This window comes from Paenibacillus cineris, from assembly GCF_018333335.1.
Classification (GTDB): Bacteria; Bacillota; Bacilli; order Paenibacillales; family Paenibacillaceae; genus Paenibacillus_AQ; species Paenibacillus_AQ favisporus.
In genome coordinates, this window is sequence record NZ_BORU01000008.1 from 1 (window position 1) to 54473 (window position 54473).

A 54473-nucleotide genomic window follows, 5' to 3' on the forward strand; every position below is an offset into this window, starting at 1 on the left:
AGGATCAAACTCTCCAAGAAAGTTTGTAGCTCATTTTGAATCTGACGAGATTGATTTAATCTCAATCGCTCCGGTCATAAGACCATCGCGTTTATACTCACTCGTTGTTCAGTTTTCAAAGATCAAAATCTCTTTCATTTCTCATCACCGCATCTCAGCGGCGACTTTTATAATATATCATACTCACTCGGTGTTTTGCAAGAGTTTTTTTAAAAAGTTTTTTACCACTTTCTATCAACCTTGCAAAAGCACTGTGCTTCGTTTCAAAACTCAAAACTGAAGCGAAAATTAATTTATCATAAGATAGGCAATGCCGTCAAGCATTATTGTTTAAATTGTGATAGCTTGCTGTTACGCGCATACTTTGAAAGCTCCTTTTGCGGAGCGAATCGGGCATACATCCGAAAAACAGTCTTGTAGCGGTTCGCAATGGCATTACGGATATCCTGATCCAATCGCTGATCGCTTAAGTCGAACAGCATCTCGTCCAGCTCCTTCCGCAGCACATAATCTAATTCCTTACATTCCTTCTCGTTAAATAGCATACCCAACATATTAGAACTGGCCCCCCTGTAGATTTATACCTGAACGTCCATAATCGGAACGGAAATGGTTTTATCGTCTTACTGTTATGCACAACTTTTGGGAAATTTATGAATCGCAATTTACAAAATACTAATTCTGCATCAAGGCATAGGTAACGGTGCTTTCAATAATTGCGGCAGCAAACAGCAGAATGACGACCCAAAAGGCTGCTGTAACCGATTTGCGCAGCACTCCCTCACCTTCCCTGCCCCACGCTCTCCTTCTCGGATTGATTCCGCGGATGACCCAGCTTCCCATTCTGATGCCGTAGGCACACGCGATGATAATCGCCGGTATTTCAATAATTCCATGCGGCAGGAGCCCCCTGATAACTAGATCGGCTAGACTCTCTCCTTGGGCGCTTAAACTATGTACCAAATAACCTATAACCATTCCGTTAACCAGCAGAAACATCACGGGCAGTATTCCCGCCAGAAGACCCAGGTAAATGATCAGTACGCCTTTAATACTGTTATTGAGGAAAATAAACCCGAAGAAGCTCCACTGCGGATGCTCTGAGTTCTGCAGATTACCGCTGACCTCCCTCAACCCGCTTAGCTGCTGGTTCACCAGTTCGGCCAAAGCCCCTGTACTGATCCACCCGGCCGCCACTCCGGCAGCAAAAAGCAATACCGCAAACAACAAGGTTTTTTTGATCGACATCAAGTCTCTTATAAATGTACTCAAACGAAGCAAACGATTACCTCCTCATAGTAATAAGTCCCAAGTACGAGCATACATTGAAGTAAACAAGCTTTACATGAGCATTTTTCCTAAAATTCGTTATCGGGGGATCATTACAGCCTATTTATAAAAAACCTCTGCTATAACGGACGACAGCGCAAAATGCTGATGTACGGAAAGGGGAGCTTACGAGCATATGAATTCATTTTTCTATGTGCTGAATGGCAGGAAAATAAAACGCACGTTTCTCGTGCTGGCCGCAGCGGTATTTGCCATCGGTATCATCTATGTCGAGAGCGACAACATCACGGTATTCTCTGAAGGGGCTCCAGCAGCCATTTACAGCGTCCCTACCGAGAAGAAAGTGATCGCCCTGACGTTTGATATCAGCTGGGGGGAAAAGCGGGCAGAGCCCATTCTGAAGGTTCTGAAGGACAAGAATGTGCAGAAGGCTACTTTCTTTTTATCCTCCCCTTGGGGAAAAAGCCATCCGGATATCGTAAATGACATCAAAAACAGCGGGTTTGAAATCGGAAGCCACGGCCACAAGCACGTGAATTACAGCACGCTGAGCGACGAAGAAATTCGCAAGCAGCTGATCACCGCCAATTCTATATTAACCGATTTGACCGGCAAGGAACCCAATCTCCTCCGCCTCCCCAACGGCGATTTTGACAAGCGGGTATTGAAGATCGCAGACAGCCTTAATTACAAGGTCATCCAATGGGATACCGATTCCCAGGACTGGAAAAACATCGGTGCGCAAAATATCGTTAACCGCGTTGTGTCGAAGGCACACCCCGGGGACATCGTGCTTCTCCATGCGAGCGACTCGGTCAAGCAGACCCATGAAGCGCTCCCGGTCATCATTGATGAGCTCCGCAAGCAGGGATACGAATTCGTAACCGTGTCCGATCTGCTCAGCCAAGCGGATACCAAGGGAAAAGAGATTCACGACCAGGCGGCGATGCAGCAAGCCATTGATGACGCAGCCGGCATGTAATGATAAGCAGAGAAAAAAGAGCTAAGGATCTTAGCTCTTTTTTGCGTTCAACACTTTATGAAGGATTAAAATTTGGTAAGCATTGCAGACGATCAGCGGAACCAGAATAAAGACGGTAGCGTTGTTTACGCCAATCTTGAGTCCTCCCACCAGCTCCACGATCGTGATCGCGGTCATGAAGAAGATTGTCGGTATCCAAGCCGTCGGATTGGTCGCTTTCGCCTTAAAATAAGCTACAACAATGGCTACGACCAGGATCGATATGCCGACAACCAAGTCGGATATCTGGCTGTTCTCCTTCCCGACAAATGAGCGGAAAAACATGACTTCAAGCAGTGCCAGAACCGCGAGGACAAGCTGTATGTACTGCCATACTTTTTTGGGGAACACCCCGATGGCTGTGTAATTCAAAATCATATAAGCGAAGAAGCCAAGCTGGGAATAGACGCTGACCATCAGGCCGTACCCGAATAAAATGACCAGATAAAACAAGTAATCCGCTGGCCCCTTAAATTTAATTATACCGCTTCCAAACTGCAGCAGCACCCCGGCCACAATCGCCGCTATGGAGCCGGCAAGCAGCGTTTTCCAAAATAATGTCATCCATCTTTTTAAGTTCAAATATTCTGCACCCCCAAGACTTTATTTTACCAACGTTCACAATAAAAAACCATCCATGCCTCGACATATTTCGAATTTTCGGATGCCATACTACAAACAGGATCTGAAGCAAAGGAGGACAACACAGATGAAGTGGCCGGTTATCGGTTTATGTGCGCTTTTTTTCGGTATTTCCGCGGCTCTGACAGGCTGTGGATCGGAACAGAGCTATGCCCCGCCCCAGAGCGATTATAAAGAGATGAAAACGATGGTTGTCGATATCCTGAAGAGCGATGAAGGCAAGAAAGCCGTTGAGGATGCCCTGAAGGGCGGCGGCAGCGGTTCGGGCACCAGCGGCTCCGGTTCTGGTTCGGGGCTCGGTATGCAGATGATGTCCCTTCAAGCCGGAGAGCAAATCCGGACGGCCGTCAAAGACACCATTACCGCTCCGGAGTACAAGAAAGAGTTCGAAAAAATCATGACGGATCCCCAGTTTGCCGGGGACTTCGCCAAAGCCATCAGCTCGCAGAACAAGCAGCTGCATATGCAGTTGATCAAAGATCCTACTTATCAGCAAGCCGTCGCCGATATTATGAAGTCACCCGAAGTCATGAAAATGTTCCTGGATATTACCAAGTCCCCTGAATATCGCAAGCAGTCAATGACCGTCATGCAGGAAGCCATGCAGAACCCGTTGTTCAGAATAGAAGTCATGAACATGCTGAAGGATGTCGTGACTCAAGAACTCCAGCCTAAAGTCGAGAAATCGCAAAAGAAAGGCGGGAGTAAAGGTCAAGAAGGCGGGGACCAAGGCAGCAGTGAAGGCGGCAGCAAGGAAAACGGCGAGGGCGGCGGTGGAGGAAGTTAACGGCATTAAAAAAGCCCCGATCGGGGCTTTTTTGGTGTGATGAAGCAAATGTGTAGTTTATTGCTCGCACTTGGCAACAATCGATGCGGCCAATTGACTGTAGATCTGACCCGTCGGCGTGTCTGCCTTATATACAGACGGCGAGAAGTCAGGTTCGGAGACATGGTTGTCCGGCGCTCCAAGCGGCAGCTGCGCCAGCAATTCCGTATGAAGCGTTTCCGCCAATTGTCCGCCACCGCCCCGTCCGAATACGTAATCCCGCTTGCCGCAGTCTGAGCACTCGTAATAAGCCATATTTTCGACGACGCCCAAAATGTCATGATTGGTCTGAAGCGCCATCGCTCCGGCACGAGCGGCTACGAAAGCAGCAGTGGCGTGCGGTGTCGTGACGATGATCTCCTTGCTCTGCGGCAGCATCTGATGAACGTCAAGGGCCACATCGCCCGTTCCCGGCGGCAAGTCAAGCAGCATATAATCGAGCTGTCCCCAACCGACGTCGCTGAAAAACTGGTGCAGCATTTTGCCGAGCATCGGACCGCGCCAAATGACCGGGTTGTTCTCACGGATAAAAAAGCCCATCGACATCACCTTCACGCCAAAGCGCTCCACAGGGATAATGGTGTTGTCCTCTACCACCGGCCCCTCTTCAATCCCCATCATATCCGGCACGCTGAAGCCGTAAATGTCAGCGTCAATAAGCCCTACGCGCTTGCCCATACGTGCCAAAGCTGCAGCCAGGTTGACGGTCACCGTCGATTTGCCGACGCCGCCCTTACCGCTTGCTACCGCGATAAAATGGACGTTCGGATCCTGCAGCAGCTGGTTGTGCTCCAGCCCGGCGGCATGTCCCTTGACGAGCTTATCCTCGTCCTCCTGGCGCATGCGCGCCGACTCGCCTAAAATTTTCTCGCGTTCCAGCTCGTTAGCTTCCCGCATCCGGATGTGAATCTCCGCACCCTCTGCGTCCCCAAGCCGTTCCCGGATGTCACTCTCAAGCGCCTTGGCGTAATCCTCACGCTTGTCTAAGGTGATGACCGACAGTGAAATCCGGCTTTCCTTCACAACGATATCTCTTATCATTTGCAGCTCAATCAGGCTCTTCCCTGTGACAGGCTCGACGATTGGCTGTAATAGCTGTTGCACTTGCTCACGTGATAACATGCTGGCAGCACCTCTGCTTTATAGTATTCATCTTAAGTTCCATCTAAAGCCTCAGGTGCTATTATACCATTCTCAAGGATTTTCTGACGACACTTTCGCCTTCTCGCCGGACAAATACCGGAGAACCCCCTTGTAGACCGATGCGGCGACCTTGCGCTGGTAGCTCTCATCCCTGAGCAGCTCCGACTCCTGCGGATGTGACAGGAAGCCGACCTCCACCAGAGCAGAAGGCATCTTCAGCGCTTGAAGCAGATATACCGTATTCACCGTTTTGGCCACCCTGTCCGTATTTTCGAGGTTCCGCTTAATCTCATCCTGAATTAATGCAGCCAGTCCTGCGTTGTCCGGATGATTCGGATAATAAAACGTCTGGGCGCCACGGTATCGGTTCGACGGAAAGCTGTTCATGTGAATGCTCAAAAACAGATCCGCATGCTTGTCCTCAATGAACTTGGCCCGCTGCTTCAAATCCTCTGTCTTCCGCTTGGAGTACCCTCTCGTATCACCGGCCAGGTCGTAGTCGCCTTCTCGCGTCATCACGACGATCGCACCCGCCTGCTGCAAATAGTCGCGCAGATATAAGGCGATCGCCAGGTTAATATCTTTTTCGATCACGCCCTGCTTGCTGACGGCACCTCCGTCCGGCCCGCCGTGACCGGCATCCAATGCGATTACTTTCCCCGACAGGGGCAGACCCAAGGAACCCGTCGTCTTTGCCGCGGGTATTTGGTATGTAGCCACCGCAATAAAAACAATCAGCAGGCAGAGGCCGATCAGCGCTTTTTTGACCGTGCTTACCCGGATCCACAGCACCTGTTTCTTTCGTCCCTGCTTGGACATAAAAAATCCACCTCCGTTCCCCATATCGACTCTACACATCTATATGGGGCGAGGTGGACAAATAGTACTTTATGAAGATACTTGTGCGGACATCCCTTCGATCAAAATCTTAGCGACCTCAGGACGGGTAAATTCCGGTGGCGGGCAGACGCCGTCCCGCAGAAGACCGCGTACCTTCGTACCGGACAAGGTCAAATGATCTTCCTTCGGATGCGGGCAGGTTTTGCTGGATGCCATATTGCCGCACTTTTTGCAGAAGAAGCTGTGTTCGAAAAACAGCGGGGTAATGCCGAGTTCTTCCGCCGTGAAATTCGAGAAAATTTCCTGGGCTTCATAGGTGCCGTAGTAGTCGCCTACGCCGGCATGGTCGCGGCCGACGATAAAATGGGTGCAGCCGTAATTTTTGCGGACCATCGCATGGAAAATGGCTTCTCTCGGGCCGGCATAACGCATAGCGGCCGGGAACACGCCAAGGAACGTACGATCGGCCGGGTAGTAGTTTTCGAGCAGGACCAGATAACTCTTCATCCGGACGTTGGCCGGAACGTCATCCGACTTGGTTTCACCAACGAGCGGGTTCAGGAACAGCGCGTCGACGATCTCAAGCGCACTCTTCTGGATATACTCGTGTGCCCGATGAACCGGGTTGCGGGTTTGGAAGCCAACAACCTTCTTCCATCCCTTCTCTGCAAAAATACGGCGCGTCTCCGCCGGATCAAAATAAAACTCGCCAAACTTAGCCGGTTTCGGACGGTTCAGCACCTGAATGCTTCCGCCCACATAGTTTGACGGGCGCTCAAACAGCTTCTTGACGCCAGGATGCTCGGAATCGCTTGCCTTGAATACCTTGGTCGCTTCAGCGGTCTGATCGACGCTGTAAATGCTCTCGATATCAAGGACGGCATACACCACCCCGTCTTCGGCTCCTACGAGGGCTGCCTTGTCGCCTACAGCGAGTTCCGCAGCCTTTTCATCGTCCACAGCCAGCGTAATCGGAATGCTCCATACCGTGCCGTCCGCCAGCCTCATGCGGTCGACGACCGACTGGTAATCCTGCTCATTCATAAAACCCGTCAACGGAGAAAAAGCGCCTACGCCAATCAGATCGATATCCGAAATCGTCCAAGTATTCACAGGAATCTGTTTAAATCCAGCCGCAGCCTGCAGCAGCTCTTCTCTGGCCTGGCCTTCAGCAATACGGTTAATCAAGGTACCTCCGTGAGGCTGAATCGCTGTCATCTTTTCGCTCCCCTTCTTCTGGTCCGTTATTTATTACTTATGAAGTCCGCATTCAATTTTGTCACTGTTTGCCCAGCGTCCTGCACGAGGATCCTCTCCAGGGGCAACTGCACGCGTGCAGTGCATGCATCCGATACTCGGGAAGTTCATGTCGTGAAGCGGGTTGTAGAATACCTGGTTTTCACGAATGTAGTGCCATACGTCGTCGGAAGTCCAATCAGCCAGCGGATTGAATTTAACAAGTCCGAATTTGTTGTCGTATTCCACCTTCTTGGCGTTAGCCCGGGTAGGCGCCTGATCGCGGCGGATGCCGGTAATCCAAGCGTCGTACTGGGACAAGATCCGGGTCAAAGGCTCTACCTTACGGATGTTGCAGCATGCGTTAGGGTCGGATTTCCACAGCTCTTCGCCATGGGCAGCCGCCTGCTCTTCGGGTGTCAGCTTCGGCGATACTCTTACGAACTCAATGCCATATTTGGCGGCTAGGCGGTCCCGGGTTTCGTACGTCTCTTTAAAGTGGAAATCGGTATCGAGGTAAAAGATGTCGGTCGATGGGCTTACCTTTTGCAAAATATCAACGAGCACGACGTCTTCAGCACCAAAGCTGCAGGCAAACGTAATGTTCGGGAATGTCTCCACCGCAAGTCGGATCAATTCTTCAGCCGTAGCATGTTCCATTTCTTCGGCTTGTTTCTGGATCCATTGTTCTTTTTCGAGCAAATTCATACCAGATGCCTCCATTCTGAATAAAAGTATCGTTTGTAATTCACTATAATCCCTACTGAAATAATATGATTAATCACAAGTATAAAGTAAAACCGCTGGTTGTCAATTCCTTTTCGCCGTATTTTTTTCATTTTGGAATAAAGATTTTGAATAAGGGGCTCGTATGGTAATTTCTTCGCATTCCCCTATGCATAAACGTACTTTTGGGGATGACATACTAATCCGGTAAAGGGATTTGGGGCTGACAAGCTGTATACGCCGCTGTGTACAGAGGGCATCGGGCCACAGCAACATTGGGCTATATACACTAGATTATTGGGAAGGGGTGTTCTTGGTGATCGTATCTTCGCATCAACTGAAAAATGTGAGCGGACCGCTGTTTTGCGAAACCTGCAGCCAGCTATCCGATCAGTTCAATGTATGGTGGACGGATGGGAAAAATGATGATGGCCTGGACTACTGCAGCATTCATGTGGAATGCGCCACCTGTCACAACGAGGTACTTCACAAGTCGGCCGTGGGGGATATTCATAATTTGGACGACGCGATTAACGTGCTGAGCCAATAAAACGGCTGAGAGTACTTTAGGCGGAGCAGGATGTTCCTTACGTTAAAGACAACAAAAAATCGCCCTAGACCAGTAATGGCCAGGGCGATTTGTACATAAAAGTAAATATTAACGTTTCGAGAACTGTGGCGCGCGACGAGCGGCTTTGAGACCGTATTTTTTACGTTCTTTCATCCGTGGGTCACGAGTCAGGAAGCCTGCTTTTTTCAGAGCTGGACGGTATTCCGGATCTGCTTTCAGCAGAGCGCGGGAGATCCCGTGGCGAATGGCTCCGGCTTGGCCAGAAATGCCGCCGCCGTTGGCAATAACGAGCACGTCGTATTGTCCCAGCGTTTCAGTCAAAGTCAGTGGTTGTTTTACGATCAGTTTGAGGGTTTCCAAACCGAAGTATTCGTTGATATCACGTTTATTGATGACAATGCGTCCTTCACCCGGTACAAGGCGAACACGAGCTACCGAATGTTTACGACGACCTGTCCCATAGTATTGTACTTGTGCCATGAAACTGTCCTCCTTTTAATTAGCCGCGAAGTTCGTAAACTTCTGGGTTTTGTGCTGCATGCGGATGTTCAGTACCTGCGTATACTTTCAGTCTCAGCTTCATTTTCTCGCCCATGCGAGTTTTAGGAAGCATACCGTGAACAGCGGATTCCAATACACGTTCTGGCTTGCTGTTCAGCAGATCCTGAGCGTTTGTCACTTTCAAACCACCTGGATGCAGGGAGTGACGGTAGTATTTCTTGTTTTGAAGCTTCTTGCCTGTCAGGTGAACCTTCTCAGCGTTGATGATGACAACGAAGTCACCTGTGTCAACATGAGTGGTGAATTGAGGCTTATGTTTACCGCGGATCAGGGCCGCAGCTTCGCTCGCCAGACGTCCGAGCGTTTTGCCTTCGGCATCAATGATGTGCCATTTGCGCTCTACTTCATTTGGCTTGGCCATATAGGTCGTACGCATGAATAGTTCCTCCTTGGTTTCGTCCGAAAATCATTTATCTTCGTTCAATTGTCATTGTTAAAAAGTTAATTTTCATGTTAGGAATGTGAATCTCTTAACTGGGGCTGTGGGAAAGCCATTAAGAAAACACAACTTTTATTTTACAGTAAACCCAGGCAAATCGCAAGCTGATTTTAAATTATTTTCATCAGCCGCTTCATACTCGACATTCCATAAAATCAGTCCCTTGGCGACGGCTGTAGGCCCCGCTTTGGACCGGTCTTTGGCTTCGAGGATCGCCGGCATATCTCCGGGCTTCTTGCGGCCTCTCCCGATCTCCAGCAGCGTCCCCACGATAATACGGACCATGTGCTGAAGAAAGCCGCTCCCTGTGACGTAGATATGGATCAGCCCCTGATCCCGAGTCCCTGGACGGCACATGGAATCATCTACCACGAGCTCGGCCTCATACAGCGTCCGGATATGGGAAGGCTTCGTAGAATGGCGCGAAGCAAAGGAAGTAAAGTCATGAGTCCCGATCAGATGCTTCAATCCTTCCGCCATGGCCGCAGTGTCCAGCTTGACGGGATGATGGAATTGGGTTCGTCTCTGGAACAGATCCGGAAACTGGTTGGCATTGATGGTATACCGGTACGTCTTCCTTTTGGCTGACCTTCTGGAGTGGAACTCCAGCGGAACTTCTGCCGCCTCCCAGACGATAATGTCTTGGGGCAGCCTCGAGTTGAGGGCGATGCACCAGCGCTCGACGGGAATATCGGAAGAGGTGATGAAATTAAACACCTGGCCGCGAGCATGCACACCGGCGTCTGTTCGCCCGGAAGCATGGATCTTGACCTCTTCCCCTGTCAGCAGCTTGATCGCCTTCTCCAGGGCATCCTGGACCGTGCTGCCGTCCGGCTGGGTCTGGAAGCCGCAGTAATCTGTACCGTCATAACTGACCTTCATGCATAGGTTGCGCATTTCTTAAACCTCCTGAATCCGATACCGCATGGTTTCCCGATGAACGGGGAATCCTATCCATTCGTACGTTTTTACACAAAAACGGCCCCACCGCGATATCACGGCGGAGCCGTTCCTGTATTCTGGCTCGGATGAACCGGCTGCTTCTTTTCAGAAAAAGAAGCTCCCTTCAGGAGCCCCTTAGACACGTCCCTAGAAGTGAAAAAAAGGGTTTGATCAGAATCATGGATTCCTTCCACCCTTTCCTCATCCTCATCAGTTTACGCGCGGTCAACCAGTTCCAAATAAACCATAGGCGCGGAATCACCGCGACGAGGTCCGAGCTTCAGGATACGTGTGTATCCGCCTGGACGCTCAGCGTAACGTGTAGCCAGCTCGCTGAACAGTTTTTGGATTGCGTCTTGCTCCCCATCTACCGTTTCACGACGAACGAATGCTGCCACTTGGCGACGGGCATGAAGGTCACCCTTCTTTGCTTTCGTGATCAGCTTTTCAGCGATCGTGCGAACTTCTTTCGCTTTCGCTTCTGTCGTTTGGATACGCTCGTATAAGAACAGGTCGGTTACCAGGTCACGGAACAAAGCTTTACGTGCGCTGGAATCGCGGCCCAACTTTTGGTATGCCATGTTTTCCCCTCCTTCGCTAACAATCCTAAGATGCTATTCTTCTGTACGGAGTCCCAAACCGAGCTCTTCGAGCTTCTCTTGAACTTCCTCCAAAGATTTGCGGCCCAGGTTGCGGACTTTCATCATATCTTCTTCGGTTTTCGTGGTCAGCTCTTGCACCGTATTAATACCGGCACGTTTGAGACAGTTGTAAGAACGTACGGAGAGATCCAGCTCTTCGATTGTCATCTCAAGCACTTTTTCTTTTTTGTCTTCTTCTTTTTCGACCATGATTTCCGCATCTTTCGCTTCGTCCGTGAGACCCACGAACAGCATCAAATGCTCGGTCAAAATTTTGGCGCCGAGGCTAACCGCCTCTTCTGGTCTGATGCTGCCATCAGTCCATACTTCAAGCGTCAATTTGTCGTAGTTGGTCACTTGACCAACCCGCGTATTCTCCACGCCGTAATTCACGCGGCTAATCGGGGTATAGATAGAATCGACCGGGATGACGCCAATGGGTTGATCATCACGTTTATTCTTATCTGCTTGGACATAGCCACGACCGCGGTTAGCAAAAATACGCATATGGAGTCTCGATCCAGGACCCAGTGTAGCAATATGCAGGTCCGGATTAAGAATTTCCACATCGCTGTCCGCCCGGATGTCTCCTGCCGTCACGACCCCTTCACCCTCAGCATCGATTTCGAACACTTTCTCTTCGTCCGAATGAATTTTCAGGGAAAGAGCCTTCAGGTTCAGAATAATTTCCGTTACGTCTTCCATGACGCCCGGAACCGTTGAGAATTCATGAAGCACACCGTCAATCTGAACAGATGTAACGGCCGCGCCAGGCAGCGAGGAGAGCAGAATCCGGCGAAGTGAATTCCCCAGAGTCGTTCCATATCCTCGTTCCAGCGGCTCTACCACAAATTTTCCATAGGCTCCGTCTTCACTGACGTCTACGGTCTCAATTTTCGGCTTTTCGATTTCAATCACGCAAGTACCCCTCCTTCAAACGTCGCTCCTATATGAAACTGTCACCTTGTTCAAGTGTATCCATGTAGTATGCCTAAACAACCATTATTAGCAGATTGTGCCGGTTTTATACCACATTCCCAGGTTGACTATCAATTAGACACGACGACGTTTTGGCGGGCGGCAACCGTTGTGAGGAATTGGAGTTACGTCTTTGATCAGGTTGACTTCCAGACCAGCAGCTTGCAAAGAACGAATCGCTGCTTCACGGCCTGCACCTGGACCTTTAACCATAACCTCAACTGCCTTCATACCATGTTCCATTGCAGCTTTGGCAGCTGTTTCAGCAGCCATTTGCGCAGCAAACGGAGTGGATTTACGGGAACCTTTGAATCCGAGGCCGCCGGAGCTTGCCCAAGAAATTGCGTTACCGTGAGGATCCGTGATCGTTACGATCGTATTGTTGAACGTGGAACGGATATGAGCCACGCCAGATTCAATATTTTTACGGTCACGACGTTTAGTACGTACGACTTTTTTCGGTTTAGCCATTGTCTTTTATCCCCCCTTATTATTTCTTCTTGTTCGCTACAGTACGACGAGGGCCTTTCCGTGTACGAGCATTGGTTTTAGTACGTTGTCCACGAACCGGCAGACCGCGGCGATGACGCACACCACGATAGCATCCGATTTCAACGAGACGCTTAATATTTAAGGAAATTTCACGACGCAGGTCACCTTCAACCTTAACCCCTTTGTCGATCGTTTCACGCAATTTGCTGACTTCATCTTCCGTCAAATCACGAACACGAGTGTCCGGATTGATGCCTGTTTCGCTCAGAATTTTCTGGGAAGTCGTTTTACCGATTCCGAAAATATAAGTCAAGGCGATCTCAACGCGTTTGTCACGTGGCAAATCCACACCAGCTATACGAGCCATTTTACGCTACACCCCCTTCTTTTAACCTTGTTTTTGTTTGTGCTTCGGATTTTCACAGATAACCATTACAGTACCTTTGCGACGAATGACTTTGCATTTTTCGCACATAGGCTTTACAGAAGGTCTTACCTTCATGTTCATTACCTCCCTAAAGTTTTGCCAAGCAAAACTCTCTTCGTAGGATGACTCGGAGTCAACCGGACCAAGTCCGGATAAAATGTTCACTACGTTAATTGCTGCAAACGGGATGTTTAACATCCTGAACGTTTCCCCTAAAGGAAACGGAATTGCTATTTACGATAAGTTATACGACCTTTGGTTAGATCATAAGGCGATAACTGAACGACCACTTTGTCGCCTGTCAGAATACGGATAAAGTGCATCCGCAGCTTACCGGAAACATGGGCAAGAATCTGATGACCGTTCTCCAGTTCGACCTTGAACGTTGCATTCGGCAATGGTTCAAGAACCGTGCCTTCCACTTCAATAACATCTTCTTTGGCCACAGTCAGTCTCCTTTCTCTTCAGCTTGGGATTCGGTGGACTTCATAAACTTCATCACTGCATAACGCAGCTTTCCGTTTGTGACCCGACCGCTTTCTTTTAAACTGTCAACAACCTCACTGCTGATAAACTTTTGGGGTTCCAGATGCAATAGATTCTTCTTCTTGCACTGGTCAAACTTTCGTTTGTCCCCGTCAGCTATATACACAAATCTGCTGTCAGCTATGGATACGACCACGGCGAGCTGTCCGGCATCCTTGCCTTTCAGGATCTTCACAATTTGACCGATTTGCGGGCTGCTTTGATTGCTCAAGAACGATCACCTACACATCCAGTTTTGTGAAAATCTCCATGCCGTCCGGTGTCACAGCCACCGTATGCTCGAAATGGGCACACAAGGAGCCGTCAACCGTAACGACCGTCCAGTTGTCTTCCAGCGTCTTAACATACCTTGATCCGGCATTGACCATCGGTTCGATCGCCAACACCATGCCGGGTTTAAGCCGAGGCCCTCGGTCCGGCGTGCCAAAGTTCGGAATTTGTGGTTCTTCATGCAGTTCTGCCCCAACACCGTGCCCGACATACTCCCGGACAACCGAGAAGCCGGCATCTTCAATCACGCGTTGAATGGCATGCGAGATCGTAAACAGGCGCACATCAGGTTTGACAAGCTCTAAGCCTGCATATAAAGACCTTTCGGTAACGTCCAGCAGACGCTGGGCTTCCTCCGAAATGCTCCCTACAGGATAGGTCCAAGCGGAGTCTCCATGGTAACCACGGTACTGCGCACCGATGTCTAGCGTAATAATGTCGCCTTCGTTTAATTTGCGTTTGCCGGGAAATCCGTGCACCAATTGATCATTGACTGAAGCGCAAATGCTGGCAGGAAAACCATTGTAGCCTTTAAAAGACGGCAGCGCATGTTGACTGCGAATGTAGTGGTCTGCAATCCGATCAAGTTCTCCGGTAGTGATCCCCGGTTCGATGTGTTTGGCCATAAGGCGATGCGTTTCCGCAACGATCCGTCCGGCCTCCCTCATAAAGCCAAGTTCCGTTTCGGACTTACAAATGATCATTACAATTAACCTCGCAGTACCGATACGATTTCATCGGATACCGTACCGATTTCCTGATCCCCATCGATCTGACGCAAAAGACCTTTGTTCTCATAAAACGTAAGGAGCGGTGCTGTTTTGTTGATATATTCGTCCAGGCGGGTACCTACGCTCTCTTCGTTATCATCCGAGCGCTGATACAGTTCGCCTCCGCATTTATCACATACACCTTCCTGTTTTGGCGGGTTGAAAATCACATGATAAGTTGCACCGCAGTTCTTGCAGATCCGGCGTCCCGTAAGGCGCGCCATCAGCTTGTCGCGGTCTACTTTCAGGTTGATGACATGATCAAGCTTCGTGTTCAGTCTGCTAAGAATTTCATCCAGCGCTTCCGCTTGCGAAAGGGTTCTTGGAAAGCCGTCCAATAAAAAACCTTTTTCGCAATCGGACTGCTGCAGACGTTCTTCAACAATGCCGATCGTTACATCATCCGGTACCAGGAGTCCTTGATCCATGTATTCTTTGGCTTTCTTCCCGATGGGAGTTCCCTGTTTAATCGCCAAACGAAATGCATCGCCTGTCGAAATATGGGGAATGCCGAATTCATTGACAATGACTTCCGCCTGTGTTCCCTTACCTGCCCCAGGAGGGCCCATGAATAGTATGTTCACGTTTCTCTCTCCCTCCAAACACTACCGTTACAAGAAACAACGCAATAAGCACCGGGAAGTTCAATGGACTTCACCGGGACCTATTACTATTTATTGATAAAGCCTTTGTAATGGCGCTTAATCAATTGACTTTCGATGGTCTTCATTGTATCCAATGCCACACCGATAACGATGAGCAGTGAAGTTCCCCCGATTTTCACCGAGTTCGGCAGACCGGCAAGCGTACCGAAACCGATCGGAAGCAGAGAAATAACGGCCAGGAAGATGGCGCCGGTCATCGTTAACCGGGACATTACGCGGGTCAGGTACTTCTCAGTCGCTTTGCCAGGACGAATGCCAGGAATGTAGCCACCGTTTTTCTTCATGTTATCAGCCATTTGGTTTGGATTCATCTGCACGAATGTGTAGAAGAAAGTGAAACCAATGATCATCAGAACATACAGCACCATACCAAGAGGGTAATCATATCGCAAGTTTGTTTGGATCCATTGGGCCCAAGCATAAGTGTTAAAGAATCCTGCGATAATCGTAGGGAACTGCAGCAAGGAGACAGCGAAGATGACCGGAATAACACCCGCAGCATTGATCTTGAGCGGAATGTGTGTATTCTGTCCGCCGTACATTTTGTTGCCTACCACACGTTTTGCGTACTGCACAGGAATTTTACGAATCGCTTGCTGGATGTAGATAACACCCGCAATAATCGCCACGATCACAATAAGTATGATGATCGTCTTGAGTGTATTCATAAATACCTGACCATCTTGGATAAAGTTGGAGCTCGCTGTACTCCGGATATACATCGGGATGTTAGCGACAATCCCTGCAAAAATCAGAATGGAAATACCATTTCCGATTCCTTTTTCAGTAATTTGTTCACCAAGCCACATCAGGAATGCCGTACCTGCGGTCAATACGATCGCAACGAGCAGGTAATCCACGAAGGTGGCGTTAGGAATCATTTGCGTACCGTACAACCGGTTAAAACCGATGGCCATCGCAAACGACTGAATCAGGCCCAATACTATCGTACCATAGCGTGTCAATTGCGCCGATTTCTTCTTCCCGTGCTCGCCTTGTTTAGCCCATTCGGCAAGTTTCGGGACGACATCCATCGACAACAACTGCACGATGATGGACGAGGTAATATACGGCACGATCCCGAGGGCAAAGATGGAGAACTGATGTAGTGCTCCTCCCGAGAACGTGTTTAAGAGACCAAACAACTCGCTACCCTGCTGATTCGTTTGCTCCAGGACCGTTTTATCAACGCCTGGAACAGGAACGAATGAACCGATACGGTAAATGATCAGTACAAACAAGGTGAACAAGATTCTCTTGCGTAGGTCCTCAACCCGCCATATATTCTTCAGGGTCTTAAACATTAGATCACCTCGGTTTTACCGCCGGCAGCCTCGATTTTCTCTACCGCAGATTGAGAGAACTTGTTTGCTTTTACAGTCAATTTTACGGTTACTTCGCCATTACCAAGAATTTTGATGCCGCTCTTCGTGTTTTTCACGACGCCGCTTTCCACCAAAAACTCAGGAGTTACTTCAGTACCCTCTGCAAAGCTGTTCAGTTCCTCGATGTTCACGATCGCATACTCTTTCCGCGTAGGATTTACAAATCCACGTTTCGGCAGACGACGATACAATGGGTTTTGCCCACCTTCGAAGCCAGGACGCACACCGCCGCCAGAACGAGCGTTTTGACCTTTGTGACCACGGCCAGATGTTTTACCAGTACCGCTACTTGTACCACGGCCAACACGTTTGCGTTCTTTGCGGGATCCAGCAGCTGAGGAAAGTTCGTGTAACTTCATCGTTCGTTGCACCTCCTTAATATTTCTAGGTTAATCTTGTTGCAAGATTAACCTTCAATTTCAGTAACAGATACCAAGTGGCTCACTTTGTTGATCATTCCGCGAATTGCAGGATTGTCGTTATGAACCACCGTCGAATTTAATTTACGCAAGCCGAGAGTTTTTACAGTCGTGCGCTGAGTTTCAGGACGGCCGATCAAACTGCGGACGAGGGTAATTTGAAGTTTAGCCATGACATTCCCTCCTTAACCGAGCAGCTCTTCGACAGATTTGCCACGCAATTTGGCTACATCTTCAGCACGCTTCAGACGGGACAAGCCCTCCAAAGTCGCGTTGACCATGTTCATGGAGTTCGAAGAACCCAAAGATTTTGTCAAGATGTCACCTACACCTGCCAGCTCCAGTACGGCACGCACAGGACCGCCGGCGATAACTCCAGTACCTTCAGACGCTGGTTTCAAAAGAACGCGTCCAGCACCAAAGTGGCCAGTGACCAGGTGAGGAATTGATGTTCCAACGAGAGGAACGTGAATCAGATTTTTCTTAGCATCTTCGATGCCTTTGCGGATGGCGTCAGGAACTTCGCCTGCTTTACCGATACCAGCACCAACCCAGCCTTTGCCGTCACCGACAACTACCAGCGCGCTGAAGCTGAAACGGCGTCCGCCTTTTACTACTTTAGCAACGCGGTTAATATTAACCACTCTTTCAGTCAGTTCCAAAGTGTTAGGATCTACACGCAAGTCGTTTACCTCCTTTTTAGAAATTCTTAGAATTCCAAGCCTGCTTCGCGAGCTGCGTCAGCCAGAGCTTGAATCCGTCCATGGTACAGGTATCCTCCGCGGTCGAATACGATCGAAGTATGACCTTTTTCTTTTGCACGCTTAGCAACGAGTTCGCCGACTTGACGAGCAGCCTCAACGCTGCCGCCGTTTTTCACGGAACCGCTAAGCTCTTTATCAACTGTAGACGCAGAAACGATGGTTACGCCAGCTACGTCGTCGATCAGTTGAGCGTAGATATGTTTAGAAGAACGGAATACGTTCAAACGTGGGCGTTCAGCAGTACCTTGGATCTTCTTGCGGACACGCAGATGACGTTTGAGACGAGCTTTGTTCTTATCCTCTTTTGTAATCATGTCTTCCCTTTCACTCCTTTCAGTTTTGCCATGACAGCTTCACTTTAAGACGCACGGGGTAAAGAAGGCTTAAGAAATAACTGCTTATTTCTTCTTACCTGCTTTACCTTCCTTACGGATAATGCGCTCACCTTCATACTTAATCCCTTTACCTTTGTAAGGCTCAGGCTCGCGAACGGAACGGATTTTAGCGGCGTATGCACCTACGCGCTCTTTATCGATACCGCGAACGATGATTTTCGTATTTGCAGGCACTTCGAACTCGATACCTGGTTCTGGAGTGATTTCTACCGGATGAGAGTAACCAACGTTCAGGACGATCTTATCTCCAGACTTGCTTGCACGATATCCGACCCCAACCAACTCCAGAGATTTCGAAAAGCCTTCAGTTACTCCGCTCACCATATTGTTGACAACGCTGCGGGTCGTGCCGTGAAGCGAACGATGCGCTTTGTTGTCGGATGGGCGCTCAACGACGATTTCGTTGTTTTCTACCGTTACCTTCATGTCTTTATGAAGTTCACGAGTCAAAGATCCTTTCGGTCCTTTAACCGTAATAACGGAATTGTTCAGTGTGATATCCACACCGCTTGGTACTGCGATTGGTTTGCGACCAATACGGGACATGTGTTGCACCTCCTTGTTCTGTGACGTGTATTACCAAACGTAGCAGACAACTTCTCCGCCAGCTTTGGATTGACGAGCTTCTTTGTCGGTCATAACTCCCTTGGATGTGGAGATAATCGCAATACCCAAACCGCCGAGGACACGAGGAATTTCGTTGCTCTTCGTGTACACGCGCAGACCTGGTTTACTGATTCTCTTCAAACCGGAGATGACGCGTTCGTTGTTGGCACCGTATTTCAGGAAAACACGGATAATCCCTTGTTTGTTGTCATCGATATATTCTGCATCACGGATGAAACCTTCACGCTTCAAAATGTCAGCGATTTGTTTTTTCATCGTCGAAGCAGGCATTTCAACCGTTTCGTGACGCACAGTGTTGGCGTTACGAATACGAGTCAGCATATCTGCAATTGGATCAGACATAGTCATTTTGTGTGAACCTCCTTCCCGATTGTAAACTTCTTACCAGCTTGCTTTTTTCACGCCAGGGATCTGGCCTTTATAAGCTAATTCACGGAAACAAATTCTGCAAATTTTGAACTTTTGCAGTACCGAATGTGGACGACCGCAACGTTCGCAGCGTGTATAAGCACGCACTTTAAACTTAGGCGTACGTTGTTGTTTTACTTTCATCGAAGTTTTTGCCACTTAGCCTGACACCTCCTAAAAATTTTCGGAGAAATGGATTTGCGAATTACTTCGCAAAAGGCATTCCCAATTGAGCGAGCAGCTCGCGGGACTCTTCGTCAGTTTTAGCCGTCGTTACGATAACGATATCCATACCACGGACTTTATCAACTTTATCATACTCGATCTCAGGGAAGATCAGCTGTTCCTTGAGGCCAAGCGTGTAGTTGCCGCGTCCATCAAATGCTTTGGTAGACACGCCGTGGAAGTCACGGACACGTGGAAGGGTAACGTTGAACAATTTGTCCAGGAAGTAGTACATACGCTCTCCGCGCAGTGTTACCTTCACACCGATCGGCATATTCTCACGCAGTTTGAATCCGGCGATGGATTTTTTAGCACGAGTAATTACCGGCTTTTGACCAGCAATCAGCTGCATATCATTAACTGCGGCATCCAGTACTTTCGAGTTGGATACGGCATCACCCACACCCATGTTGATGACAACCTTCTCGATTTTAGGTACCTGCATTACCGTAGAATAACTAAACTTCTGCATCAAAGCAGGAGTAACTTCATTCAAAAAACGTTCTTTCATTCTTGCTGCCATGAATTATGAACCTCCTTTCTTAACGATTCGATTAGTCGATAACCTCTCCGGACTTCTTCGCAACACGGACCTTTTTACCGTTATCCAGCGTTTTGTAACCGATACGGGTTACTTTGCCGCTCTTCGGATCGATATGCATCACGTTGGATACATGGATCGGTGCTTCCTGCTCGATGATTCCGCCTTGAGGGTTGGATTGGTTCGGCTTTTGGTGTTTCTTCACCATGTTCACGCCTTCGACAAGCACACGGTTTTCACGAGGATACGCTGCGATGACACGGCCTTTTTTGCCTTTGTCTTTACCGCTGATGACCATAACCGTATCTTCTTTCTTCACGTGCAGTTTGTTGCTGTGCGATTCCAGAACCTTTTTCACTTTCGGCATTTTGTTACACCTCCTATGACTGCATGTCAGCGATTTATCGGGATCCCGTAACAGCTCACTGTCCGGGAATCAGCTATTAGATTACTTCCGGTGCCAAGGAAACGATTTTCATGAAATCTTTGTCGCGAAGTTCGCGAGCCACTGGTCCGAAAATACGAGTTCCGCGCGGGCTTTTGTCTTCTTTAACAACAACCGCTGCGTTTTCGTCAAAAGAGATGTAAGATCCGTCTTTGCGGCGTACAGAACGCTTCGTACGAACCACAACAGCTTTAACAACATCACCTTTTTTGACAACGCCGCCTGGTGTTGCTTGTTTGACGGAGCAAACAATCAAATCACCGATGGCTGCTGTACGACGTCCCGTACCACCCAGCACGCGGATACACATCAGTTCCTTCGCACCAGAGTTGTCAGCTACTTGAAGACGTGTAAATGGTTGAATCATTGAAATTTCCTCCTTTCGGAAAAACTAACTCTATCTTTAGATGATAACCGCTTTTTCAACGACTTCTACCAGTCTCCAACGTTTGTCTTTAGAGAGTGGACGAGTTTCCATGATTTTAACGGTATCTCCGATTTGTGCTGTGTTGTTCTCATCATGCGCTTTAAATTTCTTCGTGTATTTAATGCGCTTGTGGTAGAGATCATGCTTTTTGTAAGTTTCAACGGCTACAACAATGGTTTTATCCATTTTGTCACTGACAACTTTACCGATTTGCACTTTACGAGCATTGCGTTCTTCGCTCATAGTTAGCCTCCTTCCTGATTACAGACGAGCACGGCTGTGATCTATTAACTAATCCCAAGTTCTCTTTCACGGATGACGGTTTTAGCACGAGCTATTTCCTTGCGTACATCACGGATCCGAGTTGGGTTATCAAGCTGTCCGGTAGCCAATTGAAAACGGAGGTTAAAGAGTTCCTCTTTAAAGCCCGCAATCTTTTGCTCGATTTCTGCAGTGGTCAAGTTACGCAGATCATTAGCTTTCATTTGCTTCACCACCCAATTCTTCACGTTTCACAAACTTCGTTTTGATCGGCAGCTTGTGAGCGGCGAGACGCATCGCTTCGCGAGCGATTTCCTCAGACACGCCTCCAAGTTCAAACATAATCTTGCCTGGTTTGACAACTGCGACCCATTTCTCAACGTTACCTTTACCGCTACCCATACGAACCTCAAGAGGTTTTTGAGTGATCGGCTTGTCAGGGAAAATCTTAATCCATACTTTACCGCCACGCTTGATGTAACGCGTCATCGCAATACGCGCTGCTTCGATCTGACGGTTCGTGATCCAAGTTGGCTCCAGAGCTTGCAAACCGAATTCACCGAAGTTCAGTTCAGTTCCGCCTTTTGCCATACCCTTCATGTGACCGCGTTGTTGCTTGCGGTGTTTTACACGTTTTGGTACCAACATGATTAGTTGCCTCCTTCCTGAGCAGCTTGTTTCTTAGCCGTAGGAAGAACCTCTCCACGATAGATCCATACTTTTACGCCGAGACGGCCATAAGTTGTATGTGCCTCAGCCGTACCGTAGTCGATGTCAGCACGAAGCGTATGAAGTGGAACAGTTCCTTCACTGTAGCCTTCCGAACGAGCGATCTCGGCGCCGCCAAGACGTCCGCCCACTTGAGTTTTGATTCCTTTAGCGCCAGCACGCATCGTTCTTTGGATCGCTTGTTTCAATGCACGACGGAAAGAAACGCGGCGCTCCAATTGCTGAGCAATGCTTTCTGCAACCAGGACTGCGTCCAGGTCAGCTTGCTTAATTTCAGAGATGTTGATGTGAACTTTTTTACCGCCTGCAATTTTCGTAACTTGGCTGCGAAGTACTTCAACTTCGGAACCACCTTTACCGATAACCATGCCTGGTTTCGCAGTGTGGATAGTGACGTTCACACGATTTGCCGCTCTCTCGATTTCGATGCGAGAAACAGCAGAATCCTTCAATTTATTTTTCAGGTATTCACGGATTTTGACATCTTCCAGCAAAAGATTACCGAAATCTTTGCCAGCATACCATTTCGATTCCCAATCACGGATGATCCCGATACGGAGTCCGACTGGATTTACCTTTTGGCCCACACGTTATCCCTCCTTATTTTTCAGATACCACCAAAGTAATGTGGCTGGTGCGTTTATTGATCCGGCTCGCACGACCCATGGCGCGTGGACGGAATCTCTTCATTGTTGGGCCTTGGTTAACGAAAACCTGGCTCACAACCAAATTGTTAATATCCATCGAGTAGTTATGCTCAGCATTGGCGATCGCTGAGTTCAGCAGCTTCTCCACAACCAGGGAAGCCGATTTCGGAGTGTGGCGGAGAATGGCGATGGCCTCACCAACTTGCTTACCGCGGATCAAGTCAACAACGAGCTTGACTTTACGAGGAGCAATCCGAATAGATCTGGCATGTGCTTTTGCTTCCATTTGTTTTACCTCCTCTCAAACAAAGAGCTTCGAAATTATCTTCTTGTTTTCTTGTCATCGTCCGTATGACCCTTGTAGGTACGTGTTGGAGCGAATTCACCCAACTTGTGTCCTACCATGTCTTCCGTTACGTATACCGGAACGTGCTTGCGTCCGTCGTATACACCGAACGTGTGACCGATAAATTGTGGGAAAATCGTAGAGCGACGGGACCAAGTTTTGATAACCGCCTTCTTGTTCGATTCGTTCATCACTTCTACTTTTTTCAGCAGGTACCCGTCAATGAAAGGCCCTTTTTTCAAACTGCGACTCATCTATAAAATCCTCCCTTCATCCAATCTTCTCGTTACTTTCGGCACTTCACAAAGTTATGCACAGCGTGCATTATTTTGTGCGGCGGCGAACGATATATTTGTCAGAAGCTTTGCCTTTTTTACGCGTTTTGTAACCAAGGGTTGGTTTGCCCCATGGAGACATTGGCGATTTACGTCCGATTGGAGCGCGGCCTTCACCACCACCGTGAGGGTGATCGTTAGGGTTCATAACTACCCCGCGAACTTCAGGACGTTGTCCGAGCCAGCGGCTGCGGCCTGCTTTACCGATTTTGATCAGCTCGTGGTCTTCGTTACCAACGGAACCGATTGTAGCACGGCAAACTTTAAGCAGTCTGCGAACTTCGCCCGAAGACAAACGTACGGATACGTATTTATCTTCTTTACCAAGAAGCTGAGCTTCGGTACCGGCTGCGCGAACCAATTGTCCGCCTTTGCCAGGCTGCAGTTCGATGTTGTGGATAACAGTACCTACCGGAATGTTCTCCATTGGAAGTGCGTTACCGATTTTGATGTCGGCGTTTGGACCGGATTCAATTTTGTCTCCCACTTTCAGACCTTTAGGAGCGATGATATAACGCTTCTCTCCGTCTGCATAGTGGATCAGAGCAATATTGGAAGTACGGTTCGGGTCATACTCGATCGTAGCAACGGTACCTGGTATGCCGTCTTTCGTACGTTTGAAGTCGATGATGCGGTATTTACGTTTGTGTCCGCCGCCGTGGTGACGAACCGTAATTTTACCTTGGTTGTTGCGGCCAGCTGTTTTGCTGAGCGGTGCAAGCAACGATTTCTCCGGCTGATTTGTCGTGATCTCTTCAAAAGTAGACACGGACATGTTACGTCTAGCCGGGGATGTCGGCTTATACTTTTTAATAGGCACGTGATTTCCTCCTTACTCTACAGATTCAAAAAACTCGAGCGCTTTGCTGTCTTTGCTCAGCGTTACGATGGCTTTTTTCCACTCGGTTGTATAACCGTTGTAGCGGCCATAACGTTTCGGCTTAGCAGGGACGCGCATTGTATTTACATTCGTTACTTTCACTTTAAAGATCGATTCAACAGCTTGTTTGATTTCGGTCTTGTTCGCACGGATATCCACTTCAAAGGCATACTTCAAGTCGCCCATGTATTCAGCCGTACGTTCAGTGATCACCGGACGTTTGATAATATCACGAGGATCTTTCATTACGCGAGCACCTCCTCTACCTTCTGAACTGCTTCTTTCGTAATGATCAGTTTGTCGTACAGAAGTACGTCAAGAACATTAATGCCGTCTGCTGCAACAAATTTCACGCCAGGAATATTCCGTGCGGAAAGAGCCACATTATCATCATAGCCAGGAGCTACGATCAGAGCCTTACGTTCTACTTTCAGATTGTTCAGGATCGCTGCGAATTCCTTTGTTTTAGGCGTGTTCAGAGCGAGTTGATCCAGAACGATCAGATTGTTAGCGATCACTTTGGAAGACAATGCAGATTTAATAGCCAAACGACGAACTTTCTTAGGAAGCTTGAACGAGTAGCTGCGTGGTGTTGGACCGAATACAGTACCGCCGCCCTTCCATTGTGGTGAACGGATCGAACCTTGACGAGCACGGCCGGTTCCTTTTTGTTTCCAAGGCTTACGTCCGCCGCCGCGTACTTCAGAACGGCCCTTCACTTTGTGTGTACCACGACGCAAAGATGCTCTTTGCAGCAATACCGCTTGGTTCATCACGTGTACGTTTGGCTCTACGCCAAATACCGCATCGTTCAGTTCCAATTCTCCTACTTCGCTACCGCTGACATTAAACAGGGTTACTTTTGGCATTATGTGTTCCTCCTTTCCTTAGGTGATTATTTCTTCACCGTTTCGTTAATTTTAACGAAGCTGTTTTTAGGTCCAGGAATAGCACCTTTAACGAGCAATACGTTGCGTTCAACGTCAACTCTAACAACTTCAAGTTTCTGTACAGTTACCGTAGCATTACCCATGTGACCTGGCAGACGCTTTCCTTTAGGAACACGGTTAGCCTGGATCGAGCCCATGGAACCCGGTCTGCGATGATAACGCGAGCCGTGAGCCATTGGTCCGCGGCTTTGTCCCCAACGTTTGATAACGCCTTGGAAGCCTTTACCTTTGGAAGTACCGGTTACGTCAACAAATTCGCCTTCTGCGAAGACATCCGCCTTCAGTTCTTGGCCAACCTCGAATGCTCCGAGGTCAACACCGCGAATTTCGCGAACGTAGCGCTTAGGTGCAGTGTTAGCTTTTTTAGCATGTCCTGCTTCTGGCTTGTTTGCACGCTTCTCCTTCTTATCGGCGAAACCGATTTGAATAGCTTCGTAGCCATCGTTCTCAAGATCTTTCTTTTGCAGAACAACACAAGGACCTGCTTCGATAACCGTCACAGGAATTACATTACCTTCTGGAGTAAATACTTGAGTCATTCCGAGTTTTTTTCCTAAGATACCTTTCATGTTGACACCTCTTTTCCCGTCTTAATTCATTTCGAATTACAATTTGATTTCGATATCTACACCGGACGGCAGGTCCAAGCGCATAAGAGCATCCACAGTTTGTGGAGTTGGGTTAACAATGTCGATCAAACGCTTGTGTGTGCGCATTTCGAATTGCTCCCGAGAATCCTTATACTTGTGTACCGCACGGAGAATAGTAATGATTTGTTTCTCAGTTGGAAGCGGAATCGGTCCAGATACACCAGCACCCGAACGTTTTGCAGTTTCAACGATTTTCTCAGCGGATTGATCAAGAATTCTGTGATCGTAAGCTTTCAAACGAATACGAATTTTTTGCTTTGCCATTTTAGTCCCTCCTTCTATCGCCCAATTTGGTATCGGACATACTCCGTGAAAATTTTCTAACCCACCGCTCCATGGCAAAGGGGCCGGGTGTGTCAGTAACCTCTCACATCATCGCAACGTCTCAGAACAACATTCACTATTATATATAAAGAATGGGCATAATGCAAGCTTTTAATGAAAAGCGTTGTTGTTCTTTTCTTCCTATATATAAAGAAAGGAATCCTCCCGCCAGGAGAGGATTCCTCTGCATCTCTTGCGTTTACAACACAGCGTTACTCGTTCCAGCACATCGTTGCTATATAGAAGGCAATTTGCCTTTTAATTATTTGCTGATTGTTGCGATGGCACCAGCAGCTACTGTACGTCCACCTTCACGGATCGTGAACTTCGTTCCTTCTTCAATCGCGATTGGAGCGATCAGTTGAACGGATACAGTGATGTTGTCGCCAGGCATAACCATTTCAGTTCCTTCTGGAAGGTTAACCACACCAGTTACGTCCGTTGTACGGAAGTAGAACTGTGGACGGTATCCAGTGAAGAAAGGCTTATGACGGCCACCTTCTTCTTTAGTCAAAACGTATACTTGAGCAGTGAACTCAGTATGCGGTTTAACGGAAGCTGGTTTGCAAAGTACTTGACCGCGCTCGATTTGGTTACGGTCTACACCGCGAAGCAGGGCACCGATGTTGTCACCAGCTTGAGCGGAATCCAGCAATTTACGGAACATTTCAACGCCCGTAACGACGGATTTCTTAGTTTCTTCAGCGATACCAACGATTTCAACTTCGTCGCCCACTTTAACCGTTCCGCGTTCTACACGGCCTGTAGCAACCGTACCACGACCAGTGATGGAGAATACGTCCTCGACTGGCATAAGGAAAGGTTTGTCAGTGTCGCGCTCTGGAAGAGGGATGTACTCATCGATGATGTTGAACATTTCGATGATTTTTTGTGCCCACTCGCCGTCTGGGTTTTGCAGAGCTTCACGAGCAGAACCTTGGATGATTGGAGTGTCGTCGCCTGGGAACTCATATTCGTTCAGCAGGTCACGAACTTCCATTTCAACCAGTTCAAGAAGTTCAGCGTCTTCAACCATGTCGCATTTGTTCAGGAATACGACGATGTAAGGTACGCCTACCTGACGGGAGAGCAGGATGTGTTCGCGAGTTTGCGGCATTGGGCCGTCAGCTGCGGATACAACCAGGATCGCTCCGTCCATTTGAGCAGCACCAGTGATCATGTTTTTAACATAGTCGGCGTGCCCTGGGCAGTCAACGTGTGCATAGTGACGGTTAGGTGTTTCGTATTCCACGTGTGCAGTGGAGATTGTGATACCGCGTTCGCGCTCTTCTGGAGCTTTGTCGATTTGATCGAATGCTACTGCAGCACCACCGTAAGTTTTGGACAATACAGTCGTGATAGCAGCAGTCAGAGTTGTTTTACCATGGTCGACGTGACCGATAGTACCGATGTTAACGTGCGGTTTAGTACGTTCAAACTTAGCCTTTGCCATTTGAACAATTCCTCCTTAAATGGATTGAATATAGGTTTTATGTTTGAACTGACCGGTGTTTATGCAAGCAGTTCTGGATGTAATCGTACCGGTCAGGGTTTAAAACTCAAAAGCAGATATTACTCGTCAGATCCTTTGGACTTCGAAACAATTTCTTCAGCAATGTTCTTAGGAACTTCTTCGTAGTGGGAGAGTTCCATGGAAAACACGCCGCGTCCTTGGGTACCGGAACGTAGTGTCGTCGAGTATCCGAACATTTCGGAAAGAGGCACTTTCGCACGGATGATCTGAGCGCCGGAACGGTTATCCATACCTTCGATACGTCCGCGACGGGAGTTCAGCATACCCATTACGTCGCCCATGTATTCTTCAGGCACCGTAACTTCGACTTTCATGATTGGCTCGAGCAGGACAGGTTTACACTTGTCTTTAGCCGCTTTAAGCGCCATGGAACCGGCAATCTTAAACGCCATCTCATTGGAGTCGACATCATGGTAAGAACCGTCTACGATTGTAGCTTTGATGTCTACAAGCGGGAAGCCGGCAAGAACACCATTCTTCATGGCTTCTTCAATACCATTCAGTGCAGGCTGGATGTATTCTCTTGGTACAGAGCCACCGACGATCTTGCTGTCAAACTGGCTGCCAGTACCTGCTTCGAGAGGTTCGAACTCAACCCAGACGTGACCGTATTGACCACGACCACCGGACTGACGAACGAATTTACCCTCAACGCGTGCAGCTTGACGGAAGGTTTCACGGTATGCAACCTGTGGTTTACCCACGTTGGTTTCTACCTTGAATTCACGACGCATGCGGTCAATGATGATGTCGAGGTGAAGCTCACCCATACCAGCCAAGATTGTTTGGCCAGTCTCTTCATCTGTATGAGCACGCAGCGTAGGATCTTCTTCTGTCAATTTGCCCAAAGCAACGCCCATTTTGTCTTGGTCGGCTTTGGTTTTAGGCTCAACTGCGATTTCGATAACCGGATCCGGGAAGTTCATGGATTCCAGGATAACCGGAGCTTTCTCGTCGCAGAGTGTGTCGCCCGTACCGGTATCTTTCAAGCCTACGGCAGCCGCGATGTCACCGGAGTAAACTTCGCTGATTTCTTGACGGCTGTTCGCGTGCATCTGAAGGATACGTCCGATACGTTCGCGTTTGCCTTTGGTAGCGTTCAATACGTAAGAACCGGATTGAAGGATACCAGAGTATACGCGGAAGAACGTCAATTTACCAACATAAGGGTCGGTCATGATTTTGAATGCCAGAGCCGCGAACGGTTCTTCATCGGAAGAATGACGCTCAACTTCTGTACCGTCTTCAAGGTGACCTTGAATCGATGGTACATCAACTGGAGCTGGCAGATAATCGATAACAGCGTCCAGCATCAGCTGAACCCCTTTGTTGCGGTAAGAAGAACCACAGATAACCGGGAAGATCTTAACTTCGCAAACCCCTTTGCGGAGGGCTGCTTTCAGTTCCGGAATGGTGATTTCTTCACCTTCCAGATACTTCATTGTCAGGTCTTCGTCGAGTTCTGCGACTTTTTCGATCAGTTCAGCGCGAAGTTCTTCAACTTTGTCTTGGAACTCGGCCGGAACGTCGACCACCTCGATGTTTTGACCCAGGTCGTCTTTGTACATATGAGCTTTTTGCTCAACCAGGTCGATGATGCCCACGAAGTCGTTCTCCGCACCGATCGGCAATTGAATCGCTACTGCGTTCGCTTGCAGACGATCGCGCATGTCGTTAACGACGTTCAGATAGTCGGCACCGATAATATCCATTTTGTTTACATATGCGATCCGCGGAACGCCGTAGCGGTCAGCCTGTCTCCATACGGTTTCAGACTGAGGCTCAACGCCCTCTTTCGCACTGAAAACACCTACTGCCCCATCCAATACACGAAGGGAACGTTCAACTTCAACCGTGAAGTCAACGTGCCCTGGGGTGTCAATGATATTAACGCGGTGACCTTTCCACGAAGCGGTCGTCGCAGCGGAAGTAATCGTGATCCCGCGCTCCTGTTCCTGCTCCATCCAGTCCATTGTAGCCGCACCCTCGTGAACTTCACCGATTTTGTGCGTACGGCCTGTGTAGAACAAGATCCGCTCTGTGGTGGTCGTTTTACCAGCGTCAATATGCGCCATGATCCCGATGTTGCGTGTATTTTTCAAGGAGAACTCTCTTGCCATGAAAATAGTCTCCCTTCAAAATTGAAGTGTAATTTGTTGAGCCGAATCCTACCAGCGGTAGTGAGCAAACGCTTTGTTCGCTTCAGCCATTTTGTGAGTGTCCTCGCGTTTCTTAACGGAAGCGCCTGTGTTGTTGGAAGCGTCGATGATCTCAGCCGCCAAACGCTCTTCCATTGTCTTCTCACCGCGGTTGCGGGAGTAGTTCACGAGCCAACGTAATCCCAAAGACGTACGTCTTTCAGGTTTTACTTCAATCGGCACCTGGTAGTTGGCACCGCCGACACGGCGAGCTTTAACTTCCAGTACTGGCATGATATTTTTGATAGCTGCTTCAAACACTTCCATAGGATCTTTACCCGTACGTTCTTGAATCAGGTTGAACGAATTGTAAAGGATGCTTTGGGCAACACCTCTTTTACCATCCAGCATGATGCGGTTGATAAGGCGTGTAACCAGTTTGCTGTTGTACACCGGATCCGGCAATACGTCTCTCTTACTAACTGGACCTTTGCGTGGCATGGATATCCCCCTTTCTCAAGTCTTTGAATTCTTATAGAAATCAATTACGATTTTTTAGCTTTCGGACGTTTCGCGCCGTATTTGGAACGAGCTTGCATCCGGTTGTTCACACCTGCAGTATCAAGCGCACCGCGAACGATATGGTAACGTACACCTGGAAGGTCTTTTACCCGTCCACCGCGAACCAATACCACGCTGTGCTCTTGCAGGTTGTGTCCGATCCCCGGAATGTAAGCAGTCACCTCGATGCGGTTCGTCAAGCGAACACGGGCATATTTACGAAGCGCGGAGTTCGGTTTCTTCGGAGTCATTGTACCTACACGGGTGCAGACACCACGTTTTTGAGGAGCGCTAAGTCCTGTCTCTTCACGCTTCAGAGCGTTGTATCCTTTCTGCAATGCAGGGGACTTCGACTTGTAGATCTTAGCTTGACGTCCTTTGCGAACTAGCTGGTTAATTGTTGGCATGTTAGCCACCCCCTTCCCATAATACTTATCCTCATTACAAACCTCTTTTTAAGTCCACAGACCCAGGCGGTTCATAAAAGAACAAATGAAAAGTCTTTGCCGGAAGAACTCTGTTGATTTCTCCAACAAAAACGTTCCTTACCCTATGATTTAACGATGGCAGCCATCGCTGCGCCCACTTCAATTCCACATGCTTTACCCAAATGATGCATAGTATCCACATAGGTGATCTTCACTCCATGCTTACTGCAAAGAGCTTCAACCTTTGAAACGAGCCGGTGTTCCGCATCTTCCGCCACAAACACTTCGGCGGCTTGGCCCAATTCTACGAGTTTCATCGTTTGTTTGGCACCGATCTTGACATGAGCATCCTGTAATCCTTTATCATTAGACATTTTAATATCCTCCAAAAGCACAGGGGTACTTAACTACTCACGCACCTTTGCTATATTAGCACTTGCATTAGGCGATGTCAAGAATGTTTCAGGAAAGTTTTCGCGGAAGCAGCCCTTTTTCATGCCGCCTCCGCGCAAAACCGCCTGTATAGCAGTCTATTACTCTACTGTTGCCGTTTCAAGCTCTTTGGAGTCCTGATCTTCGGCGTTCGGATCATCGAATTTGACGCTGCGGTAACGGTTCATACCGGTACCTGCAGGGATCAATTTACCGATGATGACATTTTCTTTCAGGCCGAGCAGTTGGTCAACCTTGCCTTTGATCGCCGCATCGGTAAGAACGCGTGTCGTCTCTTGGAAGGATGCCGCGGACAAGAAGGAATCGGTCTCCAGGGAAGCCTTGGTGATACCGAGCAGAACCGGTTTAGCCACCGCAGGCTCTTTTCCGGACAGGATTGCTTCTTTGTTCGCTGCTTCATATTCATGAATGTCGGTGAATGATCCAGGAAGAAGCGGTGTATCTCCCGCATCGACGATACGGATTTTACGCAGCATCTGCTTGATCATTACTTCGACGTGCTTATCGTTGATTTCTACGCCCTGGTTACGGTATACGCGCTGTACTTCCTGCAGAATGTAGTTCTGCACCCCGCGGATGCCTTTAATGCGCAGCATTTCTTTCGGGTCGATGGAACCGTCAGTCAGCTCGTCGCCGGCTTCGATTTCCTGACCTTCGCTTACGCGCAGACGGGAACCGTAGGTAACGGAGTACACTTTCGTTTCCGCTTCACCTTGGACTTCGATTTCACGACGGTCTTTCGCTTCGCGGATTTCCTTCACGACGCCGTCGATTTCACTGATAGTTGCTTGGCCTTTCGGATTCCGGGCTTCGAAAAGCTCCTGAATACGCGGAAGACCTTGGGTAATATCGTCCCCTGCGACACCACCGGTATGGAACGTACGCATGGTAAGCTGGGTTCCTGGTTCACCGATGGATTGCGCCGCGATGATGCCGACAGCTTCCCCGATTTCCACGAATTTGCCTGTGGCCAGGTTGCGTCCGTAGCACTTCTTACACACACCGTGACGGGCACGGCAGCTGAGTACCGAACGGATTTGCAGTTTTGTTACGCCGGAGTTGACGATCAGGTTCGCTTTATCCGAATCGATCAGCTCGTTGCGGTTAACCAGAATTTCGTTGGTTTCCGGATGACGAACCGTCTCGAAGCAGTAGCGTCCTTCAATACGGTCATACAGATCCTCGATAACCTCTTTACCATCCTGAATCCGGCTGACGGTAAAGCCTTTATCGGTACCGCAGTCTTCTTCGCGAACGATAACGTCCTGGGCAACGTCTACCAGACGGCGTGTCAGGTAACCGGAGTCCGCTGTACGCAGCGCGGTATCCGCCAGACCTTTACGGGCACCGTGCGTCGACAGGAAGTACTCGAGGACGGTCAGGCCTTCACGGAAGTTGGACTTGATCGGGAGTTCGATGATCCGGCCGGATGGGTTCGCCATCAGACCCCGCATGCCGCCGAGCTGAGTAATCTGCGATTTGTTACCCCGTGCTTTGGAATCAACCATGAGCATGATGGAGTTAAAGCGGTCCATGGATTTCATCAGGATGTCCGTAATGTCATCCTTCGCCTTGGACCAAATATCGATAACGCGGTCGTACCGTTCTTCGTTCGTAATCAAGCCGCGGCGGTATTGGTTTGTAACGACTGCAACCTTCTCGTCGGATTCCTTCAGGATCGCCTGTTTCTCATCAGGAACGATAACGTCGGATACCGCAACGGTTACGCCGGCACGCGTCGAATACGTGAAGCCGAGCTGCTTGATTTTGTCCAGAATAACGGAAGTTTCCGTCGTGTGGTAAATCTCGAAGCAGCGGGCAATGATTTGGCCCAGATACTCTTTACCAACAGCGCTGCTTATAGGCAGGTCGTACATGCGCTCGCGGATGTCCGCACCTTTTTCATAGACGAAATATTTTTCCGGCGTTCCGTTGAACAGATTGTCGCGGGTTGCTTCGTTAATGTACGGGAAGCTGCTCGGGAAAATTTCGTTGAAAATGATGCGTCCGACAGTCGTCAAGAGCATTGCGTCCTGCTGCTTGTCGGTAAAGCTGGTTTTGCCGAGCGCTTTTACCGGAATGGCTACCCGTGCATGCAGACCTGCGGTTCCGCGTTGGTAAGCCGATACGGCTTCGTTCACGGAACTCAGGATCATGCCGGAACCTTTCTCTTCCTTGTTGTCCATGGTCAGATAGAAAGATCCGAGAACCATATCCTGCGAAGGAGTTACGACAGGTTTACCGTCTTTAGGGTTCAAAATGTTGCCGGATGCCAGCATGAGGATACGGGCTTCAGCCTGTGCCTCTGCGGACAGCGGAACGTGAACCGCCATTTGGTCACCGTCGAAGTCGGCGTTGTAAGCCGTACATACGAGCGGATGCAGACGGATCGCGTGACCTTCCACCAGGATCGGTTCAAACGCCTGGATACCGAGACGGTGAAGCGTAGGGGCACGGTTCAGCAGAACCGGATGCTCTTTAATGACTTCTTCGAGAACGTCCCATACTTCCGGACTTACGCGCTCAACCTTACGTTTGGCGCTCTTAATGTTATGGGCGAGGCCCTTGTTTACAAGTTCTTTCATGACAAACGGCTTGAACAGTTCCAGCGCCATTTTCTTCGGCAGACCGCACTGATACATTTTCAGGTACGGACCAACGACGATAACGGAACGGCCGGAATAGTCAACACGTTTACCGAGCAGGTTTTGCCGGAAACGTCCTTGCTTACCTTTCAGCATGTGGCTGAGGGATTTCAGCGGACGGTTGCCTGGTCCAGTAACCGGACGGCCGCGGCGGCCGTTGTCGATCAGGGCGTCAACCGCTTCCTGCAGCATCCGTTTTTCGTTCTGAACGATGATATCCGGAGCTCCCAGGTCAAGCAGACGCTTCAAGCGGTTGTTCCGGTTGATCACGCGGCGGTACAGGTCGTTCAGGTCAGACGTTGCAAAACGTCCGCCATCCAGCTGTACCATTGGGCGCAGTTCCGGAGGAATAACCGGCAATACGTCCATGATCATCCACTCTGGCTTGTTGCCGGAGTTGCGGAAAGCCTCGATGACTTCCAGACGCTTGATCGCACGGTTACGGCGTTGGCCTTGAGCCGTGCGCAGCTCTTCCTTCAGAAACTCGAGTTCCTTTTCGATATCGAGATCCTGCAGCAGCTTCTTGATCGCTTCAGCACCCATGCCCGCTTGGAAACCGTAGCCGTACTTTTCACGGTAGCTGCGGTATTCTTTCTCGGACAGGAGCTGTTTCTTCTCCAGAGGCGTATCTCCAGGGTCGGTTACTACATAAGATGCAAAGTAAATGATCTCTTCCAGAGATCTTGGCGACATATCCAAAGCGAGACCCATACGGCTCGGAATGCCTTTAAAGTACCAGATATGGGATACAGGAGCTGCCAGCTCAATATGGCCCATCCGTTCGCGGCGCACCTTCGCGCGGGTAACTTCTACGCCGCAGCGATCGCAGACTACGCCTTTGTAACGGACACGCTTATATTTGCCGCAATGGCATTCCCAGTCTTTTTGCGGTCCAAAAATCCGTTCGCAGAACAGGCCTTCTTTCTCCGGTTTGAGCGTACGGTAATTGATGGTTTCCGGCTTTTTCACTTCTCCGCGGGACCATGAACGAATTTTCTCCGGGGATGCAAGCCCGATCTTCATGAATTCGAAATTGTTAACGTCCAACAAGGAGCAACCCTCCTTAACCTAGTCCTAATGATTTGAACCGTGAATGAGGACGGACGGTATTCCCGCCCGCCTTCACACGGTCTTTATTCCACTCCGACTTCTTCGCCTTCCAGGTTGAGGCTCAGCTTATCGCCGGCTGCCTCGTCTTCATCATCGAGCTCTTTCATCTCGATCTCCTGCTCGTCACCGCTCAGGATCTTAACATCCATACCGAGGGATTGAAGCTCTTTGATCAGAACCTTGAACGATTCAGGAACACCCGGTTCCGGAACGTTCTCGCCTTTAACGATGGACTCGTAGGTTTTCACCCGGCCGACCACATCGTCGGATTTGACGGTCAGGATCTCTTGCAGTGTATATGCGGCGCCGTATGCTTCCAGCGCCCAAACTTCCATCTCACCGAAGCGCTGTCCGCCGAACTGGGCTTTACCACCCAGAGGCTGCTGCGTAACGAGCGAGTATGGTCCAGTTGAACGAGCATGGATTTTATCGTCAACCATGTGGGCCAGCTTGATCATGTGCATGACGCCGACGGTAACCTCACGTTCGAACATCTCGCCCGTGCGGCCGTCGTACAGACGCGTCTTACCGTTACGCTGCATGCCGGCTTCTTCCATGGTGTCAAATACGTCATATTCATTGGCACCGTCGAATACCGGCGTAGCCACGTGAATACCAAGACGCATGGCGGCAAAGCCCAAGTGGACTTCCAGAACCTGCCCGATGTTCATCCGGGAAGGTACCCCCAACGGGTTCAGTACGACCTGTACAGGCGTACCGTCCGGCAGGAACGGCATATCTTCTTCCGGCAGGATGCGGGCCACGACCCCTTTGTTACCGTGACGTCCGGCCATTTTGTCACCTTCAGAAATTTTACGCTTCTGAGCGATGTACACCCGAACCAGTTGGTTTACACCAGGAGGCAGCTCGTCGCCGTTCTCACGGGTAAACACTTTGACGTCCACGATAATCCCGTCACTACCATGCGGTACGCGTAGGGAGGTGTCGCGCACTTCACGCGCCTTCTCACCGAAGATGGCGTGCAGCAGGCGCTCTTCCGCCGTCAGCTCTGTTACGCCTTTCGGTGTAACTTTACCGACGAGAATGTCGCCGGCGCTGATTTCGGCACCGATCCGGATAATTCCGCGCTCGTCGAGGTTCTTGAGAGCTTCCTCGCCGACGTTCGGAATATCGCGGGTAATTTCTTCCGGTCCGAGCTTGGTGTCGCGCGCTTCGGATTCGTATTCCTCGATGTGAATCGAAGTGTACACATCTTCCTTCACCAGCTTCTCGCTGAGGAGGATGGCATCCTCGTAGTTATAACCTTCCCAGGTCATGAATGCTACGACGACGTTACGTCCAAGAGCCAACTCGCCCATTTCCGTCGAAGGTCCGTCCGCGAGGATGTCGCCCTTCTTGATGACGTCGCCTCTCTTCACGATCGGACGCTGGTTGATGCATGTGCCTTGGTTCGAACGCATAAATTTGTGTAATTTATGTTTAACGATGTCGCCTTTGACTTCTTTGCCGTCCACGGTCTCGATGCGGCGCACCCAGATTTCGTTGGCGGAAGAACGTTCAACTACACCGTCATATTTGGAAACGATACATACCCCGGAATCCTTTGCAGACTTGTGTTCCATTCCTGTACCAACCAGCGGAGCTTTAGGCACAAGAAGCGGCACAGCCTGACGCTGCATGTTCGATCCCATCAGGGCGCGGTTGGAGTCATCGTTCTCGAGGAACGGAATGAGCGCCGTTGCGACCGACACAACCTGCTTCGGCGAAACGTCCATGTAATCCACGCGTTCGCTCGGCATCGGCAAAATGTTGTCGGACTGCTTGTTGTAACGGACGATAACCATATCCTCCGCAAACGTGCCGTCTTCATTCAGCTTCGCGTTTGCCTGTGCGACTACATAGTTGTCTTCCTCGTCAGCTGTCAGGTAGTCGATCTGGTCAGTTACAACACCCGTCTTCGGATCGACCCAACGGTACGGAGCTTCGATAAAGCCGTATTCGTTGATCCGTGCGAACGTAGACAAGGAGTTGATCAAACCGATGTTCGGACCTTCCGGCGTCTCGATTGGACACATCCGGCCGTAGTGACTGTGATGGACGTCACGAACTTCGAAGCCCGCGCGCTCACGCGTTAAACCGCCGGGTCCGAGTGCAGACAGACGGCGTTTGTGCGTCAGTTCAGCAAGCGGGTTGGTCTGGTCCATAAACTGGGACAACTGGGAGCTTCCGAAGAACTCTTTGATCGACGCGATAACCGGTCGAATGTTGATCAGGGCTTGCGGCGTGATGACATTCGCATCCTGGATGGACATTCTTTCGCGTACGACGCGTTCCATACGGGACAGACCGATACGGAACTGGTTCTGCAGCAGTTCACCGACCGAACGCAGACGACGGTTACCAAGGTGGTCGATATCGTCCGTGTCGCCGATGCCATGCAGCAGGTTAATAAAGTAGCTGATCGAGGAAATAATATCAGCAGGCGTAATATGTTTAACCGATTTATCAATATTACCGTTCGCAATCACTTTGACGACCTTGCCGTCTTCGATCGGGGAGAATACGTCGATGCTCTGCATCGGAATGTCATCGGCATCAAGCACACCATTGGCAACATGGTACGTCTTGTGTCCGACATTCTTCTCCAGGTGCGGCAGGATTTCGTCAAGGAGACGGCGATCCACCATTTGTCCGGCTTCGGCAATGATCTCACCGGTATCGGTATCGATCAGTGACTCAGCAAGACGCTGGTTGAACAGACGGTTCTTGATATGCAGCTTTTTATTGATTTTATAGCGGCCGACATTGGCCAGGTCATAACGCTTTGGATCAAAGAAGCGCGCTACCAGCAAGCTCTTCGCATTGTCGAGGGTAGGCGGCTCGCCCGGACGGAGGCGTTCGTAAATTTCGATGAGCGCTTTTTCCGTGGAATCGGTGTTGTCTTTGTCCAGCGTGTTGCGGATGTATTCGTCGTTGCCGAGCAGGTCCAAAATTTCGGCGTCGCTGCCGAAACCAAGCGCCCGCAGCAAAACAGTAACCGGGATTTTACGGGTACGGTCGATCCGGACATACATGATGTCCTTTGCATCCGTCTCCAGTTCAAGCCAGGCACCACGGTTTGGAATCACTGTTGCAGTGTAGGTTTTCTTACCGTTTTTATCGACTTTCGTGCTGAAATAGACGCTAGGAGAGCGTACCAACTGGCTGACAATGACCCGTTCTGCACCGTTGATAATAAATGTACCGGTCTCCGTCATCAGCGGGAAATCTCCCATGAATACTTCCTGTTCTTTGACTTCTCCGGTTTCTTTGTTGATGAGCCGTACTTTCACCCGAAGCGGCGCCGCATACGTCACGTCACGCTCTTTCGCGTCATCGACGGTGTATTTGGGTTCGCCCAGGCTGTAGTCGATGAACTCCAGCACCAAATTGCCCGTAAAATCCTGAATTGGCGAGATATCCTGGAACATTTCGCGCAATCCTTCCTCCAAAAACCATTCATATGATTTCTGTTGGATTTCGATCAGGTTCGGAATCTCAAGTACTTCATTAATTCGTGCATAACTTCGCCGAGTGCGTCGACCATACTGAACAAGATGTCCTGCCAACTTTAACTCACCCCTCATGTCTACTCACTTTAAAAATTGATTGCGAACCTCTGTTTGGAACCTTATAATGGATTCATGCAGAGGATTCATCCACAAATAAAGAAAAGCCCTTACCCGAATGCTTTCGAACAAAGAGCAACTTATCCATGGTCTTGCCTTCTAAACATAGAAGTGACTTCATATCCAGTAGATTTGCCCAAAATGTACATATTATACGTGGACATGCCCTATTTTATGCATATCTCCGCATAAAAACTATTGACATTTCAGCCAACTAAAGACAAGAAGCCTATCCTAATACTGACATTTTATAATAATATCACACATGATTTTTCAAGTCAATAGTCCTATTGCATATTATTGAAAAGATTTTGTAGCCTTAAAAATCCGGTACCCTTTATCTTTGGTGACTTCCTCCACCTGTGCGAACAAGCTCTCCAGCTTCGCCTTTGCCGATGGTGCCCCCTGCTTCTTCTGAATCACGATCCACAAGGTTCCACCTTCACGAAGATGCTCATACGCCTGCTCGAAAATCCGATGCACCGTTTCCTTGCCCGCACGAATCGGCGGATTGGTCAGGATGACATCGAAAGCTTTCCCTTCTACCTGCTGCAGCAGATCGCTCTCCAGAATCGTCACGTTCGTAATTCCGTTCAGCCTGGCGTTTCCCTTGGCGAGTTCCACTGCACGGCTGTTCACATCCAGCATCGTCACATGCCCATCCCCGGCCAGTCTTGCCGCCACCAGTCCGATAGGACCGTACCCGCAGCCCACATCCAGAACCTCGGCCCCCTGCGGAATATCCATCGCTTCGATCAGTACCTTGCTGCCAAAATCAATTCCCTTCTTGGAAAACACCCCGGCATCGCTCGTGAACTTGTAGACTGCACCCCGCAGTCGCTCTTCCAGACTCCGCCGGTCATGTCCGGCTTCGGGCTGGTTGGAATAGTAATGCTGTGACATGCTTTCCCTCCGAATCCTTGGTTTCATTACACAGGATCCCCTGGTTCTAGTCGTTTAGTCACAAGGGATGCGGTTTTACAAAAACAAACCCCTTGAATGATCAAGGGGTTTGCTATGTGCTTCAACTGAGAAGGAATTACTTCACTTCTACAGTAGCGCCTGCTTCTTCCAATTTAGCTTTAACGGATTCAGCTTCTTCTTTACCCACTTTTTCTTTCAGTGGTTTTGGAGCGTTGTCAACGAGTTCTTTAGCTTCTTTCAAGCCAAGACCTGTGATTTCGCGAACGGCTTTGATAACGTTGATTTTGGAAGCACCAGCGTTAGCCAGGATTACGTCGAATTCAGTTTGCTCAGCAGCTTCAGCTGCGCCAGCGCCGCCGCCAACTACAGCTACTGGAGCTGCAGCAGTTACGCCGAATTCTTCTTCGATTGCTTTAACCAGGTCGTTCAGTTCCAAAACAGTCATACCTTTGATTGATTCCAAGATTTGCTCTTTACTCATGGTTGAACCTCCATTTTATAATAAAATTATTTTTTTGTTTACTTTTAAGCTGTCAGAACTGGAAGCTTACGCTCCTTGTTCTTCCTTCTCAGCCACAGCCTTAACTGCAAGCGCGAAGTTGCGAACTGGAGCTTGAAGCACGCTGAGGAGCATGGAAAGGAGACCTTCGCGGGATGGCAGTTCTGCCAACGCCTTGATTTGGTCAACGCCGACTACACGGCCTTCAACCACGGCACCTTTCAGTTTCAAAGCTTCGTTCTTCTTAGCAAAATCGTTAAGGATTTTAGCTGGTGCTACGGCGTCTTCTGCACTGAATGCGATAGCTGTTGGACCGGTCAATACTTCGTCCAGTTCAGTCAGCTCAGCAGCGGCAGTCGCACGGCGCAGCAAAGTGTTCTTCAACACTTGGAATTCAACACCCGCTTCGCGAAGCTGCTTACGCAGTTCGGTAGCTTGGGCAACGTTCAATCCGCGGTAGTCGGCCACTACTGTCGTTGCACTTTCGCGCAATTTCGCAGTTACCGCATCTACAGCTTCTTGTTTCGCTTGAATCACTTTTGCGTTTGCCAATGTCTACACCTCCTGAAAGTTTCAATGACTGTCCAGCCGGACTTGCCGGCCGCCAGTTCGATCTACGTCGGAGTCCGCTTCGAGTCTGAGTACTCTTGGCTTCTCCGATTTCATAGGCAAGTAAAAAGCCTCCGTAGATTTACGAAGGCCTGATGAATGATGATTGTCCGGGCAAATCGCAGGAAAATCATATATATTCTATCACAACACCTCGGTAGGAAATTAAGCCCTTAGGCACCTACTGTCTACGGTAAGCATATTCAACTTTAGTGGTCGGTCACAAGGACCTAAACAACAACTTTTATATAGTAACAGATAACTCAGAACGAGTCAACGATAACTTATTTAAAGGTTGCTGTATTCACGCGTGCGCTTGGTCCCATCGTCGAGGATACGGCGATCCCCTTCAGATAAACACCTTTTGCAGCAGCTGGTTTAGCACGGTTGAGTGCGTCGATGAGAGATTTGAGGTTCTCATTCAGTTTGGCCGCATCAAAAGATACTTTACCGATCGGTGCGTGAATTTGACCTGCTTTGTCCAGACGGTATTCGATTTTACCGGCTTTGATTTCTTGAACAGCCTTGGCAACATCGAACGTAACTGTTCCTGCTTTAGGGTTAGGCATAAGGCCTTTACCACCGAGCAGACGACCCAGTTTACCGACTTCGCTCATCATATCAGGTGTAGCGACGCAGACGTCGAATTCGAACCAGCCTTGTTGGATCTTGTTGATCATGTCTTGATCGCCAACAAAATCTGCGCCAGCCGCTTCCGCTTCCTTCGCTTTGTCACCTTTCGCAAATACCAATACGCGTTGTGTTTTACCCGTGCCATGAGGCAGGACAACAACACCACGAACGGCTTGGTCTTGTTTACGTGGGTCAACGCCCAAACGAACTGCAACTTCAACGGTTTCGTCGAACTTGGCAGTCGCAGCCTTTTTCACAAGCTCTACAGCTTCTGCTGGCTCGTATACTGCTTCGCTGTCGATCAGCTTGGCAGCTTCAACATACTTCTTACCATGTTTAGCCATGTTTGTTCCTCCTTTGTGGTTTTAGCGGATATTCCTCCCACATGTGCCGGCCTCATAGGCCGGGTGTCGCAAGAAAAACCGGATTAGTCTTCGATTGTGATACCCATGCTGCGTGCAGTACCTTCAACCATACGCATAGCTGCTTCAACGGAAGCTGCGTTCAGGTCAGGCATTTTTTGCTCAGCGATTTCACGGACAGTGCTGCGTTTAACGGTAGCGACTTTCTTCTTGTTAGGTTCGCCGGAACCCTTCTCGATTTTGGCAGCTACGCGAAGCAGAACTGCAGCCGGTGGAGTTTTGGTAATGAACGTAAAGGAACGATCCTCAAATACCGAAATTTCAACCGGAATGATCAGACCAGCTTGATCAGCGGTACGAGCGTTGAATTCTTTACAGAATGCCATGATGTTGACACCTGCTTGACCCAATGCTGGACCTACTGGCGGCGCCGGATTCGCTTTACCTGCAGGGATTTGCAGTTTAACAACCTTGATTACCTTCTTTGCCATGTAAGACACCTCCTTCAAAAGTGGTTAGCGGGCCTCGAAGCCCTCCCACAAGAAACCTGAAGAACTTTATATCTTCTCCACCTGAGTATAATCCAGCTCAAGCGGGGTTTCCCGTCCAAACATGTTGACGTGTACCTTCAGCTTGCTCTTGTCGACGAGAATTTCTTCTACCGAGCCAACAAAATTCGCAAAAGGACCAACTTTGATACGTACGGATTCTTTAATGTCGAATTCGATCTTCGGCTTCGGCTCTTCCATACCCATATGCTTCAGAATCTGTTCCACTTCTTCCGGAAGCAAAGGCGTCGGCTTGGAACCCGAACCCGTCGAACCGACAAATCCCGTAACCCCTGGCGTATTGCGTACAACGTACCAGGAATCGTCAGTCTGGATCATTTCCACCAAGACATATCCGGGGTAAACCTTTCTCATGACGACCTTTTTCTTGCCGTCCTTGTTTACCACTTCTTCTTCCATCGGAACAAGAACGCGGAAAATCTTGTCTTCCATGCCCATGGACTCAACGCGTTTTTCCAAATTGGCTTTGACCTTATTCTCATACCCAGAGTAGGTATGAACTACGTACCATCTTTTTTCCATATCAAGCCACCCGGGACCCTTCTTAAATAATCGCTTCGATCACAGCGGAAATGCCGATATCTAGAACCCAAAAATAAATCGTGACGATCGCAATGGTGCCAAGTACGATAAGCGTGTAATTCGTCAACTCTTTACGATTAGGCCAGCGAACTTTTTTAAGTTCCGCCCAGCTTTCAGAGAAAAAGGAAAACAGAGACTTGAAACCTTTCACGCCGACTACACCTCCAAAAAACTATCTGGTTTCGCGATGAGGAGTTTGCTCGTTACAAAACTTGCAAAATTTCTTCATCTCCATGCGGTCGGGGTGATTTCGCTTGTTTTTGGTAGTCGTATAGTTTCTTTGTTTGCAATTCGTACAAGCCAAAGTGATAATTACCCGCATGCTGTGCACCTCCCGAAGACGTCCTTCTATTTCAGAAGAGTCAATATTGATCCCTAGTAGGAAACAGCCTAAACTTTTCATCGCTGAAAAGAAAAAAAACCGTTCCTGCGAAATGAACGATTAAGCTCGTGCCGAAGCCTTTGCTCTACCATTCATTAAAACACGCGAATTTAGGCCTACCTAAAACACTTTATCACAAGGGTCAAACCATGTCAACGAAAGAATGGCCTTGTCAATACGCGTTTAAAAACCACGATTCCCTGTCGTTTCAAGCCTTTTTTCTCATCATAAGCCGCCTGCATTCATTTACCAGTATGATTCATTCGTCCAGAGGTTAAACCTCGGCACTTCCGGCGTGAATAAAAAAAGACTCCTTACGAGCCTTTCTTCACCTTAGCGTCTGTTCAATTGTCGCGAACTTCCAAATATCTCTCCAGCTTGCGCTTGACCCGCTGCAGAGCATTATCGATCGATTTCACATGCCGTTTCAAATCCACCGCAATTTCCTGATAGGAGCGGCCGTCCAAATACAGCATCAGCACTTTGCGCTCCAAGTCGCTCAGAATCTCGGACATCTTGTCCTCGAGTCCGACGAACTCTTCCTGGTTAATAATCAGCTCTTCCGGATCGCATACCTGCGAGCCGCAAATCACGTCAAGCAGCGTACGGTCGGAATCCTCATCATAGATAGGCTTGTCCAACGACACGTAAGAATTCAGCGGGATATGCTTCTGTCTCGTCGCGGTCTTGATCGCCGTAATGATCTGCCTCGTAATGCACAGCTCGGCAAAAGCCTTGAACGAGGACTGCTTGTCCCCTCTGAAATCACGGATCGATTTGTATAAACCGATCATGCCTTCCTGGATGATATCCTCGCGGTCGGCGCCGATCAGAAAATAAGATCTGGCTTTGGCCCGCACGAAATTCCGGTACTTGTTGATCAAGTACTCCAGCGCTTCACTGTCACCCTCACGGAAATATTCGACTACGTCCTCATCCGTCTTGTAATCATAATCAGATAACATTAACTCTTTAAGGTCGACGCTCACCAAGAAACCCCCCGGCTGCAACGCAAGGTACCCGTTACTCGTGAAATATACGAACAGTATAAATGATGCTCTCCAAGCCGTCAACCACGGATTATCCAAAAAAGAACAGCGATAGCAAAATTGTCAAGAGCTGCAAATTTGTCATTTCATACAAAAGTTGGCTATTCCCGCCGCCATCGTTCGAAGATTTCGCGGATGTCCGGCGACAGTTTGCTGTCCAGCGTATTGCGCGTCGATCTGGCCTGATCTTCCTTGATCCGCTTCTGGATCATCTGCTCGCTGTTCTCCACTTCGATCAGCAGCTCCCGGGCGGACAAGCGAAGCGCTCCCCGCGCGAAGATGACATGCTGTTCGATCAAATCGCTGGTCGCCACATAGATCTGCCTGCTTCGCCGGGTCAGCTCTCCAACAAGACGCTCAATGCATTCGTCCGCCGTCTCCTTCTCCTTCGTAAAGTACACCTGGACCTTGCTCTGCGAAAAGGATTTGCCCAGACCCGGCACCCGGTAGGCGTCAAATACCGCGATCACTTTTCTTCCGGAAAAAGCCTGGTAATCGGCCAGCCTGGCCAGCAGCTCGTCCCTGGCCTCCTGCATGCTGATCTGCGACAGCTCTGCAAGGGACGGCCATCCGCCGATCATGTTATAGCCATCGACCAGAAGCACATCGCGCAAAGCCGCCATTCCGGCTAACCTTGAGTGCGGCGCCGGCGCAGAACTTCGTACATCACGACTCCCGCGGCCACGGAAGCATTAAGCGAGTTGATTTGACCTTTCATGGGGAGTTTCACCAAAACATCGCATTTTTCGCGGATCAGTCTGCCCATGCCTTTCCCTTCGTTGCCAATGACTACGGCGACGGGGCCGTCAAACACATTCGTGTCGTACATCTCGGAGGAAGCCGACACGTCGGTACCGACGACCCAAATTCCTCTCTCTTTCAGCTCCTCAATGGTCTGCCCCAGGTTCGTTACGCGTGCGACCGGGACGTATTCGGCGGCACCGGCGGACGTCTTGGACACGGTCGCGGTAACCTGTGCTGACCGGCGTTTCGGCACGATTACCCCATGAACGCCGGTGCAGTCCGCGGTCCGGAGAATGGAGCCGAGATTGTGCGGATCTTCGATCTCATCCAACAGCAAGATGAACGGCGCTTCCCCTTTGGCTTCCGCGGCCTGCAGGATGTCCTCCACTTCGGCATAGGCATAAGGCGCCGCCTGCGCGACCACCCCTTGATGCTGCATGCCCGGCGCCATCTGGTCCAGCTTGCGCTTGTCCACCTGCTGAATGACGACGCCAAGCTTTTTGGCCTCGAAAATGATCGGCTGCGTCAGATGCTTTTGGGCATTTTCCGCAATCCATATTTTATTGATCGTCCGCCCGGATCGAAGCGCTTCGGTGACCGAATGCTTCCCGGCAATGATTTCTTCCTCCATCGATTTTCCTCCTGATTCTTATTGCCTGTGATGGCCTGCCATCTTATTTCTTCTTGGGCTGCTGCTCTATGAACTTGATCCCCGTGTCGATTAACTCCTGCATGCGCCCGAACTGCCCGGTATAGTACAAGTATCCGATCAGGGACTCGAACGCGGTGGCATGCCGGTATTCCAGCACGTCGGCATTTTTCGGAATGGTGCCCGACTTGGCGTTGCGGCCTTGGCGGACTACGTCGCGCTCCTCTTCAGTCAGCATCTCCTCCAGCGCGCCGATAATCCGGCTCTGGGCCTTGGCCGAGACAAGTCCGGTCGCCGAACGGTGCAGCTGATTGGGCCGCAGATTCGTCTTGGAGATCAAATATTGGCGGATGGCCACCTCATAGATAGCATCGCCAATATAAGCCAAGACGATCGGCGGAATCAGCCGGGCCGGCTTGGATGGCGGGTAGCTGAACATCCAGCTTCCCGCACTTTCCGGCAGCAGTTCGTTGCCGTCCGCCCCGCTCATTTGCGGCGCCAGCGCATGCCCTGCGCTGTATCCTCCAGCAGAATTCCCTTGGCCGCCAGCTCGTCGCGGATTTCATCCGCGCGGCCCCAGTTTTTGTTCTTGCGGGCTTCGGCACGCTCGGCGATCAGCTGCTCCACTTCCTCGTCCAGAAGCTCGGCCTTTTCCTCGAAATACAGCCGCAGCACCGCGTTCAATTCGTCAAAAGCCGCCAGCATCGCCTGCAGTTCCGCAGGGTTCGCCACAGGCTCCTGAAGCAGCAGATTGGCTTCACTGACCCATTCGAATACGGAGGTAATCGCATCCGGCGTATTGAAATCATCGTTCATTTTTTCATAGTAGGAAGCGAGAATCGCATCCAGCTTCTGCTGCACGGATTCACGGACCGGACCGTTTCCGTCCGGAGCCACCGTATCCAGGCGGTGCTTCATATTCGTTACGGCGTTGGCGATCCGCTCCACGCTGTTCATCGCCTGATCCATCGTTTCGCTGTTGAAGTTGAGCGGATTGCGGTAATGCGTGGACAGCATGAAGTAGCGGATCGCTTCTTTTTTATATTGGGCGCGCAGATCCTTGACCAAAATGCCGTTTCCGAGCGATTTCGACATTTTCTCGTTATTGATCTTGATGTACCCGTTATGCATCCAGTAGTTGGCGAGCGGCTTGCCGGTCAAAGCTTCCGACTGCGCAATTTCGCACTCGTGATGCGGAAACTGCAGGTCCTGTCCGCCTCCGTGGATATCCAGGGTGTCGCCAAGGTAGCGGCGGGCCATGGCCGAGCATTCGATGTGCCAGCCAGGGCGGCCGTCGCCCCAAGGGCTTGCCCAGTAAATCTCTCCCGGCTTCGCCGCCTTCCAAAGCACGAAGTCTTCCGGGCTTTCCTTCCGCTCGTCGACGCCGATCCGGATGCCGAACTGCAGCTCCTCCAGCTTCTGATGCGAAAGCTTGCCGTAACCCGGAAATTTGCCGGTCCGGTAGAAAACGTCGCCCCCTTTTTCATAAGCGAAGCCTTCGTCTTCCAGCTCCTTAATAAAGGCGATGATGTTATCCATGTTCTCCGTCACCCGCGGGTTGATCGTCGCCTTATGAATGCCCAGCCCGTCGAGGTCCTCGTAGTACGCTTTAATAAACGTATCGGCCACCACCGGCACGGTGCTGTTCATCTGCTCGGCTTTGCGGATCAGCTTGTCGTCCACGTCCGTGAAGTTCACCACGTAATTGACTTCGTTGCCGATCTGCTCGAGATACGAGCGAACGACGTCGAAAAAGATCATCGGACGCGCATTCCCGATATGAATGTAGTCGTATACGGTCGGACCGCACACGTACATGTTCACTTTTCCCGGCTGCTTCGCCACAAACTCTTCTTTCGCCCGGATCATCGTATTATAAATTTGAAGGGACATATCCACATTTCCTTTCATCCATGAAATTCGCTGCTTCTTTATTTCGAACGTGCTCCAGCCGGGGTTTCCTCCTGCTGCAGCCGGTTGTTTTCCGTTTGTAGTCTTTCCAATTCACCGCGAAGCTGTTCGATCTCCTGCTGCATGCTGCGCAGCGAATCGACGATCGGGTCAGGCAGCTGGTGGCTTAGACGGTCCACCCGGCGCCCGTCCTGCTTCACGATTCTTCCAGGAATGCCCACCACCGTGCTGTTCGAGGGGACTTCCTTCAGAACGACCGAGTTGGCTCCGATGTTGCACTGGTCGCCGACCGTAAACGATCCCAGCACTTTCGCGCCGGACGCAATGACGACATTGTTGCCGATGGTCGGATGCCGTTTGCCTTTTTCCTTCCCGGTGCCCCCGAGGGTAACGCCCTGGTAAATGACGACGTCGTCCCCGATCTCACAGGTCTCCCCGATGACCACACCCATGCCATGGTCGATGAACAGGCGCTTGCCGATCTTCGCTCCGGGATGGATCTCGATCCCCGTCATGAAACGGCTGACCTGGGAAATCACGCGCGCCAGTGTATACCACCGGCGTTTGTACAGTGCATGCGCAACCCGATGAGCCCAGATGGCATGCAATCCGGAATAGGTGAAAATGACCTCGAACAGACTTCTGGCCGCCGGATCATTCTCGAATACGGTTTGGATATCCGATTTCATGTGCTTGAACATATCCGTTCCCCTCTTTGCTTCTTCTGTTCTCCATCGTTACGTGGAGGCACAACACCCTTCTCATCCTGACAACAAAAGCGTTCATCGACGTTTCTTCATCGACGTTTCTTCATCGACGCTTGTTCATCGAGTCCCAACACGCTCAGCGAAGATTCTTTCAACAAAAAACGCCCCTGCAGCATCATGCTGCAGAGACGTTATACGCGCGGTCCCACTCTGCTTGGGCCTTGCTGCTGACGTGCCCGCCGGTGATTCCGGCAGACTGCATCGCAAACGAAAAGCCCCACTTTCTGTCCTCATAACGGCGGACGTCCGGCACAGTCTAACGGGGGAGATCCTCCTCCGCTCATCCATGCAGCTCACAGGTGCATTTCCACTGCCGGCCAATAGGTAACTTCCAGCCTAAAGGAAAACTTGCGCCTCCCTTGCGGTCACCCTCTCTGTCAATGGCGTGATCAATGTACTTCTCCTGATCTTCGCTGATCGCACATTGGATCATTCGGCACTCCCAGTAACAGCGGGGCCGAATTGATTTTGCTTGTAATTATAGCCGATAAGTCGTCTTACTGACAAGAAGTGTTTCAGGGAGCTTATGGGTTAGAATATGCTGTGATTACAAGAAAGAATCCACTTATGCTCCCTTAATTTGCGATTTCAGCCGCTCGATCACGCGTCCGCGGCCCAGCAGGAAGATCGTCTCGTTCAGATCGCGGCCATGCATCTGGCCGGTCAGCGCGACACGGATCGGCATAAAGAGCTGCTTGCCTTTCACGCCGGTCTCCTTCTGAACCTCTTTGATAAGCGCGGCAATATGCGAAGCGGTATACTCCTCCGAAGCTTCGATCTTCGCCAGCAGCGCGGACAATACGGTAGGTACCTGCTCCTCAGCCAGCACCGGCAGGGCTTCCTGATCGATTTCCAGATGGGTGCGGAAGAACACCTCCGACAGATCGACAATATCCGATGCGGCTGTCATCTGTTCCTGATAGAGGGCGACGAGCTTGCGCGTCCATGCCTTCTGCTCCTCATCCAGGTCGGCCGGCAGGCGGCTCGCCCGCTGCAAGTGCGGTATCGCCAGCTCCGTAATCCGGTCGGTATCGGCATTCTTAATGTACGTATTGTTCAGATGAGCCAGCTTGTTCTGATCGAACACGGCCGGGCTCTTCGACAGGCGGTCCGGATTGAAGATCTTGATCAGCTCTTCTCTGCTGTAAATCTCTTCTTCGCCTTCCGGAGACCAGCCCAGCAGGGCGATAAAGTTCACCATCGCTTCCGGCAGATAACCCAGCTGGTCGTACTGCTCGATGAACTGGATGATCGATTCATCCCGCTTGCTGAGCTTCTTGTGGTTCTCATTCACGATCAGCGTCATATGACCAAACAGCGGCGGCTCCCAGCCGAACGCCTCGTAGATCATCAGCTGGCGCGGCGTGTTGGAAATATGGTCTTCCCCGCGCAGGACGTGGGAAATTTCCATCAGATGGTCGTCGAGCACCACCGCGAAGTTGTACGTCGGAATGCCGTCCTTTTTCACAATGACAAAGTCACCGGTGTCCTGGGTATTGAAAGAAATCGTGCCTTTGACCATATCGTTGAACGTGTACGTCTTATTGTCCGGTACCCGGAAGCGAATGCTGGCCACCCGGCCTTCCGCTTCGAATGCCTGGCACTGCTCAGGCGTCAAGTCACGGTGCTTGCCGGAATAGCGCGGCGTCTCGCCGCGGGCGATCTGCTCTTCCCGTTCCTTCTCCAGCTCTTCCTCGGTGCAATAGCAGCGGTAAGCCAAGCCGCGGTCCAGCAGGTCCTGCCAGTATTTCTTATAAATGTCCAGACGTTCGGTCTGGCGGTAAGGGCCATACGCCCCGCCCACATCAACGCTTTCGTCCCAGTCCATGCCAAGCCATTTCAAATACTTCAGCTGGCTTTCTTCGCCGCCTTCGATATTCCGCTTCACGTCCGTATCTTCGATTCGGATAATAAACTCTCCGCCCTGGTTGCGGGCATACAAATAGTTAAACAGCGCCGTTCTGGCATTGCCAATATGTAAATGTCCGGTTGGACTCGGTGCATAACGTACGCGCACTCTGCTCATCCTGATCCCCTCCGTCATATCATTGATCAATAAAGTCCGTTCAGAAATACTTTACCCTATTCCAGCTTAAATCCTTCAAGATGATAGCACATCTTGGATCAAGCATACAACCGATTGGGCTGCAATGCCTTCTCCCCGACCGGTGAATCCGAGCTGCTCCGTCGTAGTTGCCTTCACGTTGACCTGTGTCACGTCGGCATCCAGCGCCTTGGCGATGACTTCAGCCATCTGCGGAATATAAGGAGCCATTTTCGGACGCTGGGCGATAATGGTCGAATCGATGTTGCCCAGGCGGTACCCCCGCTCCTTGGCGAGGCCCCATACATGCAGCAGCAGCTTCAAACTGTCCGCGTCCTTGAATTCCGGATCCGTATCGGGAAAATGCTTGCCGATGTCCCCCAGCGCAAGCGCACCCAAAATCGCATCCGCGACGGCATGCAGCAGCACGTCCGCGTCGGAATGTCCCAGCAGCCCCTTCTCGTACGGAATCGTGACTCCGCCAATGATGCACGGCCTGCCCTCCACCAGCTGGTGAACGTCAAACCCTTGTCCTACACGTATCATCCCTTTTTCTCTCCCTTGCGTTTCTGCATAAATGCGGCGTACTCCAAATCTTCCGGCGTCGTAATTTTGATATTCGTATAGCTGCCTTCCACAACCGCCACGGGAATGCCCAGCCGCTCCACGAGCATGGAGTCGTCTGTGCCGGCGAAGCCGTCCGCTGCGGCGCGTTCATGAGCCCTTTTCAAATCGGAAAGACGAAAAGCCTGTGGGGTGTGAATGGCCCACAGACTCCGGCGATCAGGGGTCGCCAGAATCGTCCCCGAATCGTTCACCTGCTTGATGGTATCCTTCACCGGCACCGCCAGCACGGCCGCTCCTTCCTGGAGCGCCTTCCGGTAGCAGGCCTCAATGTGTTCAGGTTCCACGAACGGGCGAACCCCGTCATGAACCATTACCCATTCTGTGCCAATTTCCATCAAGCCGTTGTATACGGATTGTTGTCTTTCGCTTCCGCCGGCGATGACCTTGGTTACTTTACCAAGTCCGTAATCCCGGATCCACTGCTCGCAGCGCGGAATATCGTCCGCACCGGTGACCAGGACCACTTCTTTCACCAGCGGCATTTGTTCAAAAATGTCAAGCGTATGCATAATGATGGGCTTGTCTTCAAGCATAAGGTACTGCTTGCTTTCCTGCGTCCCCATCCGGGAGCCGCGGCCCGCGGATACCACAATGACGCCCACCTGATTCTCTGTGCCCAAGTCGATGCAAAGCCTCCTCAACAACTGACCGAAAAAGAGTATACCCCCATCATACCGCGTTTACTGGGCTTTTTCCAACAGTTTCGGTTTGGCGAAGATCATCCGCCCCGCGGAGGTCTGCAGCACGCTCGTTACCAGCACTTCCATCATATTGCCTATATAGTCGCGTCCGCCTTCAACCACAATCATGGTTCCGTCGTCGAGATAAGCCACTCCCTGGCCATGCTCTTTGCCGTCCTTGATCACCTGCACCATAATTTCTTCCCCCGGCAGGACGACCGGCTTCACGGCGTTGGCCAAATCGTTAATGTTCAGTACGGATACGCCTTGCAGCTCGCACACCTTGTTCAGGTTAAAATCGTTGGTTACCACTTTGCCCTGCAGCACCTTGGCGAGCTTCACCAGCTTGCTGTCCACCTCGGAAATTTCTTCGAAATCCCCTTCATAGATCAGCACCCTGACGTCCAGTTCCTTCTGGATCTTGTTCAAAATATCGAGTCCTCTGCGTCCGCGGTTCCGCTTCAAGAGGTCAGAGGAATCCGCGATATGCTGAAGCTCTTCCAGTACAAATTCGGGAATGACGATCGTTCCTTCGATAAAACCGGTTTTGCAGATGTCCGCGATCCGGCCGTCGATAATGACGCTCGTATCGAGAATTTTATGCTCCTCAATCCGGCGTTCCTCCGGCAGCTCGCCCCGGCTCCATTTGCCGGAAGTCCACAGGGAAGCGAGCTCCTCTTTCTTTTCCAAGCCGATCCGAAGTCCCATATAACCGCACACAAACGTCACGCCGACAGCCAGCAAATCCCCGGCATGTCCAATCCAGGCAAGGCTAGGGTAGATTAATAGAGCCAGCAGCAGTCCTCCGATCAGACCCGACGCTCCGGCCGCCAGTTCATTCATCGGCGTGTTCGAGAACGAAGCGATAAACGAATGCAGACGATACGATACAGCTTGAGCACACAGGGAACCAATCAACATAAATAAAATTGCGCCAACCACAGCGAACATCAGGCTGCCCCACAGCGAATCATCAATTCCAATTCCAGGGAACGACCAACCTGCTGCATGATGCAGCGAGTACCCGATCCATGCCCCGCATAATCCGGCAAATGCCGTGATCGATTTCCTCAGCATCAGTTCCCTCACCTCCTTAAATCCATATTTTTAATAGTTGCAGATTTCATTAGCAGTATGGTCCATTTTGCAGCAACCTAATCCTGTATATTCCAATTTTTATTGGACGGCTGAACCTTTCTTTTGTACCATCCTACAGAAGTCTCGTTTTTGGTTGAAAATGGGGAATTGACTGGAATATAATAAGTTCAATTCAAAAAACTAGAGGTTAGAGGTGAATAGGTTACATGGGCACACCAAGTTTACAAGACTTTCAAGATCAGGTTTCCGAACTGTTGCTCCGTCACCGCAGTCTGCTGGATGTATTGTCAAAGAATGGACAAAGCAGTGCCTCCGTTAACCGGTCCGTCGCCAAGGCGATTACCGATTGCGGTTGTATTGAACTTCATGCCACCAAACAAACCTTTGCTCCGGGACTGAACCTCGAGGAAGCCAAGGAAACGGTACGGACCCATGTCCAAGGGGAGTTGTGCGAGAACTGCCGCGAGGTGATCAGTACCGAGCTCGGGCGGAACCTGTTCTATATGTCGGCGCTGTGCAATCTGCTCGATATCAATATGGATGAAGTGGTCCGGAAGGAATCGCAAAAATGCTCTACCCTCGGTCTGTTTAACATGTCATAGAAGACAAGATTTTTTTATACATCAAAAAAAGCATTTATCTCGCTGCTCCGGGCAGGAAATAAATGCTTTTTATTTTTGCATCCCGTTCTATTAAACAGGACGTCGTTTATGAGGAGTGGTCGTTGAACACTTTATCGGACTGCTCGCGATGGCGGCGGCGTCTCCGCGACAACCTTCTCACGTTCTCCTTCACACCGTAAGCGGCATACAGCACCAGCGGCAGGAAAATCAGCTTGGAGAGCTGATCCGGGAACGTAACGGCGACCGCGACTGCGGCAAGAATGACGAACGGCGCGTACATCATCGCTTTCTTCGGAAAACCGATTTTCTTGAAGTTCGGATACCGGACCGTGCTGACCATCAGGTATGACAGCAGCAGCATGGCGATGATCATATAGGGGGCGGAAATATCATCACGGAACAAAGATAATGTTGCAAGCACACCGCCCGCTGCCGGTATAGGCAGACCTATAAAGTAGCCCGGGCTGCCTGATTGGACGTTGAAGCGGGCAAGCCGAAGCGCCCCGCACATGGGAAATACGGCGGTTACCGTCCAGATCAGCGCATGATGCATATCGTGGAAACAAGAAATGTACATGATAAGTGCGGGTGCAACACCAAAGGAAATTACATCCGAGAGGGAGTCCAGTTCCTTGCCCAACTCACTCTGTGCATTGAGCGCCCGGGCCACCCGGCCGTCCAATCCGTCGAGAAGCATTGCAATGATAATCATGATGGCCGCCAAGCTCAGCTTGTTGTCGAGGGCCAGCATAATCCCTACCATTCCGAGAAACAAGTTACCCAAGGTACACATGTTCGGAATTGATTTCGTAAACATTTTCTCACCTCAAATATCGTAGTACCCCCATGTCATCCATTGATTGTATGGCATTTAAATTTGTCTGTCAATGAATACTTGTTCCTGCAAGCGTTTCAGTCCCTCTTTAATATTGCGGGCTCTGACTTCGCCAATTCCATCCACTTCATCCAATTCTTCGATCGTAGCCATCATGATATGCGGCAGCCGTTCAAAGCGTTCCACCAGGTTGTGAATGATGACGTTCGGCAGACGTGGAATTTTATTGAGGATCCGGTAACCACGGGGTGCTACAGACTCTTCTGAGGTTGCAGCCGACAACGGATATCCCAGCAGGCGGACGACATAGTGGATATCGAGCAGCTCGTCGTCGGTCGCCCGTTTCAGTCCGGCGATCATCTCGCGGATCTTCTCATCGTTGTCATCACGGGCATAGTCTTTGTACAAGAGCCAGGCTTCTTCCTCCATGTTGCTCACGAGCTCTTCCATCTGCATGCTGATCAGGCGCCCTTCGTTCCCCAGCTCGTTGATGTAGCGCTTGATTTCCATCTTGATGCGCAGAACCATCTCCACGCGCTGAATGACGTTGACTACTTCGGGAACGGTGACCAGCTCTTCGAATTCGGAAGCCGACAGGTTTGTC

Annotated in this window: 72 protein-coding genes and 1 other annotated feature (1 of these 73 running past the window's edge); of the genes, 4 read left to right on the plus strand and 68 right to left on the minus strand. The window is 50.1% G+C overall.

The window, feature by feature from the left end; translation table 11 throughout:
• Window positions 1-323: 323 nt before the first annotated feature.
• Window positions 324-554 carry a hypothetical protein gene (locus tag KI379_RS32930; protein WP_076176772.1) on the minus strand — a complete coding sequence of 77 codons (231 nt, stop codon included), beginning with the start codon at window positions 552-554 and terminating at the stop codon, window positions 324-326.
• A 121-nt stretch (window positions 555-675) separates the two neighbouring features.
• The gene (locus KI379_RS32935) at window positions 676-1248 is read right to left on the minus strand and encodes a stage II sporulation protein M (protein WP_244879531.1); all 573 of its coding nucleotides are present in this window, start codon (window positions 1246-1248) and stop codon (window positions 676-678) included.
• Between the two features lie 217 nt (window positions 1249-1465).
• On the opposite strand from KI379_RS32935, the gene pdaB reads away from it, so the two are divergent.
• Window positions 1466-2272, plus strand: coding sequence for a polysaccharide deacetylase family sporulation protein PdaB (gene pdaB / locus KI379_RS32940; protein WP_076176770.1), 807 nt, complete (start codon window positions 1466-1468; stop codon window positions 2270-2272).
• 30 nt (window positions 2273-2302) lie between these two features.
• On the opposite strand, the gene KI379_RS32945 is transcribed toward pdaB, so the two are convergent.
• Window positions 2303-2893 (minus strand): KinB-signaling pathway activation protein, encoded by a 591-nt coding sequence (locus KI379_RS32945; protein ID WP_076176769.1) that lies wholly within the window; start codon window positions 2891-2893, stop codon window positions 2303-2305.
• Window positions 2894-3020: 127 nt separating this feature from the next.
• Between KI379_RS32945 and gerD the strand changes: the two genes are divergently transcribed.
• Window positions 3021-3740 carry a spore germination lipoprotein GerD gene (gene gerD / locus KI379_RS32950; protein WP_076176768.1) on the plus strand — a complete coding sequence of 240 codons (720 nt, stop codon included), beginning with the start codon at window positions 3021-3023 and terminating at the stop codon, window positions 3738-3740.
• A 57-nt stretch (window positions 3741-3797) separates the two neighbouring features.
• On the opposite strand, the gene KI379_RS32955 is transcribed toward gerD, so the two are convergent.
• The 4 genes from KI379_RS32955 to KI379_RS32970 form a co-directional block, all read right to left on the minus strand.
• On the minus strand, window positions 3798-4901 hold the full coding sequence (locus KI379_RS32955) for an Mrp/NBP35 family ATP-binding protein (protein WP_076176767.1): 1104 nt from the start codon (window positions 4899-4901) through the stop codon (window positions 3798-3800).
• Between the two features lie 72 nt (window positions 4902-4973).
• A complete protein-coding gene (cwlD, locus tag KI379_RS32960; RefSeq protein WP_076176766.1) occupies window positions 4974-5741 on the minus strand; it encodes an N-acetylmuramoyl-L-alanine amidase CwlD in 768 nt (255 codons plus the stop codon).
• Between the two features lie 69 nt (window positions 5742-5810).
• On the minus strand, window positions 5811-6980 hold the full coding sequence (sat, locus tag KI379_RS32965) for a sulfate adenylyltransferase (protein WP_076176765.1): 1170 nt from the start codon (window positions 6978-6980) through the stop codon (window positions 5811-5813).
• Between the two features lie 33 nt (window positions 6981-7013).
• A complete protein-coding gene (locus tag KI379_RS32970) occupies window positions 7014-7706 on the minus strand; it encodes a phosphoadenylyl-sulfate reductase (RefSeq protein ID WP_076176764.1) in 693 nt (230 codons plus the stop codon).
• 334 nt (window positions 7707-8040) lie between these two features.
• Here KI379_RS32970 and KI379_RS32975 point away from each other — a divergent pair, with 334 nt between their 5' ends.
• Entirely contained in the window at window positions 8041-8274 is a 234-nt protein-coding gene (locus tag KI379_RS32975) for a hypothetical protein (protein ID WP_144025546.1), read from the plus strand.
• Between the two features lie 108 nt (window positions 8275-8382).
• Here KI379_RS32975 and rpsI read toward each other — a convergent pair whose 3' ends face one another.
• The 59 genes from rpsI to KI379_RS33270 all read right to left on the minus strand — a co-directional run bounded on the left by rpsI (window position 8383) and on the right by KI379_RS33270 (window position 52390).
• Window positions 8383-8775, minus strand: coding sequence for a 30S ribosomal protein S9 (rpsI, locus tag KI379_RS32980; protein WP_076176762.1), 393 nt, complete (start codon window positions 8773-8775; stop codon window positions 8383-8385).
• 19 nt (window positions 8776-8794) lie between these two features.
• Entirely contained in the window at window positions 8795-9232 is a 438-nt protein-coding gene (gene rplM, locus KI379_RS32985) for a 50S ribosomal protein L13 (protein ID WP_076176761.1), read from the minus strand.
• A gap of 135 nt (window positions 9233-9367) precedes the next feature.
• The gene (gene truA / locus KI379_RS32990; protein WP_089549797.1) at window positions 9368-10192 is read right to left on the minus strand and encodes a tRNA pseudouridine(38-40) synthase TruA; all 825 of its coding nucleotides are present in this window, start codon (window positions 10190-10192) and stop codon (window positions 9368-9370) included.
• 260 nt (window positions 10193-10452) lie between these two features.
• Window positions 10453-10818, minus strand: coding sequence for a 50S ribosomal protein L17 (gene rplQ / locus KI379_RS32995; RefSeq protein ID WP_076176759.1), 366 nt, complete (start codon window positions 10816-10818; stop codon window positions 10453-10455).
• Window positions 10819-10851: 33 nt separating this feature from the next.
• Complete coding sequence (locus KI379_RS33000; protein WP_076176758.1) at window positions 10852-11796, minus strand: DNA-directed RNA polymerase subunit alpha; 945 nt, start codon at window positions 11794-11796, stop codon at window positions 10852-10854.
• 135 nt (window positions 11797-11931) lie between these two features.
• Complete coding sequence (gene rpsK / locus KI379_RS33005; protein WP_009589209.1) at window positions 11932-12327, minus strand: 30S ribosomal protein S11; 396 nt, start codon at window positions 12325-12327, stop codon at window positions 11932-11934.
• A 19-nt stretch (window positions 12328-12346) separates the two neighbouring features.
• The gene (gene rpsM, locus KI379_RS33010) at window positions 12347-12715 is read right to left on the minus strand and encodes a 30S ribosomal protein S13 (protein ID WP_076176757.1); all 369 of its coding nucleotides are present in this window, start codon (window positions 12713-12715) and stop codon (window positions 12347-12349) included.
• A gap of 21 nt (window positions 12716-12736) precedes the next feature.
• Window positions 12737-12850: a 50S ribosomal protein L36 gene (rpmJ, locus tag KI379_RS33015; protein ID WP_026688601.1), complete on the minus strand. Its 114-nt coding sequence runs from the start codon at window positions 12848-12850 to the stop codon at window positions 12737-12739.
• A gap of 155 nt (window positions 12851-13005) precedes the next feature.
• Window positions 13006-13221 (minus strand): translation initiation factor IF-1, encoded by a 216-nt coding sequence (gene infA / locus KI379_RS33020; RefSeq protein ID WP_017692098.1) that lies wholly within the window; start codon window positions 13219-13221, stop codon window positions 13006-13008.
• Between the two features lie 2 nt (window positions 13222-13223).
• Entirely contained in the window at window positions 13224-13532 is a 309-nt protein-coding gene (locus tag KI379_RS33025) for a KOW domain-containing RNA-binding protein (protein WP_076176756.1), read from the minus strand.
• A 10-nt stretch (window positions 13533-13542) separates the two neighbouring features.
• Window positions 13543-14295 (minus strand): type I methionyl aminopeptidase, encoded by a 753-nt coding sequence (gene map / locus KI379_RS33030; protein ID WP_094600163.1) that lies wholly within the window; start codon window positions 14293-14295, stop codon window positions 13543-13545.
• A 5-nt stretch (window positions 14296-14300) separates the two neighbouring features.
• On the minus strand, window positions 14301-14945 hold the full coding sequence (locus KI379_RS33035; RefSeq protein ID WP_076176754.1) for an adenylate kinase: 645 nt from the start codon (window positions 14943-14945) through the stop codon (window positions 14301-14303).
• An 86-nt stretch (window positions 14946-15031) separates the two neighbouring features.
• Window positions 15032-16330, minus strand: a complete 1299-nt coding sequence (gene secY / locus KI379_RS33040; RefSeq protein ID WP_089549796.1) for a preprotein translocase subunit SecY — start codon at window positions 16328-16330, stop codon at window positions 15032-15034.
• On the minus strand, window positions 16330-16770 hold the full coding sequence (gene rplO / locus KI379_RS33045; RefSeq protein WP_076176752.1) for a 50S ribosomal protein L15: 441 nt from the start codon (window positions 16768-16770) through the stop codon (window positions 16330-16332). Before rplO ends, secY begins: the two co-directional genes overlap by 1 nt.
• A 47-nt stretch (window positions 16771-16817) precedes the next feature.
• Complete coding sequence (gene rpmD / locus KI379_RS33050; protein ID WP_076176751.1) at window positions 16818-17003, minus strand: 50S ribosomal protein L30; 186 nt, start codon at window positions 17001-17003, stop codon at window positions 16818-16820.
• Between the two features lie 12 nt (window positions 17004-17015).
• Entirely contained in the window at window positions 17016-17513 is a 498-nt protein-coding gene (gene rpsE, locus KI379_RS33055) for a 30S ribosomal protein S5 (RefSeq protein WP_076176750.1), read from the minus strand.
• Between the two features lie 26 nt (window positions 17514-17539).
• Complete coding sequence (gene rplR / locus KI379_RS33060) at window positions 17540-17908, minus strand: 50S ribosomal protein L18 (RefSeq protein WP_076176749.1); 369 nt, start codon at window positions 17906-17908, stop codon at window positions 17540-17542.
• 84 nt (window positions 17909-17992) lie between these two features.
• Complete coding sequence (rplF, locus tag KI379_RS33065; protein ID WP_076176748.1) at window positions 17993-18535, minus strand: 50S ribosomal protein L6; 543 nt, start codon at window positions 18533-18535, stop codon at window positions 17993-17995.
• 30 nt (window positions 18536-18565) lie between these two features.
• Entirely contained in the window at window positions 18566-18964 is a 399-nt protein-coding gene (gene rpsH / locus KI379_RS33070; RefSeq protein WP_076176747.1) for a 30S ribosomal protein S8, read from the minus strand.
• 33 nt (window positions 18965-18997) lie between these two features.
• Window positions 18998-19183, minus strand: coding sequence for a type Z 30S ribosomal protein S14 (locus KI379_RS33075; protein ID WP_013312154.1), 186 nt, complete (start codon window positions 19181-19183; stop codon window positions 18998-19000).
• Window positions 19184-19229: 46 nt separating this feature from the next.
• Entirely contained in the window at window positions 19230-19772 is a 543-nt protein-coding gene (gene rplE, locus KI379_RS33080; protein ID WP_076176746.1) for a 50S ribosomal protein L5, read from the minus strand.
• Between the two features lie 31 nt (window positions 19773-19803).
• The gene (gene rplX / locus KI379_RS33085; RefSeq protein ID WP_076176745.1) at window positions 19804-20157 is read right to left on the minus strand and encodes a 50S ribosomal protein L24; all 354 of its coding nucleotides are present in this window, start codon (window positions 20155-20157) and stop codon (window positions 19804-19806) included.
• A 76-nt stretch (window positions 20158-20233) separates the two neighbouring features.
• On the minus strand, window positions 20234-20602 hold the full coding sequence (rplN, locus tag KI379_RS33090) for a 50S ribosomal protein L14 (protein WP_076176744.1): 369 nt from the start codon (window positions 20600-20602) through the stop codon (window positions 20234-20236).
• Window positions 20603-20638: 36 nt separating this feature from the next.
• Window positions 20639-20905, minus strand: a complete 267-nt coding sequence (gene rpsQ, locus KI379_RS33095) for a 30S ribosomal protein S17 (protein ID WP_025336666.1) — start codon at window positions 20903-20905, stop codon at window positions 20639-20641.
• A gap of 44 nt (window positions 20906-20949) precedes the next feature.
• Window positions 20950-21147, minus strand: a complete 198-nt coding sequence (gene rpmC / locus KI379_RS33100) for a 50S ribosomal protein L29 (protein WP_076176743.1) — start codon at window positions 21145-21147, stop codon at window positions 20950-20952.
• Window positions 21137-21571 carry a 50S ribosomal protein L16 gene (rplP, locus tag KI379_RS33105; protein WP_076176742.1) on the minus strand — a complete coding sequence of 145 codons (435 nt, stop codon included), beginning with the start codon at window positions 21569-21571 and terminating at the stop codon, window positions 21137-21139. The genes rpmC and rplP overlap by 11 nt, the downstream gene beginning before the upstream one ends.
• A 2-nt stretch (window positions 21572-21573) precedes the next feature.
• Window positions 21574-22239 carry a 30S ribosomal protein S3 gene (gene rpsC / locus KI379_RS33110; RefSeq protein WP_076176741.1) on the minus strand — a complete coding sequence of 222 codons (666 nt, stop codon included), beginning with the start codon at window positions 22237-22239 and terminating at the stop codon, window positions 21574-21576.
• Between the two features lie 13 nt (window positions 22240-22252).
• Window positions 22253-22585 carry a 50S ribosomal protein L22 gene (gene rplV / locus KI379_RS33115; protein WP_076176740.1) on the minus strand — a complete coding sequence of 111 codons (333 nt, stop codon included), beginning with the start codon at window positions 22583-22585 and terminating at the stop codon, window positions 22253-22255.
• A 35-nt stretch (window positions 22586-22620) separates the two neighbouring features.
• Entirely contained in the window at window positions 22621-22899 is a 279-nt protein-coding gene (gene rpsS, locus KI379_RS33120; protein ID WP_076176739.1) for a 30S ribosomal protein S19, read from the minus strand.
• Window positions 22900-22969: 70 nt separating this feature from the next.
• Window positions 22970-23800, minus strand: a complete 831-nt coding sequence (rplB, locus tag KI379_RS33125; RefSeq protein WP_076176738.1) for a 50S ribosomal protein L2 — start codon at window positions 23798-23800, stop codon at window positions 22970-22972.
• A 12-nt stretch (window positions 23801-23812) separates the two neighbouring features.
• Complete coding sequence (gene rplW, locus KI379_RS33130; protein WP_076176737.1) at window positions 23813-24106, minus strand: 50S ribosomal protein L23; 294 nt, start codon at window positions 24104-24106, stop codon at window positions 23813-23815.
• Complete coding sequence (gene rplD, locus KI379_RS33135; RefSeq protein ID WP_076176736.1) at window positions 24106-24729, minus strand: 50S ribosomal protein L4; 624 nt, start codon at window positions 24727-24729, stop codon at window positions 24106-24108. The genes rplW and rplD overlap by 1 nt, the downstream gene beginning before the upstream one ends.
• A 26-nt stretch (window positions 24730-24755) precedes the next feature.
• Window positions 24756-25379: a 50S ribosomal protein L3 gene (gene rplC, locus KI379_RS33140; RefSeq protein WP_076176735.1), complete on the minus strand. Its 624-nt coding sequence runs from the start codon at window positions 25377-25379 to the stop codon at window positions 24756-24758.
• Between the two features lie 36 nt (window positions 25380-25415).
• Window positions 25416-25724: a 30S ribosomal protein S10 gene (rpsJ, locus tag KI379_RS33145; protein ID WP_005544556.1), complete on the minus strand. Its 309-nt coding sequence runs from the start codon at window positions 25722-25724 to the stop codon at window positions 25416-25418.
• Window positions 25725-26046: 322 nt separating this feature from the next.
• On the minus strand, window positions 26047-27237 hold the full coding sequence (gene tuf, locus KI379_RS33150; RefSeq protein ID WP_076176734.1) for an elongation factor Tu: 1191 nt from the start codon (window positions 27235-27237) through the stop codon (window positions 26047-26049).
• Between the two features lie 119 nt (window positions 27238-27356).
• Window positions 27357-29438 carry an elongation factor G gene (gene fusA / locus KI379_RS33155; protein WP_076176733.1) on the minus strand — a complete coding sequence of 694 codons (2082 nt, stop codon included), beginning with the start codon at window positions 29436-29438 and terminating at the stop codon, window positions 27357-27359.
• A 48-nt stretch (window positions 29439-29486) separates the two neighbouring features.
• Window positions 29487-29957 carry a 30S ribosomal protein S7 gene (rpsG, locus tag KI379_RS33160; RefSeq protein ID WP_076176732.1) on the minus strand — a complete coding sequence of 157 codons (471 nt, stop codon included), beginning with the start codon at window positions 29955-29957 and terminating at the stop codon, window positions 29487-29489.
• A 44-nt stretch (window positions 29958-30001) separates the two neighbouring features.
• Window positions 30002-30424 (minus strand): 30S ribosomal protein S12, encoded by a 423-nt coding sequence (rpsL, locus tag KI379_RS33165; RefSeq protein ID WP_076176731.1) that lies wholly within the window; start codon window positions 30422-30424, stop codon window positions 30002-30004.
• A gap of 143 nt (window positions 30425-30567) precedes the next feature.
• Window positions 30568-30819: a ribosomal L7Ae/L30e/S12e/Gadd45 family protein gene (locus tag KI379_RS33170; protein ID WP_076176730.1), complete on the minus strand. Its 252-nt coding sequence runs from the start codon at window positions 30817-30819 to the stop codon at window positions 30568-30570.
• Between the two features lie 159 nt (window positions 30820-30978).
• Window positions 30979-34593, minus strand: coding sequence for a DNA-directed RNA polymerase subunit beta' (gene rpoC, locus KI379_RS33175; protein ID WP_076176729.1), 3615 nt, complete (start codon window positions 34591-34593; stop codon window positions 30979-30981).
• Between the two features lie 83 nt (window positions 34594-34676).
• Window positions 34677-38222: a DNA-directed RNA polymerase subunit beta gene (gene rpoB / locus KI379_RS33180; protein ID WP_145030013.1), complete on the minus strand. Its 3546-nt coding sequence runs from the start codon at window positions 38220-38222 to the stop codon at window positions 34677-34679.
• Between the two features lie 357 nt (window positions 38223-38579).
• A complete protein-coding gene (locus KI379_RS33185; protein WP_212986152.1) occupies window positions 38580-39185 on the minus strand; it encodes a class I SAM-dependent methyltransferase in 606 nt (201 codons plus the stop codon).
• A 136-nt stretch (window positions 39186-39321) separates the two neighbouring features.
• Entirely contained in the window at window positions 39322-39687 is a 366-nt protein-coding gene (gene rplL, locus KI379_RS33190) for a 50S ribosomal protein L7/L12 (RefSeq protein ID WP_076176726.1), read from the minus strand.
• A 66-nt stretch (window positions 39688-39753) separates the two neighbouring features.
• Complete coding sequence (gene rplJ, locus KI379_RS33195) at window positions 39754-40257, minus strand: 50S ribosomal protein L10 (RefSeq protein ID WP_076176725.1); 504 nt, start codon at window positions 40255-40257, stop codon at window positions 39754-39756.
• Window positions 40258-40369: 112 nt separating this feature from the next.
• Window positions 40370-40526 (minus strand) — a sequence feature (ribosomal protein L10 leader region).
• A gap of 72 nt (window positions 40527-40598) precedes the next feature.
• Window positions 40599-41291, minus strand: coding sequence for a 50S ribosomal protein L1 (gene rplA, locus KI379_RS33200; RefSeq protein WP_076176724.1), 693 nt, complete (start codon window positions 41289-41291; stop codon window positions 40599-40601).
• An 83-nt stretch (window positions 41292-41374) separates the two neighbouring features.
• Window positions 41375-41800, minus strand: coding sequence for a 50S ribosomal protein L11 (rplK, locus tag KI379_RS33205; protein ID WP_076176723.1), 426 nt, complete (start codon window positions 41798-41800; stop codon window positions 41375-41377).
• A 66-nt stretch (window positions 41801-41866) separates the two neighbouring features.
• Window positions 41867-42400 carry a transcription termination/antitermination protein NusG gene (nusG, locus tag KI379_RS33210; protein WP_076176722.1) on the minus strand — a complete coding sequence of 178 codons (534 nt, stop codon included), beginning with the start codon at window positions 42398-42400 and terminating at the stop codon, window positions 41867-41869.
• Window positions 42401-42422: 22 nt separating this feature from the next.
• Entirely contained in the window at window positions 42423-42611 is a 189-nt protein-coding gene (gene secE / locus KI379_RS33215) for a preprotein translocase subunit SecE (RefSeq protein ID WP_076176721.1), read from the minus strand.
• Between the two features lie 21 nt (window positions 42612-42632).
• Window positions 42633-42782, minus strand: coding sequence for a 50S ribosomal protein L33 (gene rpmG / locus KI379_RS33220; protein ID WP_076176720.1), 150 nt, complete (start codon window positions 42780-42782; stop codon window positions 42633-42635).
• Window positions 42783-43186: 404 nt separating this feature from the next.
• On the minus strand, window positions 43187-43831 hold the full coding sequence (gene sigH / locus KI379_RS33225; protein ID WP_076176719.1) for an RNA polymerase sporulation sigma factor SigH: 645 nt from the start codon (window positions 43829-43831) through the stop codon (window positions 43187-43189).
• Window positions 43832-43992: 161 nt separating this feature from the next.
• Complete coding sequence (locus KI379_RS33230) at window positions 43993-44514, minus strand: NYN domain-containing protein (protein WP_076176718.1); 522 nt, start codon at window positions 44512-44514, stop codon at window positions 43993-43995.
• 5 nt (window positions 44515-44519) lie between these two features.
• Window positions 44520-45266, minus strand: a complete 747-nt coding sequence (gene rlmB / locus KI379_RS33235; RefSeq protein ID WP_089549793.1) for a 23S rRNA (guanosine(2251)-2'-O)-methyltransferase RlmB — start codon at window positions 45264-45266, stop codon at window positions 44520-44522.
• A 43-nt stretch (window positions 45267-45309) separates the two neighbouring features.
• On the minus strand, window positions 45310-45774 hold the full coding sequence (locus tag KI379_RS33240) for a Mini-ribonuclease 3 (protein ID WP_212986147.1): 465 nt from the start codon (window positions 45772-45774) through the stop codon (window positions 45310-45312).
• Window positions 45771-47177, minus strand: a complete 1407-nt coding sequence (gene cysS / locus KI379_RS33245; protein ID WP_212986148.1) for a cysteine--tRNA ligase — start codon at window positions 47175-47177, stop codon at window positions 45771-45773. The genes KI379_RS33240 and cysS overlap by 4 nt, the downstream gene beginning before the upstream one ends.
• Window positions 47178-47215: 38 nt before the next feature.
• Entirely contained in the window at window positions 47216-47896 is a 681-nt protein-coding gene (gene cysE, locus KI379_RS33250; RefSeq protein WP_076176714.1) for a serine O-acetyltransferase, read from the minus strand.
• Window positions 47897-48527: 631 nt separating this feature from the next.
• Window positions 48528-49988, minus strand: a complete 1461-nt coding sequence (gene gltX, locus KI379_RS33255) for a glutamate--tRNA ligase (RefSeq protein ID WP_212986149.1) — start codon at window positions 49986-49988, stop codon at window positions 48528-48530.
• 75 nt (window positions 49989-50063) lie between these two features.
• On the minus strand, window positions 50064-50552 hold the full coding sequence (ispF, locus tag KI379_RS33260; RefSeq protein WP_105441910.1) for a 2-C-methyl-D-erythritol 2,4-cyclodiphosphate synthase: 489 nt from the start codon (window positions 50550-50552) through the stop codon (window positions 50064-50066).
• Window positions 50549-51259 carry a 2-C-methyl-D-erythritol 4-phosphate cytidylyltransferase gene (gene ispD / locus KI379_RS33265; protein ID WP_373309649.1) on the minus strand — a complete coding sequence of 237 codons (711 nt, stop codon included), beginning with the start codon at window positions 51257-51259 and terminating at the stop codon, window positions 50549-50551. The genes ispF and ispD overlap by 4 nt, the downstream gene beginning before the upstream one ends.
• 54 nt (window positions 51260-51313) lie before the next feature.
• A complete protein-coding gene (locus KI379_RS33270; RefSeq protein ID WP_076176711.1) occupies window positions 51314-52390 on the minus strand; it encodes a PIN/TRAM domain-containing protein in 1077 nt (358 codons plus the stop codon).
• 227 nt (window positions 52391-52617) lie between these two features.
• On the opposite strand from KI379_RS33270, the gene KI379_RS33275 reads away from it, so the two are divergent.
• The gene (locus KI379_RS33275; protein WP_076176710.1) at window positions 52618-53013 is read left to right on the plus strand and encodes a DUF1573 domain-containing protein; all 396 of its coding nucleotides are present in this window, start codon (window positions 52618-52620) and stop codon (window positions 53011-53013) included.
• Window positions 53014-53119: 106 nt separating this feature from the next.
• Here the strand turns inward: KI379_RS33275 and pssA are convergent, their stop codons facing one another.
• Together pssA and disA are read right to left on the minus strand one after the other, a co-directional pair.
• Window positions 53120-53851, minus strand: a complete 732-nt coding sequence (pssA, locus tag KI379_RS33280) for a CDP-diacylglycerol--serine O-phosphatidyltransferase (RefSeq protein WP_145950212.1) — start codon at window positions 53849-53851, stop codon at window positions 53120-53122.
• A 54-nt stretch (window positions 53852-53905) separates the two neighbouring features.
• Window positions 53906-54473, minus strand: the 3' portion of a protein-coding gene (gene disA / locus KI379_RS33285) for a DNA integrity scanning diadenylate cyclase DisA (RefSeq protein ID WP_076176708.1). The gene runs 509 nt beyond the window's last position; 568 of the gene's 1077 nt are visible here — the last part of the coding sequence; its start codon lies off the right edge, out of view; it ends in the stop codon at window positions 53906-53908.

What these genes read in the sequence shown, in the direction of transcription:
- KI379_RS32930 (WP_076176772.1), bottom strand. Translation starts at nt 554, where the DNA reads ATGTTGGGTATGCTATTTAACGAGAAGGAATGTAAGGAATTAGATTAT.
- KI379_RS32935 (WP_244879531.1), bottom strand. Translation starts at nt 1,248, where the DNA reads ATGTCGATCAAAAAAACCTTGTTGTTTGCGGTATTGCTTTTTGCTGCC.
- pdaB (WP_076176770.1), top strand. Translation starts at nt 1,466, where the DNA reads ATGAATTCATTTTTCTATGTGCTGAATGGCAGGAAAATAAAACGCACG.
- gerD (WP_076176768.1), top strand. Translation starts at nt 3,021, where the DNA reads ATGAAGTGGCCGGTTATCGGTTTATGTGCGCTTTTTTTCGGTATTTCC.
- KI379_RS32955 (WP_076176767.1), bottom strand. Translation starts at nt 4,901, where the DNA reads ATGTTATCACGTGAGCAAGTGCAACAGCTATTACAGCCAATCGTCGAG.
- cwlD (WP_076176766.1), bottom strand. Translation starts at nt 5,741, where the DNA reads ATGTCCAAGCAGGGACGAAAGAAACAGGTGCTGTGGATCCGGGTAAGC.
- sat (WP_076176765.1), bottom strand. Translation starts at nt 6,980, where the DNA reads ATGACAGCGATTCAGCCTCACGGAGGTACCTTGATTAACCGTATTGCT.
- KI379_RS32970 (WP_076176764.1), bottom strand. Translation starts at nt 7,706, where the DNA reads ATGAATTTGCTCGAAAAAGAACAATGGATCCAGAAACAAGCCGAAGAA.
- rpsI (WP_076176762.1), bottom strand. Translation starts at nt 8,775, where the DNA reads ATGGCACAAGTACAATACTATGGGACAGGTCGTCGTAAACATTCGGTA.
- rplM (WP_076176761.1), bottom strand. Translation starts at nt 9,232, where the DNA reads ATGCGTACGACCTATATGGCCAAGCCAAATGAAGTAGAGCGCAAATGG.
- truA (WP_089549797.1), bottom strand. Translation starts at nt 10,192, where the DNA reads ATGCGCAACCTATGCATGAAGGTCAGTTATGACGGTACAGATTACTGC.
- rplQ (WP_076176759.1), bottom strand. Translation starts at nt 10,818, where the DNA reads ATGGCATACCAAAAGTTGGGCCGCGATTCCAGCGCACGTAAAGCTTTG.
- rpsK (WP_009589209.1), bottom strand. Translation starts at nt 12,327, where the DNA reads ATGGCTAAACCGAAAAAAGTCGTACGTACTAAACGTCGTGACCGTAAA.
- rpsM (WP_076176757.1), bottom strand. Translation starts at nt 12,715, where the DNA reads ATGGCTCGTATAGCTGGTGTGGATTTGCCACGTGACAAACGCGTTGAG.
- rpmJ (WP_026688601.1), bottom strand. Translation starts at nt 12,850, where the DNA reads ATGAAGGTAAGACCTTCTGTAAAGCCTATGTGCGAAAAATGCAAAGTC.
- map (WP_094600163.1), bottom strand. Translation starts at nt 14,295, where the DNA reads ATGATCATTTGTAAGTCCGAAACGGAACTTGGCTTTATGAGGGAGGCC.
- secY (WP_089549796.1), bottom strand. Translation starts at nt 16,330, where the DNA reads ATGTTTAAGACCCTGAAGAATATATGGCGGGTTGAGGACCTACGCAAG.
- rplO (WP_076176752.1), bottom strand. Translation starts at nt 16,770, where the DNA reads ATGAAGTTACACGAACTTTCCTCAGCTGCTGGATCCCGCAAAGAACGC.
- rpmD (WP_076176751.1), bottom strand. Translation starts at nt 17,003, where the DNA reads ATGGCTAAACTTCAAATTACCCTCGTCCGCAGTTTGATCGGCCGTCCT.
- rplR (WP_076176749.1), bottom strand. Translation starts at nt 17,908, where the DNA reads ATGATTACAAAAGAGGATAAGAACAAAGCTCGTCTCAAACGTCATCTG.
- rplF (WP_076176748.1), bottom strand. Translation starts at nt 18,535, where the DNA reads ATGTCCCGTATTGGTCGCAAACCAATCGCAGTACCAAGCGGTGTGGAT.
- rpsH (WP_076176747.1), bottom strand. Translation starts at nt 18,964, where the DNA reads ATGACTATGTCTGATCCAATTGCAGATATGCTGACTCGTATTCGTAAC.
- rplE (WP_076176746.1), bottom strand. Translation starts at nt 19,772, where the DNA reads ATGGCAGCAAGAATGAAAGAACGTTTTTTGAATGAAGTTACTCCTGCT.
- rplX (WP_076176745.1), bottom strand. Translation starts at nt 20,157, where the DNA reads ATGCCGAAAGTGAAAAAGGTTCTGGAATCGCACAGCAACAAACTGCAC.
- rplN (WP_076176744.1), bottom strand. Translation starts at nt 20,602, where the DNA reads ATGATTCAACCATTTACACGTCTTCAAGTAGCTGACAACTCTGGTGCG.
- rpsQ (WP_025336666.1), bottom strand. Translation starts at nt 20,905, where the DNA reads ATGAGCGAAGAACGCAATGCTCGTAAAGTGCAAATCGGTAAAGTTGTC.
- rpmC (WP_076176743.1), bottom strand. Translation starts at nt 21,147, where the DNA reads ATGAAAGCTAATGATCTGCGTAACTTGACCACTGCAGAAATCGAGCAA.
- rplP (WP_076176742.1), bottom strand. Translation starts at nt 21,571, where the DNA reads ATGTTGGTACCAAAACGTGTAAAACACCGCAAGCAACAACGCGGTCAC.
- rplV (WP_076176740.1), bottom strand. Translation starts at nt 22,585, where the DNA reads ATGGAAGCAAAAGCACATGCCAGATCTATTCGGATTGCTCCTCGTAAA.
- rpsS (WP_076176739.1), bottom strand. Translation starts at nt 22,899, where the DNA reads ATGAGTCGCAGTTTGAAAAAAGGGCCTTTCATTGACGGGTACCTGCTG.
- rplW (WP_076176737.1), bottom strand. Translation starts at nt 24,106, where the DNA reads ATGAAAGATCCTCGTGATATTATCAAACGTCCGGTGATCACTGAACGT.
- rplD (WP_076176736.1), bottom strand. Translation starts at nt 24,729, where the DNA reads ATGCCAAAAGTAACCCTGTTTAATGTCAGCGGTAGCGAAGTAGGAGAA.
- rplC (WP_076176735.1), bottom strand. Translation starts at nt 25,379, where the DNA reads ATGAAAGGTATCTTAGGAAAAAAACTCGGAATGACTCAAGTATTTACT.
- rpsJ (WP_005544556.1), bottom strand. Translation starts at nt 25,724, where the DNA reads ATGGCAAAGCAAAAAATTCGTATTCGTTTGAAAGCTTACGATCACAGA.
- tuf (WP_076176734.1), bottom strand. Translation starts at nt 27,237, where the DNA reads ATGGCAAAGGCTAAGTTTGAACGTACTAAACCGCACGTTAACATCGGT.
- fusA (WP_076176733.1), bottom strand. Translation starts at nt 29,438, where the DNA reads ATGGCAAGAGAGTTCTCCTTGAAAAATACACGCAACATCGGGATCATG.
- rpsG (WP_076176732.1), bottom strand. Translation starts at nt 29,957, where the DNA reads ATGCCACGCAAAGGTCCAGTTAGTAAGAGAGACGTATTGCCGGATCCG.
- rpsL (WP_076176731.1), bottom strand. Translation starts at nt 30,424, where the DNA reads ATGCCAACAATTAACCAGCTAGTTCGCAAAGGACGTCAAGCTAAGATC.
- KI379_RS33170 (WP_076176730.1), bottom strand. Translation starts at nt 30,819, where the DNA reads ATGTCTAATGATAAAGGATTACAGGATGCTCATGTCAAGATCGGTGCC.
- KI379_RS33185 (WP_212986152.1), bottom strand. Translation starts at nt 39,185, where the DNA reads ATGTCACAGCATTACTATTCCAACCAGCCCGAAGCCGGACATGACCGG.
- rplL (WP_076176726.1), bottom strand. Translation starts at nt 39,687, where the DNA reads ATGAGTAAAGAGCAAATCTTGGAATCAATCAAAGGTATGACTGTTTTG.
- rplA (WP_076176724.1), bottom strand. Translation starts at nt 41,291, where the DNA reads ATGGCTAAACATGGTAAGAAGTATGTTGAAGCTGCCAAGCTGATCGAC.
- rplK (WP_076176723.1), bottom strand. Translation starts at nt 41,800, where the DNA reads ATGGCAAAGAAGGTAATCAAGGTTGTTAAACTGCAAATCCCTGCAGGT.
- nusG (WP_076176722.1), bottom strand. Translation starts at nt 42,400, where the DNA reads ATGGAAAAAAGATGGTACGTAGTTCATACCTACTCTGGGTATGAGAAT.
- rpmG (WP_076176720.1), bottom strand. Translation starts at nt 42,782, where the DNA reads ATGCGGGTAATTATCACTTTGGCTTGTACGAATTGCAAACAAAGAAAC.
- KI379_RS33230 (WP_076176718.1), bottom strand. Translation starts at nt 44,514, where the DNA reads ATGGCGGCTTTGCGCGATGTGCTTCTGGTCGATGGCTATAACATGATC.
- rlmB (WP_089549793.1), bottom strand. Translation starts at nt 45,266, where the DNA reads ATGGAGGAAGAAATCATTGCCGGGAAGCATTCGGTCACCGAAGCGCTT.
- KI379_RS33240 (WP_212986147.1), bottom strand. Translation starts at nt 45,774, where the DNA reads ATGAGCGGGGCGGACGGCAACGAACTGCTGCCGGAAAGTGCGGGAAGC.
- cysS (WP_212986148.1), bottom strand. Translation starts at nt 47,177, where the DNA reads ATGTCCCTTCAAATTTATAATACGATGATCCGGGCGAAAGAAGAGTTT.
- cysE (WP_076176714.1), bottom strand. Translation starts at nt 47,896, where the DNA reads ATGTTCAAGCACATGAAATCGGATATCCAAACCGTATTCGAGAATGAT.
- gltX (WP_212986149.1), bottom strand. Translation starts at nt 49,988, where the DNA reads ATGAGCAGAGTGCGCGTACGTTATGCACCGAGTCCAACCGGACATTTA.
- ispF (WP_105441910.1), bottom strand. Translation starts at nt 50,552, where the DNA reads ATGATACGTGTAGGACAAGGGTTTGACGTTCACCAGCTGGTGGAGGGC.
- KI379_RS33270 (WP_076176711.1), bottom strand. Translation starts at nt 52,390, where the DNA reads ATGCTGAGGAAATCGATCACGGCATTTGCCGGATTATGCGGGGCATGG.
- KI379_RS33275 (WP_076176710.1), top strand. Translation starts at nt 52,618, where the DNA reads ATGGGCACACCAAGTTTACAAGACTTTCAAGATCAGGTTTCCGAACTG.
- pssA (WP_145950212.1), bottom strand. Translation starts at nt 53,851, where the DNA reads ATGTTTACGAAATCAATTCCGAACATGTGTACCTTGGGTAACTTGTTT.